Origin of the sequence: Spirosoma flavum, assembly GCF_042686045.1 — a bacterium.
GTDB classification, from domain to species: Bacteria; Bacteroidota; Bacteroidia; order Cytophagales; family Spirosomataceae; genus Spirosoma; species Spirosoma flavum.
The window spans coordinates 922,186-979,856 of record NZ_JBHUOM010000023.1; the positions used below are offsets into that span (position 1 = coordinate 922,186).

Genomic DNA, 57,671 nt, shown 5'->3' on the forward strand with positions numbered 1-57,671 from the left:
AACTAAAAAGTGATACTAAGCAACTAAACGAAGTTATCATAACAGCACTTGGCCTGAAAGAAGAACGAGATAAATTCGCATCTTCGGTTTCGACAGTAACTGGTAAAAACATTGCCAAATCGGGTGAAACGAGTCTTCTGACCGGCTTGAGTGGTAAAACATCCGGGGTAATTATCACCCGTAACGGGGGTGACCCAGGGGCAGGAGCCTATATTCAGATTCGCGGTCAGAATACAATTAACGGTAATGCTCAGCCACTCTTTATTGTAGATGGTATCCCTGTTAGTAACTCCAGCGACAATAACGGGTCTGCGGCTGGTAACTCCATTGTTCAACAGTCACGTATCAACGACATTAACCCCGAAGACATTGAGAGCATGGAAGTACTGAAAGGTGCTTCGGCTGCGGCTTTATGGGGCACACGGGCTGCCAACGGGGTAGTTGTCATTACGACTAAGAAAGGAAAAGACAGCAAAGGTAAAGTCAACATTACGTTCAAGTCGACAGTTTCGTTCGACAGAGTTAATAAAATGCACCCATTGCAAACTACCTACGGTCAGGGTAGCAATGGTCTTTATAGCCAGGGTAACAAAGTTAGTTTTGGTGACCTGATTTCTGATCGGAAAGGTGGAGCAGACACGTATATAACCGATCCTACTGCCCCCGGTTATCAGGGCTTCGTTACGTTTCCCGATGGTACGAAGCGTTACGCCATTGCTGCCGGTACGGCGGCTAACCCACATGGTGGCAAAAACTCGCAAGATGTCTTCGATCACGTAAACGACGTATATCAGACTGGCCATTTCACCGACAATAGCGTCAATATTAGCGGTGGCAATAACCGGTCTAACTTCATGATCAGTTATTCCAACCTGAATCAGGAAGGGGTTGTTAAAGCCTTCAGCAATTATCAGCGGAATACCGCTCGGGTAAATGTAGCCAGTCAGTTTACCGAGTGGTTCCGGGCCTCTGCTAACTTAGCGTACTCCAAAGTGTTTTCATCCCGTAATCAGCAAGGAGACAACCTTGATGGTATTCTACTAGGTGGTACACGGACTGCGCCCGATTTTGACAATTCGCAATATACCGGCACCTATACCGATGCATCCGGGCAGGTTTTCAATAATGCCCACGTTTCATATCGAAATCCACTAGGCAAAGATCAAAACACGATTTATTCTAACCCAGTCTGGAACATCAACAACAACAAAAATACTACCGATGTTGACCGCATTACGGGGAATATTGAATTAGGCGTTACGCCGACATCATGGCTGAGTGTTACCGCTCGTTCAGGTATAGATAACTTCATAGACTCACGATTGGAACGGTTTGCCCGAAATTCAGGCACCTACCTCGGCGGTTATTTATCAAAAAACTGGATCACCGAGAAGCAGTTTAATACCGACGTATTTGCCAATGCGACCAAAACATTCAGTAATGATTTTAGCGGTTCGCTGTTGGTAGGTGTCAACTATAACAGCCGTCGGAAAGCTATCTTAACGGATGCTATTACGAACTTAATTGTTCCTACAGCCCCCGACATTCTGACGAACGCGTTGAACTCCAACCTTACGGCGACCAACTATAATTCGCTGATTCGTACGTATGCATACTATGCGCAGGCAGAAGTTCAGGCTTATAACATGCTATTTTTGACGCTGACCGGTCGTAGCGAAAGTGCGTCGACATTTGGCTCTAAAACAAAAAGTAGCTTCTTTTTCCCATCGGCCGCCCTGGCCTGGCAGTTCACCAAACTGAAGGGTTTGGAAAGCAGTCCAGTACTTAGCTTCGGTAAATTGCGTCTGACATGGGGACAAGTGGGTATTCAGCCACAGCCGTACCAAAACTTTACAACGTTCTCGCCTGCTGCTTATGGTGATGCCTTCTCTGGCGGTTTGTCCTCGGCCAGTTCATTATATGGTGGTGGTTATGTTCGTAGCACAACGGCTGGCAATGACTTCCTGCGTCCGGAACGGAAAACGGAAAGTGAAGTTGGGGTTGATCTACGATTCCTAAATAATCGCATCAACTTCTCGGCTACAGCCTATACCAACAGTACGAAAGACGTAATTCTGTCGCTGAACGTACCGAACGAAACGGGTTATACTGTTCGCAATATCAATGCGGCTGAACTTTCCAATAAAGGACTTGAATTGGAAGCCGGTGCTGATATGTTGACCGTTGGCGATTTCAAATGGAATCTATCAGCCAATTTCTCATTAAACCGCAATAAAGTTGTATCACTGGCTGGAGCATCTGTCCAGATTTTATCAGACAGCTATCAGGAAAACGCATCGCTGATTCCGGGACAACCATTTGGTGTCTTTTATTCAACCGATTTCCTAAAAGACGAGTCTGGCAAATACAAGCTAGACGCGAATGGTTTTCCACAGGGTGGTACGGATAACGAAATCATTGGTAATCCGAATCCGAAATGGCGTGGTGGTTTAGGAAGTACATTCTCCTACAAAGGCTTATCGCTTTATGTGTTGTTCGACCGTGTAGCTGGTAATGACTTTTATAACGGCACACGAGGTGCCCTATATAACATAGGTACCCATGGCGACCAAGGTCATACAGTTGTTGCACCAACGGGTGGACTCAAAGATGTAGCCGGAAAATTAATTGCCGCTGGCACTTCGTTTCAAGGCGAGATCAAAGACTTTGGTGCTGGGCCGGTAGCAATTAACCAAGCTTGGTGGCAAGGTCGGGGAACAGCGTTTAACTCGGCTTCATACAAACAATTTATTGAAGATGGAAGCGCTACCCGCATGCGCGAAATAACGCTGAGCTATAGCTTGCGCAGCGAAAAATTTCGTCGGTTTACTCATCTATCGAACGTCGATTTCAGCTTAACTGGTCGTAACCTGGTCTTGTGGACTAATTACACAGGTACTGATCCCGAAGTGAACATTACGGGAGCTGGTCTATCAAGAGGACAAGACTGGTTTACAAACCCAAACACGAAATCGCTATTGTTTTCGCTGAAAATCACGTACTAACTAGTTTGTCGTTTGTGATGTCGGATGGTTAGCTTCAGTTCTTTTCAAACTGCATGAGAGACCACCGATATAGTTACTAACGCGAGCGTGCCGGGTTGTTAAACTAAATGGCTGCCTACCGACGTCACAAACTATACGCCATAAACTCATTTAAATCATGATTAAATCATTTTCACATAAAATTACCATTTCACTGCTAGCAATCACGTTGCTAAGCAGTTGCAGTAATTTATTTGATGACCCAAGCATCAAAAGCAACCCCAATGCGGTTACAGATGTAGACGTAGCCACTTTGCTATCAGGAACGCTATTGGGGGTGTCTATGCTGCACGAAGACACCGACGTTCGTATCTCAGCAATCTGGGCAGGCGAATTGAATGGGCTAGCTCGTCAGCACCAAGGTTATGCTGAATATATCGTTTCTTCGCAGAATTTCTCCTGGAGTCCCATGTACCCCGTTGCAAGCCAGACCCGACTAATTCAGACTAAAGCCGATGCCGTAGGTGATAAATGGACGAAAGGCGTTGGACAGGTTCTGGAAGCGCTGGTAATTGCAAAAGCAACAGATCTCTACGGCGATGTACCTTACAGTCAGGCATTTGATGATGTTAAGTATCCAACACCCGTGTTTGACAAACAAACGGATGTGTATGCTGCTCTCCAGACCACATTAGATAATGCCATTGTGAACTTGTCAGCCTCGGCTGGTTTAGCATTTGCTACGCAGGACTTTATCTATAAAGGCAGCGTTTCCAAATGGAAAGCGGCTGCTTACACTCTGAAAGCCCGGCTTTATTTACACACTGGTGAGTACGCTAAATCAGTAGCAAGTGCCGCTTCGGGTATAAGCAGTACAGCGGGCGATGCGCTAGTTCCACACGGCACTAGCCAAGGTGTCGATTACAATCAGAACTACGATTTCTTCCGGGTGAACCGGGCTGGCGATACGGGTTTTGATGGTGCCTACCTGCCCACCCTGATGAACTCCCGGATTGCTTCGGCCAATACGAAGACGAACGAAACCGCCTTGTATAATTTCTACTTTAAATCAGGAATAACAGCAACAGGTAGTTTAGATCCCAATGTGGTAGACGGTGCGTTTAAATCAACAGCTCCGCACCCTATTATTACCTACTACGAAAACCAGCTGATTATTGCAGAAGCACAAGCCCGTTTGGGCGATACCGCCAAAGCCTTAGCTGCTCTGAACTCAGTTAGAAGCGGTTTGGCAGGAGGCTATATAAATGGCCAAACCCTGTCTACGGCAGGACTTAAGTATGATGCCTATGTACTGGATGATTTTAGTTCTGCCGGTTTAGCGAACCCAACCAAATTAGCATCGGTACAAACAGCTCTGCTGTACGAAATTATAGCCCAGCGTTATATTTTCTTCCTGATGCAATATGAGGCTTTCAACGATATTCGTCGGTTGGAAAAAGCTACACCTATAGTTCAGTTACCAATTCCTCTGTATTCGGGTAGCCAAAAACCAGAACGATTTATTTATCCACAAGGCGAGGTAAATACCAATCCAAACGTACCCAAACCGCTACCAAACCAGTTCACAAAAGTGACGATCTTCCAATAATGTGTTTCGTTTAGTTGTTAGGTCAAACGAGTCAAAAGGCTACCCTGGTTTGGGTAGCCTTTTCTTTTTGCTATTCGACTAGCCATAATACCCACAATGCATCAACCATTCGGCACAATTCTGCCAACATACCACATAAGAATTTTAATGTGCCGATAAATAAATGATTGTTGATGCAAACAAAACAACTGCCATACTTTCAATTGACAATCAAGAGCTTATATCTCCTATTAGTTACAATGGATGTGCTTGTGGATGAGTTAGGAGCCCTTTACTTTCTTGATCAAACCTAAAGTCGATACTGAAATGGCAGCTAAAAACATATTTCAAGTCCGGTTTGCGTTGATTCTGCTGTGCGTTATGGCACCCATCTTCCTGGAATCATGTGGTTTTTGCGCTAGAGATCTCAGTAAGTTGTGCGATTTAAGTAGTGCGCCTTTAGTTAAACAAATAGGCAATACGAGTCAAAGTGTTGTTTTTGAGGTACCCGGAACGATGATTGTTATTCAGGGTTCGGCATGTGCAGAATCCAGAAAATCGGGAAGTAAGGACGCACTCAAAATCGACCAGGGTTTAGCGTTGCCTGCCTACGCGACCAATGCCACCGTCGTTCTGAATGGCTGGGAGATGGACTATCTGAATAGCGATCATCATGTGGCAGGTTTAGGAACTCTGATCGACACCATCCGGATTGAGCAGAATACGCTCAGGTGGCAAGCTTCGGGCATCCTGTCGGATGATAACTTCGATGACCCCTATCACTGGTGTTACCATTTTACGGTTATTGCCTGGAATCCCGCCAGCATTAACCTGATCGTCGATCATACCGACGTCGACTGTCGTAAATTTGATGCTACAGGGGGGAATTTCTATTCTTTTTTTAACGACAATACAACAACATCGCTGTCGTCTGTCGCCAGTTTTATTCAGAATCCCGCCTTTGCTAATCAAAAGACAGTCAGTATCTTACCCCGTGGTTTTGGCTTTGAATGGGCTGGTTGCGACGAAGATCACCACATACTTCAAATCGCCTACAATAGAGGCCATCCAGAAGTTTTTGTTGAAGCAGGTAAGAGTTATCAGAAAGCGTCTAAAAATACGGTCCCCATATTACAGACTGCTCACAGTCAGGTGGGTACTGGTTTTGTCAGTTGGGAGACATCCGTTATTGTCAAAGACAACGACGACAGGCGGGATTATGGATTTAGTGAGGTTGTCTCCGGCTTGAGTGGTAGTGATTTAGGCGTCATTGAACCCCCTTTTTCCATTCTGCCCGCTTCGGATGATGGAGACGGTTCATTGGATTCAGACGATGTCGAAATGAAAACATTCGTGGTCGAAAATATTCCTTATAATCAGGCAATCCCCATACTGACAGGTTGGGATCTGGGTTACTTAACCGACGATCAACATGTGAAAAAAGTCGGTATCTGGATCGACAAGATTCACTACGATAAAAACCCAACCCAGCCAACAGGTACACTCACGTATACATTGGCGTCTTCTCTACATGACGATGATAACTCGCCGGGTTTTTATACCCGACATAAAGTGACTATACTTGGATTTCAATCTACGGCGGGCAAAATAACCGAACCACGTAAATAAGGCCTAACCGATAATTCAGGCGTTTATAACCATTTTTTTCGCAAAAATTGACTGAATCTGGTAGACAACTCTGGTTAAACCATGCGCGAAATCGTAAATTTGCCTGATACGCCTGTAATCACGCTCTGCCTGTGTCGCTCAAAAAACTCCTGCCTGTCCCGCTGCTTATTTGTCTATTATTCCAGGTTTCGTTCGCTCAGGTTCCTTACGGTTCCATTAAACCCGCGCCATCAGGTGAGATACTGTCGAACATTAAAAAACTAAATATTCTCGGCTCAGTACTTTACATAGCGGCTCACCCCGACGATGAAAATACGCTGTTACTGGCCTACTTAGCCAAAGATCGGCTTGTTCGTACTGGGTATCTGTCACTTACACGGGGCGATGGGGGGCAAAACCTTATCGGGCCCGAACAAGGTGAAAATATCGGCGTAATCAGAACGCAGGAGTTGCTGGCGGCCCGGCGCATTGACGGACCCGACCAGTTTTTCAGCCGGGCTTATGATTTTGGTTTTTCAAAATCAACTGACGAGGCTGTTCGTACCTGGGGGCAGGATAAAGTGCTGGCCGATGTCGTCTGGACGATTCGAAAATACCAGCCAGACGTGATTATGACGCGCTTCCCACCCGATGCCCGCGCAGGTCATGGACATCACAGCGCTTCGGGATATCTGGCTGAAGAAGCCTTCAAGATTTCGAACGATCCGACTAAATTTCCCGAGCAGTTAGCTTATGTGAAACCGTGGCAGGCCCGACGCATTATGTGGAACGTGTTTGTACCTGGTGCATTTTTGAGCAGCAAAAAGCCAGAAGAAGCGGGTAATCTGATTGGTATTGAAACAGGTTTATTCAATCCATTATTGGGTAGATCGTACGGCGAAATTGCATCCGAAAGTCGTAGTCAGCATAAAAGTCAGGGATTTGGTGTTGCCCCCAATCGGGGTGCCCGAATTGATTATCTATTACTGAAAGGTGGTGACCCTGTTCAGAAAGACCCGCTGGAGGGCGTTGATATAACCTGGAAACGAGTAATCAATAGCGATGCAGTTCAGACGCAGGTTAGCCAGCTTATAACGGGTTTCAAACCAGATCAACCGGCGGCTTCGGTGCCCGCCTTAGTAAATTTATATGGAGCCATCGGCAAATTAGATACGACCAATATCTACGTGAAAGCCAAGCGTCAGGAAGTTGAAATGCTGATTCGGCAATGTCTGGGATTATGGTTTGAAACCAACCCCGTCGATTACGCAGCTACACCCGGCGAAACAATTAAATTGTCAACTAATATCGTTAGCCGGGCTGATGCACCTATAAAGCTATTAACGGTTCGCTACTCAACCGGAAAAGACACGACGCTCAATATTGATCTTAAACCAAACGACGTTGTGCTATGGCCGACGATGGTAACCATTCCGAAAAATGCGAAAATTTCGCAACCTTACTGGCTCGAAAAGCCTATTGATAAAGGCTTATTTCAGGTAGACAATCAGAAACTTATTGGCTTACCCGAAAACCCGCCCGCGCTAACCGCCAGTTATACTTTTGAGGTTAGTGGCCAACGTTTTACGTTTAGTCGTCCTGTTGTTTATAGGTCAACTGACCCGGTAGATGGAGAAACGTATCGACCCTTTATCATTCAGCCCGATGTGACTGCCAACCTGACGGAGCGCGTTTTCATATTCAACGACAACGCACCCAAAATGACGGAAGTCGTGCTAAAAGCAGGTCGTGCAAATGTATCAGGAACAGTACGGATGGATGTGCCCACGGGTTGGCAAATCGAACCGGCCTCGCAACCATTTGACTTGAAAACCAAAGGTGATGAGCAACGATTGTCATTTCGTTTAACTCCGTTAGAAAAAGCGCAGAATGGCAAGTTACAGGCCGTAATGACAACCCAAAATGGGACTTTTACAACGGGCCTGCGCTTCATTGCGTACAAACACATTCCAACGCAGACACTGTTCCCACCGGCTGAAGCTAAACTGGTAAAATTAGACGTGAAGGTAACGGCTAAAAATATAGGCTACATCGCTGGCGCGGGCGATGAGGTTCCAGCCGCATTACAGCAAATGGGTTGCCGTGTAACCTTCCTTAGCCCTACGGAATTGACCGGAAACCTTTCAGTATATGATGCTATTGTGGTTGGTGTCCGGGCCTACAATACCAACAGTTCACTAGCTCGTTACCAGCCCAAACTAATGGATTATGTCAAAAACGGCGGAACGATGGTCGTGCAATATGTAACACCCAATAGCTCGTTTCTACGAAATGAAGCTCCTTTACCGCAACTTGGACCTTATCCATTTACAGTTGTAAATGAACGCGTAACCGAAGAGGATGCTCCCATGACATTCGTTAATCCGAAACATTCTCTGCTCAATTACCCGAATAAAATCACCGAAGCTGACTTTTCTGGCTGGATCCAGGAACGGGGCATTTACTTCGCGCGAGATTGGGATAAAGCCTACGAAACGATTTTCTCATCCCACGACCAGAACGAAGCGGCTAAAGAGGGCAGTTTGATTTACGCTAAATATGGCAAAGGTCAGTTCATGTATACGGGCCTGGTTTTCTTCCGCGAACTGCCCGCCGGAGTACCCGGCGCGTACCGGCTGTTTGCCAACCTTATCTCGGCGGGGAAATAATAGAGCTTATATTATGATTAAACTGTGGTGCCGAATTCTCAAATTCGGCACCACTTTTATGGTGTGATGGCGGGTTCTCAAACCCGCCATAAAGAGGTTTCTCAAACCCTAATGTATTATGTTTTAATCGGGCTGGCGTTCCAGAAACCTTGCAGCCTGTCAGGTTTGAGAACCTGACAGCACACTATACCACCCCCGACACTATATACACCTGATACCACACACAAAATTAGTAACGCAGGCTGGTGCAACTCGTCTTATAGGTGAACCCTATAAAATTGCTTTTGATGGGCTTGTGTAATCGTACTCTATTAACCGAAGAACGTTGTTTTTTCATTACAACAACCTGTAATCAACACATGCCCCTCCTTTTCGATGCGCATTGTTTCAATATTCTGTTTGATAGTTTTAAGTTCTATAACGAGAAGTATAAAGCTAAACTGCTGGCTTATGCACTGATGAACAACCACGTCCATTTTATTATTTTCTTTGAACATGATAAGCACCTGATTAACTATTTACGGGACTTTAAGAAGTTCACATCCCTAAAGCCAAGAGAGTACATTCAGATCCAACAAGCTGAACAACTACAACACGTTGAGTATGAGCATCGCACTTAACATTCTAAAGTCTGGGCAGATCGAATCGACGATGATACACTCACGCGATGTTTGCGAAACGAAAATTAACTATATTCATAATAATCCTGTCAAGGCGGGGTTAGTTACCACTCCAGTTGATTATTCATTTTCCAGCGCAGCTTTTTATGAAGGCGAGCGAGAAAAATCGCAGCTAATACACTATCGAGATCTCTTTTAACGACATTCTCGCTAAGAATGTGTTATATAAATTTCAAATGTCATCTATGTGAGTGACGTCGGATCTACCGTGGTGTCGGGTTCTCAAACCCGAAGCTGTATGTGTCTCAAGATCTTATTTGCTCCTTTAGCGAGGTTTCTCAAAACCTCATTTGTCTGGTTTGAGAAACTGACATCACGGGCATGTAACGCCAACTTGCAAAAATAATATCACGACAACTGTTGCAGTCGAAGGTATTGCAACAGCATAATCGTTTTCCCATCCATAATTTCGCCACTCTTTATCATTTCAAAAGCTTGGCTAACAGTTAATTCCAGAATGTCTATTTCTTCTTCGTCAATGCCGCCCCCGGCATTACGTTCGGTGTCAGGAGTGTAGTGAGCAATGTAGAAATACAGTTTTTCCGTAACCGAGCCGGGACTCATATACGCTTCCATCACTTTCTGCACAAACTGAATTCGATAGCCGGTCTCCTCTTCAGTTTCGCGGATAATTGCTGTTTCTGGATCGTCATTGTCGAGCAGACCGGCACAGGCTTCAATTAGCATACCAGACGAAGGCCCGCCATTATTATTGCCGTTAACAAACGTTGGTAAGCGAAACTGCCGGGTAAGAATAACAGTATCAGCTAATGGATTGTGAAGTAGAATCGTGGCTCCGTTGCCCCGGTCGTAAGCTTCACGCTGTTGCGTTGTCCACTGCCCGTTTTTACCGAGATAATTGAACGTAAATCGTTTCAAAACATACCAATTGTCAGAAAGTAATTTCTCCTCTGTTATTTGCACTCGTTCAGAAGCCATTTGTTCGAAATTGTTTAATTTTGTTTAATTTTGAACAAAACAACGCATTTCTCATGAATTTCCAGCACCGAAAGCAGATTATTGTACAAACGGTTGACGAACGCGGCTCGGTGGACGTGCGCGAGTTAGCCGATTTGTTACAAACATCGGAGATGACCGTTCGGCGCGATTTAGTGCAACTGGCCGCTTCTGGGCTGATTTATCGAACGCGCGGGGGAGCCATGAAAGTTAGTTTGGCAACCGATCAATTTCGATTTGAGAACAAAACCGCCGTAAATGCCGAGCGAAAGGATCACATTTGTCAGTTAGCCGCGCAGGAAGTTCAGGAGGGCGACACAATTTTCATGGATTGCGGCAGTACGGTGTTTCGGCTATGTCAGTTTATTCGCAACAAACGAATTACCGTCATAACAAACTCGTTGCCAGTCGTAGCCGAGTTGATGTCTTCAGACGTAACGATAAATTTGGTGGGTGGCGAATTAGATAAAGAACGTCAGGCGGTGCATGGCCTGATTGCCGAAGACCACATTGCCCGCTACCGAGCCAACCGGGCGTTTATTGGCGTAGATGGTATTTCACTCCAGCACGGCCTGAGTGCCAACGGCGAGAAGGAAGCCAGCACAGCAATAGCAATGGCCCGGCAAACCGAAAAAGTTTATCTTCTCTGCGACTCCTCGAAACTAGAAACCGACAAATACCTCTATTTTGCGCCCCTAAGCCTATTCGATGTGTTGATTACGGATAACGAAGCTAAACTGGAAATGGTAGCGACTTACCGGAAAGCAGGCATTAAGTTGATTAACTAACCCATGTACCAAATCTGGATTGATACCGGCGGCACCTTCACCGACGGACTTGCCCGCGACCCCGCCGGAAATCTGCATCGCATCAAAGTCTTGAGTAGTAGTCGCCTACGGGGGCAATTAATTGATGGTAAACTTGTTGCGCCCTGGCTCACATCATCAATTTTCGATGGGTATCAACTTAGCATTAGCGAGACAGGCGATCAATACACTATTGTCTCGCTGCAAACCAACGGATTGTTTACCCTTGACCGCCCGTTTAGAGCAACATCGAAAGCAACTACCGTCGAGTTATTTACTGGTGAGGAAGCCCCCGTTTTAGCCGCTCGGCTATTAACACAAACCCCGGTAAATCAGCCATTTCCATCGTTAGAGATGAGACTCGGCACCACTAAAGGTACCAACGCCCTACTCGAACGGAAAGGTGGACGGGTAGCACTACTGGTTACCAAAGGCTTTAAAGATTTACTGAAAATTGGAACCCAACAACGGCCTAATCTATTCCAGTTAGCAATTCCGCCCGCCGAAGTTCTGTATGAATCCGTAGTCGAAGTAGATGAGCGTATAGCCGCTGACGGGCACTTATTAACGCCTTTATCTGACCATACAATTGCTGATCTGGTTGAGCAACTCCATAAATTAAAGCCTGACGCGGTGGCGGTTTCGCTATTCAACGCTTACAAAAACCCAACCCATGAACAAAGGCTGCGTGAAGCTTTAATAGTAGCTGGATTTGCCTATGTAACGATTTCAACCAGCGTTTCTATGGCTCCGCAGTATGTAGCCCGGACGCAAACGGCAGTGGTAGATGCTTATCTGACACCGGTTATGCGGTCGTATTTGGACAATGTGAAAGAGCAGCTTAGTGGTGTTGGTGCAGGAGATATGACATCCCGGCAACGGGTCCACGACTATCCAGTCCGAATTATGACCAGCGCAGGCGGTTTAGTCCGTGCTGATTTGTTTCAACCCAAAGACAGCTTGCTGAGCGGCCCGGCTGGGGGCGTTATAGGAGCAGCTGCCATTGGCAATAATCAACCCGTGTTAACCCTCGACATGGGCGGCACCAGCACCGATGTTGCTCGGATTCAGGGTGGTTTAGATTACCGTTTTTCAACTAAAATTGGCCCCTTCGATTTGCAATTGCCTTCGCTGGCGATTGAAACGGTTGCGGCTGGGGGCGGGTCAATCTGCTGGTTCGACGGTACTCAGTTGCGCGTTGGGCCACAAAGTGCAGGAGCCAATCCAGGCCCTGCTTGCTATGGTGTCGGGTCGCGTTCGGTCGGGTCGCACATGGCGAATGCCGTAGAGGAAACACCCCTGCTGACAATTACAGACGTGAATCTGCTGTTGGGAAAACTCCACCCAGAGCAGTTTGGCATTCCGATTTTCCCTGAAAAAGCGCAACTAGCGTTGGCCGAGATTGTCCGGCAAATCGCAGTGACAGGCACAACTTCTTCGCCAATCGAGTTATTACATGGTTTCGAGCATATTGCCAACGAGACAATGACGGGGGCCATTCGAAAAATCTCGGTCGCGCGGGGGTTCGATCCAAAAGACTATACGTTGCTGGTTTTCGGTGGAGCAGGCGGTCTCCACGGTTGCGCCATAGCCCGATTGCTGGGCATGGAACGGCTCATTCTTCCCTTCGATGGCGGCTTATTAAGCGCCTACGGAATTGGTCAGGCGCAAATTGAGCGAATGGCCGCGCGGTCGATATTGCAGTCTTTATCTATAATTGAAAGCGAACTCCCCGGCATACGTCAAAACCTTATCGACAACGCTACCCAAACCCTGCGGCAGGATATTGGCATTGATGCCGCCATCAAAACAAAATCAATTTCCGTATTCCTTCGTCTATCCGGTCAGGAAGCTACGGTCGAAGTACCATTTAGTGACCGTTTAGCCTACGACTTTGAGCAGCAATATCAGCACTTGTACGGTCATTTCCCCTCCGATGCCAATGGTCAACCGCGCCCTATCGAAGTCGAAAGTATGCGCGTTCTTGTCAGTACGATTGCCGATGAATTGCCTGTAAGCAGTTCACCCGTAAGCCATCGTCACGCGATGCCAAGCGGTTCGTCGATGCGGTTTGAGAGTGGCTACTACCCTACCTACGACTGGACGCAGCTACAGGAAGGTGACACCTTTCGTGGGCCGGCCCTCTTGCTCAACACAACATCATCGGCCTTCATTGACTCCGGCTGGCGGCTTGTTGTACAGGCGGACAAAAACGCTGTCGTAGACTATATTGCCGACATTGAGGAAGTTGTCGGGATCAGTTCGAACGAGGTCATTCAACTCGAACTTTTCACCCAGCGGTTCCGGGCCATTGCCGAAGAAATGGGCGTCCAATTACAACGCACAGCTTTTTCGGTGAACGTAAAAGAGCGACTTGATTTCTCCTGTGCCTTGCTTGATGCCAACGCCGAGTTAGTAGCCAATGCACCGCACATTCCGGTACATCTGGGTAGCTTGGGCGTTTGTGCCCGGTTGGTGCTGGCCAAAATACCTCTCGAACCGGGCGATGTGGTTATCACCAATCACCCAAAGTACGGCGGCTCCCATCTGCCCGATGTAACGCTTATAAGTGGTGTCTTTACAGATGAAAAGTTGGGTGAAATTCCAACGTTGATCGGCTATGTCATTAATCGCGCACACCACGCCGAAATTGGCGGAAAAGTTCCGGGGTCAATGCCCCCCGATGCTGTTTCATTAGTGGAAGAAGGGGTAGTGCTGGAGCCGATGTATGTGGTGAAAGGGGGCGAGTTCTTGTGGAAAAGTAATGGACATACGAGTGGGCTGTCTGCTCATTTTACTGATGCCGCCTACCCGACCCGTGCACTAACCGAAAACCGAGCTGATATTGAAGCCGCTCTGGCATCGCTCAAGACGGGCGAGACTGCCCTTCGTAACCTTGTCACTCAGTATGGCCTCTCGACTGTGCAACACTACATGGCACGATTGCAACAATCGGCTAGTGATGCAATTTTGGCCGTGCTACAACCACTTGACGGACAGACGTTCATGGCCGAAGAAGCTCTCGACGATGGACATACGATTCGCGTAAAAATTACGATAACGAACAGCCGAATAACGTTTGATTTTACAGGCACGTCTGGTGTTCATCCCCATAACCTCAACGCGAATATTTCTATTCTGTACAGCGCGGTGCTGTATGTCCTTCGGCTCTGGTGTGGAAAAGATATTCCCCTAAACGAGGGGTTAATGGCACCAGTTGATCTAAGTCTGCCTGAATCTTCGTTTCTCAATCCGATTTTCCCCGATGATCCAGCCAAATGTCCGGCTGTCGTTGGTGGCAATACAGAAGTGAGCCAGCGGTTAGTTGATACGTTATTGAAAGCCTTAGGGCTAGCTGCGTGCAGTCAGGGAACAATGAATAACTTTCTCTTTGGCAATAGTCGGTTTGGGTATTACGAAACCATTGGCGGGGGAGCGGGCGCCACAATTGGTGCAGATGGTCGGTCGGCGGTGCATCAGCACATGACAAATACCAAACTGACCGACCCTGAAGAGTTGGAACGTCGCTACCCAGTCCGGCTACATCAGTTTAGTATCCGTAATGGCTCTGGAGGTAAAGGCCAGTGGCGCGGGGGCGATGGCATCGTCCGTGAGATTGAATTTCTGGAACCAGTTCAGGCTACGCTCTTAAGCCAGCACCGGGTTGTCGCTCCATACGGTCTAAACGATGGGAAACCGGGTTTAGTAGGCCGTCAAACTCTGATTTTGATTGATGGAGAAGAAAAAGAGTTGTCTGGTATCTTCACCAGGCCGATGCAACCGGGCGAACGCATTCGCATTGAAACGCCGGGGGGCGGAGGTGTTGGGTAATAACATTAAATTAAGTATGTCAATAGAAAAGTCAAAACCACTTCAGTCAATTTACGAACCTGAATTTGTTCAGGAACTTTTTAATGAAATGAGCTTGACCTACGAGCGTATGAATACGATCACCTCATTTGGCTTTTCCAATCGGTGGCGTCGTCGATGCGTCTTTGAACTCAACATCCAACCGAATCAGGTCGTCGTTGATTTAATGACTGGTATGGGTGAAACGTGGGCCTATATCTGTCAGCGTATTGGCCCAAGCGGAACATTGATAGGCATTGATTTTTGTGAGGGAATGCTCCGTTATGCAGATCAAAAAAAACGAAAGAAGCAATTTTCATCTTACACCATTACAATCCACAAACAGAACGTCTTAGCCGGAACATTGCCCGCCCAGTCCGCCGACCATGTGGTTGTATCATTCGGACTAAAAACATTCAATACTGGTCAGATAAAGCAATTAGCTATTGAAATACAACGAATTCTAAAACCAGGCGGGCAATTTTCGTGTATAGAAGTGTCTGTTCCCAAGCCCGCTCTTCTGCGAATTTTATACCTGTTTTATCTACGCCAGGTTATTCCTATTTTGGGCGCTCTATTTTTAGGAAATCCACAGACGTACCGAATGCTCGGCGTTTATAGCACACAGTTTAAAAACTCAAAACAGGCCAGTCAGCTCTTTCAGGATGCTGGCCTAATCTGTCAACCAACGAGCTATTTCTTCGGCTGCGCATCGGGTATTGTTGGGCATAAATCACAGTAATCCCGTTGGTATTTTATTGTTACAAAACATGCTCATGTCCTAACTCTGTTTAGTGAGCCAGCTTACTGTCAGGAGGTGAATCAACAACCGACTTTGCAGGAACCGGTCCCCGCTGTAATTCAACTGGGTCACGCCTAACGAACATATAAAATCCGTCTTTTTTAGCTCCACTGGTTGCATTTCACCCTTGAATCTGCGTTTTTTAAACGCGTAATCCTCTATACATCAATTTTATCTGTTTTAATCTGCTTGCCTAATTAAAACGTCTAACAAATCCTCCAATTAATTATGAATGAGACAGTTCAATTTTACTAACTGCCCAATTCAATCAGTCGCACATGTCTATAAAACAGTAGTTACAACCAGCACTAAAACCCAAAAACATGAGTAAGATCACAACAAAAGACGGTACCGAAATTTATTACAAAGATTGGGGAACAGGACAACCTATTGTTTTCCACCACGGCTGGCCATTATCCGGCGACGATTGGGATGGGCAGATGATGTTTTTCCTGAGTCAGGGATTCCGAGTTATTGCCCATGATCGCCGAGGACATGGACGATCTTCCCAAACTTCTGATGGACATGATATGGATACCTACGCAGCCGATGTGGCTGAGCTTACTCAAACGCTTGATCTAAAAAATGCGATACACATTGGCCACTCAACCGGTGGCGGTGAAGCGATTCGCTATGCGGCCAAATATGGCCAGGGCCGCGTAGCTAAAGTTGTTCTGATCAGTGCGGTTACACCACTCATGGTACAAACCGAGACCAATCCGGAAGGTATTCCGGAAGCTGTGTTCGATGGGATACGTGAAGGTACTGCAATGAAACGGCCACAATATTTTCAGGATTTTACAATTCCATTTTATGGCTACAATCGGGAAGGGGCAACCATCTCACAGGGTATCCGGGATAATTGGTGGCGTCAGGCAATGATGGGCGGCATAAAGGCCCATTATGAGGGCATTAAGGCTTTTTCAGAAACAGATTTTACTGAAGACCTCAAACGTGTGGATATACCCGTACTTGTTTTACATGGCGAAGATGACCAGATCGTTCCGTTTCCCATTTCTGGAGCAAAGTCTATAAAACTGTTAAAACATGGAAAACTCATTTCATACCCGGGCTTTCCACATGGCATGCCCGCCACTGAAGCCGCAACAATTAACGCAGACCTGTTTGCTTTTATCAAAGCCTAATGACCAAAAAGCGTAGATTAAAAAAGCTGTCAAATGAACTAATGACAGCTTTTTTTAATGGGTTAAAGTGAACCAATCGCGCTTTTGGTTGACAGTAACGGTCAACACTTATTTAAGTAGTTAACTCTCTTTCTTAAAGCTTTTCATCATAGATCGTCTGTTGTACATCAGCACAGCAAATAAAACCTCCAGTATAATAATCGTGATCGCTTCCATATCCTGAAAAAGTTGGTTTAATGTGACTTTACGTATTACTGACAACAAGCCAAAACGGTTATTTCTAGACTACCCTTAGGATTACTTCACTAGTCATTGACACGGCTAATCTAGGAATATTATATCAACATACTATCTTGTCTCTTCTCTCCCTTTTCCAAACTGCAATTCGGCCTGTTTTCACGGCTTCTCTAGGGTAGTTGAGTATTGGTACCCATATTCCGGCCTATTTTACGAGCACGTTGTTTGAGTCCAAAGCTGCCAAACGTACGAATGTAAATCGTTTTCCCTTCACCAGAGGATCAAGGCCGGTCTGTTCAGTGATCCGCAACGGCAGCGTTAATACTAACCAAAGCCATCCACTTTAAACCAACCGGCTTTAGAACATAGCCTAGTCTGGACAGGTTATTACTATTATACCCCTATACCCCTACCAACCGATGAACGTAGTTCGCTTATTAACGCTGATTGTTTTTTACCTCAGCTTGGCAATGGCTCAAGCCCAGACACAGAAAACACCTTCAGTCATATCGCCTAAATCGGTCAGCGTTGCCCAAGGCCAGGTAGCTCGTTGGGCGGGCAACTGCCTACGCTGTAGTTTAGAGAAACGAGCTTGGGCCGCCGTTAACGGCACCTGCTACTATCCAGTTGATATGGATATGAAGCCAGGACATTATACCATCTCTCGACGCACAACGGGCGGAAAATTAGAAACGGCTACGCTCAACGTAGCTGCCAAAGAGTGCGTCCAGGAAGATTTGAAAAACTTCCCCAAGTTGGAATACGTCAACGTGTCTACCCAAAACCAGGCACGTGCTGTCAAAGAAGCCGCCTTGGTTAACCCACTCATTAGCTTTAAAACGAAGGAGCGTCCAGCCGTTTTCGACCTACCGGTGGGCAAGCCTGCTCATAACCTGCCCAAAGGAGAAGGCAACTTTGGTGCTTGCCGGACGTTGAACGGCCAGCCTCGCGACCGCCATACCGGGCAAGACTACCCAGTTGGGATGGGCAAGCCCGTCTTAAGCGTGGGGAATGGTCGGGTGTTACTGGTGGCTAATCAGTTTTATAGTGGTAACTCGGTCTATATTGACCATGGCAATGGCTTGATCTCGGAATATTTCCATCTAAAGAGCTATTCGGTAAAGGCCAATCAAACCATTACAAAAGGCCAATCGATTGGCTTGGTCGGCGAAACAGGACGAGTGACGGGCCCTCACTTGCATGTTGGCGTACGCTGGCACGGGGCTTGCATCAATCCCGGCTACTTACTGATTGATCCCTCTGACATGCCGGCTGTCAACTGAACGACGTTCCATCTGTTACTTCCTGACGAAAACACCGTGGTGAGGCTACCTGTGTGATGGTCGACAGTAGCCGAACGATCCGGTAATGCGACCCTGTAGAAAGGAATTTAGTCAGATTTTAACTAACATTATTCCGCTTATGGAGGCTACCCCATTGACCATACTTGATATTGGTGAATTGACGCGCGCTGTCACGGCTAGGTATGACAATTTCTCGGTAGCCTCCGTCAATGACCATGTGGTGAAAGCCAGTGTCATGACCCAACCGTATGACTAGCATTACCATCCCAATTCGGATGAAACCTTTATCACAATTGATGGCATTTTAATGATTGAGCTGGAAACCAAAACGATCGAGTTGCTGCCCGGACAGCTTTTTACCATTCCAAAAAATGTCCTTCACCGGACTCAGCCTAAGGGTGAGCGTTCGGTGAATATTACCGTCGAACATAGCCAAATGCAAACGGTGTTGATCAACCATTCAGGTTAATTTCTATGAAACACGATAGCCGATACGCTTGATTCCATATTGACCCCATTAGGTATCCGGATTCATTGATTGATAGTCAACCCTGGTGGCTCCCAGCCACCTAACTTCTGAGCTAGCTCACCCTTGCGATGTTGGAGAGGAAATTAGTGTTTTAGTAGCCTGGCGCAACCGGTCAAAATGATCTTCAAACTCTCCAAGGCGGCTGTATTTCCGGCTAATGCGGCCTTCAGGTGAGCGTTTCCCCCTTCTCGAATGGCGTCGACGGCCATCTTTCTGGCACCACTTACGGCAGACCCGTCAAGTTCATCAGCGAGTGTTTTTAAACGGCTATACGTGGCGTCAATTAACGAAGGCTCACTAGTTGGTGGTAGCGAATCAAACGCGTCCAGGCTCTCGATTAACTGGCTAACTAGTTCTTGGGCGATCATAGTAGGTTTGTTTAAGCACCTAAGGGTTATTCGGCGTATTTGTTTAGAGGTTGGTCAATTATCGAGTATTTGTGCCGAAGTATACAAAACAAAATATTACCGATCAGAATTAGCCTGCGAAAACCATGATTGATCAGGAGCAACATGAGTAATGAAGTTAACGAATCGGTCACGCTTAAATTCTGGTTAAATATAGTTTCCTCAAGTTAGCCTATCTTACTCCTTTAACGTGTTGAACCAGGTTAGTAAGCGAACATCTAAAAATAAAGTGCTAAATGAAGCTTCCCCTGTTTCGTGATACACAATAAAAGACTTAAACGAGCGTTTTGAATTTGTTACGTTATTTCAGCCCCATTGGTATTACCAGTGGGGCTTTTTTGTATTCTTTACTACTAATTATTTCTGGCATGGAAGGCGTGTCTGACTAACCCCACCACGCTATCCGACCATTGCCCAGAAACAACGGGTTGAAGCGGCTAACGACTTTCCAACGATCTGTGCATAGTGCGCCAGCCCGGCGCTTATCTACGGGCTATGATAGTGGGTATCAGTGTGAAGATGTCCAACGCGCTTTGCGTATTGTCGTTGGCTTGGAAAAGTGGCGACAACGGCCGACCGTCAGATTAATTTGTTGCCCAACATATCTTTCCTCTCACTCGCTTCCAAATAAATCAAACGTAACATAAATTAATGATTTAGGAATTTAGCTCTCTTTCTAACTGCGAGTTGAATGTTATTTAATGTTTTTACATTTTCCAAACGCCGTCTAGAAAATGCAAAATGACTTTCATCTTTACATCAAAACATTTCCATGGGCGAGCGTTGGAACCTTATTGGGGTCGATGTACTGTATACGTCTAGTTCACCCGAGCTAGCTTTAGTGAAAATAGTAGCAAATTTGATGCTGATTCGCTTAGACGAGCTTCCCACTTATTATTTAATCACAATACACCTTCCTGCTTCCGAGTCTCAACGAGTTTTCACGGTTGATCAGTTGCCTGTTAATTAGAATACCCCCCTGCGAACGTCTGATTTACAGACTTTTTTGGGAGACTGGTTAAAGGGTACACAGGAACTAACCGTTGCTGTTCCATCAGCTGTGGTTCCCTTTTCAAACAATATTATTCTTCACCGGAGTCATCAGGCTTTTGAACAGGTAATCGTTGAATCGATTCAGCCCTTTACGGTGGATGGCCGGTTGGTTCTACCGACTAATTACGGACTTGCTACCTTTAACTGAACATGAAGTTAGATCATGCTTATTCAATTGTTGCAATCTGGTTTAGAGTTTCCTCATGGAAAGACGTATTTTATTGCCTGTTCCCCTTCGAGCAATCGATTGTCTAGTGCCACAGTCGCTTTTTTCTGGTCTTTATGTATCTACTATAGCATGCTCATCCTAGGTATATAATATCAGCGTGGAACACTATTCTACCCCATGTAAACCTTCGTCGTTTACTACCAGGTTAGTAACGCCTACCAGCGGAATGCCGGGTTGCGCATCGATCATTTACGGGTGAATCCGGGGCTTTCCAGGCCAGTCATTGAGGAAGGGATATATCGACACGTCAAAGGTTGGGAGAGAACAAGCGATCATGCACTAATATGGATTAGGCTATCTATAAAGTTTCCTAAAATAGCTGATTAACTTTTTTCATCCAGCATTGAAAAACCGTAGGCTACTGACTGCCCTATAGGTATCAGGTATCGAGCAAGTGCCGACCGACAAAATCATTGGTAAGACCGTTCCCTCAATACACACATAGCTTATCCATCCTCTGTTCTTCCAACTGGTTATAATACTTACGCTAGTTAAAATATGTATAATTATTTGATCAAATTATTGTAATTTTTAGACAAAAAGTTACAGTCACCGGGCGGATACATTCCTGGCAGGTCATCTACATTCCGAAAATTCAATGGAGCCAACCCGCGATCAACAACCGACAAAGTATATGCGGCTCATCATCGTTTCATCGGTACATTCTTGAATACCAATTCATTATACCCTACGAGTTAACAATATTTAGCATCCTCTGCCGCTAAACTTGCCGACAACTGAATTTACCTCGATGACTGCCCAATAAACAACTTTCTCAAACTTTATGAAAAATCGGTATGTACCCTTATTCGTCTTACTGTTAGGGTCACTTAATGGAGCAGTTTTTTAAGCTCAAATAAATTATGCAACAGCCACATACCCCATGAACATACACTCCATTTTTCACCAACTACTCACAATTGTTCTTTTCCTGCTATTTTTTATCGCTTCGTTCGGACAAAGTCAACTGGCCATTAACAATGCTCAATTGCAAACAGTACAACAGTCTAACAAAGCGCTTAATGTAGTTTATCAAAAGTTTTTAAAGCAGTATAGCACGGACCGTGAATTCGTTAAAAACGTTAAAATTGCACAACGACTCTGGGTTCAGCTTCGGGATGCAGATGTAAAAATGAAGTATCCCAACCGTCCGGCTGGCTATTACGTTAGTGCTCAACCCATGTGTGAAGCAAGTTACCGAACCGAACTTACCCAGCAACGCACAAAAATGCTACCTATTTGGCTAACAGGGATTGAAGAGGGAGATATCTGTGCTGGATCTGCGAGAATACTTAATTAACTAACTGTTACGTAAACGCGAGCTTCTCATGTCGTCAAACCGTCGTCACTTCCTAACCTCACTCACTGCCTTCGCCGGGTCTGCTCTTCTACCTGATAATCAACTCCTTCTGGCGCAACCATCCATAAAGTCGTTTCCCATTTCCTGCAATTCGTATGCGTGGCTCACTTTCTATACGCGACAGGGAAAGACCTGGATGGCCGACCCGGATGCATCGCTGGCGGAATTAGCTCAATCAGGGTTAACGGCTTACGAACCCGGTGTCAATTCCGTGGAAGACGTAACGAAACTTCTGCCGCTCCTAAAGAAATACAATTTGGCAATGCATTCGCTGTACGTAAATAGTACACTCCATCGGCCCGATGAAGCGCAAAAATCCATTGAATTGGTACTGGCGATTGCCGAAGCCGCCCGACCAGCGGGAACGTCAATTTTCGTAACGAATCCCAGCCCGATTAAATGGGGAAGCGACGATGACAAAACTGACACTGAACTGATTGAACAAGCCCGTAACCTTGATCGGCTTGGCGCTGAGCTTCGTAAACGCGGCATTATACTGGCCTATCACACTCACGCGCCTGAACACCGGCAGGCGGCCCGAGAGTTTCACCACATGCTGCTAGCCACTGACCCAAAAAACGTGTCGCTTTGCCTCGATGCTCACTGGGTATATCGGGGGTCGGGTAATTCGCAGGTAGCGTTGTTTGATGTAGTCAAATTATATGGAAAGCGAATTGTGGAGGTACATATCCGCCAATCAAAAGATGGCATCTGGCAGGAAATCTTCGGCAATGGTGACATTGACTACCAACGCCTTGCCGCCACTTTAAAGATGATGAACATTCGGCCCAATCTTGTGCTGGAGCAGTGTCTGGAAAAAGCCTCACCCAACACGATGGGACCAATAGAAGCCCACAAACAAGATTTAGCCGGAGTGAAAAGCACATTTGCCGGATTAACAGGATAGCGAAACAAACGGCTCTATCGTGGGTTATTCTTTGCGAGGAGCACAATGCCCTTCGTAACATTTAAACAAACTCACGTTCGTATCATGCAACCCAACATTGGTCTCGAAAAAGATGTCCTCAAACAGGACAATACGCTATTAAATGACTTCCTGTCTGACCTCCACGTACTGTATATCAAAACCCGCAAATACCATTGGAATGTGGCCGGGCCAAATTTCATGGAATACCATAAATTCTTTGAAAAACAGTACAACGCTATCGAAGAAGAAATCGACGCTGTTGCTGAGCGCATCCGTCAACTAGGTGGTACACCGCTGGCCACTATGGGAGAATTTCTTCATAATACCAGCCTGAAAGAAGATACAGGGAAGCCAAAAGATACGGCTGATATGTTCAAGAATCTTTTATCCGATCACGAGCAAATCGTACGCGAACTGCGCGAAGATGTTGATAAATGTGATGAAGATCTGAAAGATGCTGGCACTGCCGACTTCCTGACGGGTTTGATGGAAGCCCACGAAGCGATGGCCTGGATGCTACGGAAGTATCTTTCCTAATGATAAATGATAACCGGGTCGCCGGTGCAATGATGAGTTGTAAATGACGCTGTAATCGCTTACATTCATCATTTATAACTCATCATCACACCGGCGACCCGGTCATCATTTTCAAACGTGCCCAAATCTTTATCTCTCCGTTCCGGACTCGGCAGTATATTATTCTGGTCAATTATTTCGGCTGCGTTTATTGGTCCTGGTTCTGTAACATCCTGCGCGATAGCTGGATCAACCTATGGATTGCAACTTCTTTGGGTATTAACTTTTGCTACACTGGGCACTGTTTGGTTGCAGGAAGCAGCCGCCCGCATCACCATCGCCACAGGGCATGACCTTGGTCAAATTATCACAGAAACCTACACGGGCACACGAGGCCGTTGGATAGCCTGGGCCTTATTTCTGGCTATTTTTCTGGGTTGTTCGGCATACCAGGCCGGTAACATTCTCGGAGCCGTAGCGGGGTTGGCTTTACTTACAGGTCTGCCCGTTCCAACCCTAACCATTGTTGTCGGTCTGGTTTGTATCACTCTTTTATGGATTGGGTCAACGCAAGGTCTAGCTAATTTTTTGGGCCTGATCGTCTTTGCCATGGGCGGTGCCTTTCTATATGTGGCATTCGGTACTCCGGTAACTCCAGTAACCCTGGCTACCGCGCTGGTAACGCCGAGTATTCCATCCGGTTCGTTGTTGCTCATAAACGGACTGATTGGTACGACCATCGTACCTTATAACCTATTTTTTGGGTCAAGCATTGTTCCGGCTGGCGACTCGGCAGATGGTCAATCACTGAGCGAAATGCGGCTGGGTATCTGGGTAGCTGTCATTCTTGGGGGTGTTATTTCGGTCGTACTGCTGCTGGCGGGGCTACTTATCCCCGGCGATTTTTCGTACCCTCACATGGCGCAGGTACTAACCGATCGGCTTGGCACATGGGCTGGATCGTTGTTTGCCTTTGGTTTGTTTGCCGCTGGGTTTGCCTCATCACTGACGGCACCGCTGGCGGCTGCTATAACGGCAAAAAGTCTGCTGGGTGTTCGCAAGAACTCACCTGCCTACCGTGGTATCTGGCTCGTGGTTATGGCAACAGGACTAACCTTCGGTTTGCTGAACGTAACGCCCATTCCGGTCATTGTAGCGGTACAGGCCATCAATGGCATTCTTCTTCCTTTCGTAACAATTTTTCTGTTCGTGGCTGTTAACAACCGCACGTTGCTGGGCGACTATTGCAATTCACTGGGGCAGAACCTGGCAATGGGATTAGTTGTCGTTGTCACGGCGGTACTAGGACTCTGGAATGTCTGGCTGGCTATACAAGCCGGGTAGCCGTTAACGGCAAACGGACTGCTAAAGCCTATCTATTGCTTCAGCAGTCCGTTTAAACCTATTCCTGTTTGCCTATTTCTTTTTACGTAGTTGGTTATTTTGCTGTTCCAAACGTTCAATTCGCTTCTGTTGATCAATAAGGTGGAGCGTTAGTTCTTCGTTCTTTTGCACTAATGTAGCTAACAACGTTGTCAGATCAACACCTTGCTTTACCATCTCGCTGGCACTTGGTATTCCTGGCAGGTGGTTGTTCTGTTGAATATACTTTTCCACTTCCGGAAGCGGCTGAAGTTGGTATGTCGGGGCAAATACATAGTCAGCCCATTGACGCTCAGACGTTGGTTGAACTTGCATTACAAGAGCGGACAATCGCCCGGATAAAGTAACATCCCCTTTGTCGCTGACGGTCAAAAACTTACCAGCAGTTGCATCAGATATAGGTGAGTTGGCCGTTAAATTAGTTAACCGCAACCCACTGTGGCCATCCGTACCAGCGGTTAGCTCAAGTCGATTCTGCGGAGTTGATGTACCAATACCTACATTGACATTATTACCTAATACCATCGCGTTGCTACTCATTACCCGGGCATTTGCCCCAATGGCGGTCGCGTTAGCTAGTCCCACGCCCACACCCGTCGCATTAGTTCCCAGCAACGTGTTATCTTCGCCATCTGTCGCGTCGAATCCGGCATTAGGACCGATTATAAGATTACGACGACCACGCTGGTTCCGCTGCCCGGCGTTGTATCCAATAAATACGTTGTCGTTCCCATCCGTATTTAACTTACCGGCTTCATATCCGATAAAGGTATTATGACTACCGATGGTATTGGGAAATCCGGCTTTGTAGCCAAAATATGTATTATAAGAGCCTGTTGTATTACCCTGTCCAGACTGACTTCCCATGAAGGTATTAAACGTTCCTCCTACCACGGCGCTGGTGCTCTGGCCAATAAATAGATTGTTGGTCCCATTCGACGACTGAAAACTAACAACCTGATTGTCGGGAGTAATAATCTGGCTTTGAGCAAATGCCTGCGTAACAAGACAAATGACAAGCCCTGTTAAAGTTAGCGTAGAGAATTTCATATGAGAAACGGTTATGAGAAGACGAATAAGTCAAGCAATATTTATTCCTAAGTTTACATTATTAAATAATAACAAACCAGGTTACTGACTTTAATATTTCATAACCCAACTGCCAACGGTAGTTTATCTTTTCTACTACCGTATTCACTATGCCTGTGAGCCTACCTAAGCCTGTTCTGTAAATTTTCGTATCTATGCCGTCAAAAACATCGTTGGAGCTACCAACAACTCATCTTTACTAATGCAACTTGCCACGGTTACCTGATCTTAACTACCGTAATTTACCATCATCAAAGCAAACTTGTTTATAAACTTTGCCTGATTGAGAGCGATTTGCCTTGAATTTATCTAAAGGTGACAAAAACAGACCAGCCGTCAAGTAAACAAACCGCCGTTTCATACAATCGCACCAGCTGTCTATGTAACTTTACGCTCGTTAACCGAAGCATTCCACTTCGAATCACTCTGACTATGAGGCCTTTTTCTATTTTGACCGCTTTAATTACCACTTGCTTTCTGGCTGGTGGCCTAAGTAGCTGTGCACCGACCATTACGACTTATCAACTCGAACCCGTCTCGGGCGATATTGCCACCATTGATGGACGGTTAGTCACAAAAGCGCAGCAAAATGGAGTGGGTGTAGTAGCCTCTTTCGAGCGTGAAGACCTGGAGTTTGTTACGCTCGATGTTGAAGTTAAAAATCGTACCGACCATCCCATCGAAGTTAACCCTGCCGATTTCCACTTCACGGCTCTTGGTGTTGCTCACGACACACTTCCCGACCTAAGCAATGCGAATTTAGCCCTAACTCGCACTGCCGCTGATCCAACCTACGAGGCTAGTCGTATGGGTTTCAAGCGCAAGCAGGAAGAAAAACGGTTGAAACGCGCTAAAATATTCAATACAATTTTGATGGTAGCGGTTATTGCCAGCGATGCCTCGTCGTCATCTAAAAGTCATTCGTATCGCGAGTACTCACGCAATCAAGTGGCCCACAGTTTCGCCTATCAGGGAATAGCCGTTAAACGGGCAGTTGATTACAGTACTTTTGCCGACCGGATGCAGCGATATGATTACGAAGAATATCGTTGGCGAGAACTGGCTCTAAAAGCGAACACACTGGCACCCGGCGAGTCGATTCGTGGGTTTGTGTATCTACCTAAAGTGGCGAACGCTCGCTATCTGGCTATCAACTATACACTACCTGAGCAAGCAGTTGTGCCCTTGTTATTTAAACAGGATTTGGTTCAGCAACGAAAGACCCGCCGATGATAAGTAGTAGCTCGACGATTCAGGCTGTTCTATAGAAAATTTAGATCCGGGTCGTTATAAGTTGACACTATTCTTTTCATTTTACCAGTCATCGTCATCCTCGTCAAACGCCTGTTGCGCCCGTTTTAATTCCAGAAGTGTCTTCTGGTTGTTCTGCGCCTGTGCCAATGCAATTCCTTTATCGTAAAGTTCAGCCGCCCGGTCGCGCTCATCGAGTTCGGCATAAAGAGCCGCTGCGTGATAATAGGTAGGTAAATAAGCTGGGTGTTCAATCAGTAACTGATCGAAATAAAGTCGTGCCTGTACAGGCTGACCGTTTATGTATTCCATAGCCAGTGCATAAACATTGAATGGCTCGCCGGGTTCTTCCTCTACAAATTGAATTAATTGCTGGATGCGTTCGTCATTCATACGTGCAAGAAAATTAGTATGCATGCATACTTTTATTTGAGACTATTTGTACTTTTGAGTTATAAAAGTAATGATTAGTGGATAGCGAACAGTGCCTTGTTACATTCACAATGACCAGATACCGTTCATTACTCTCTAATCACGACAATAACCACAAACCCCAATAAGCATGAAAATTTTAGTGTGTGTGACGAGTGTGCCGGACACCACCACCAAAATTGCCTTTACGGATAATAATACCAAACTGAACAAGGCAGGTGTAACGTTTATTACTGGTCCTTACGACGACTATGCACTGGCGCGGGCCGTTGAATTAAAAGAAAAAACGGGGGCTACCATAACTGTGCTAAACGTAGGAGGAACTGACTCCGAGCCAGTTATTCGCAAATGCCTTGCCATTGGTGCCGACGATGCCATCCGTGTAAATGCTGAACCAACCGACGCTTACTTCGTAGCTGAGCAGATTGCCGCTATTGCCAAAGAAAATAGCTACGACCTGATACTAATGGGCCGGGAATCCATTGATTACAATGGTGGTCAGGTCCACGGTATCGTGGGAGAAATGCTGGGGATTGCCTCAATTTCGCCCGTAATGCTGCTCGATATTGAGGGCGACACCGCCAAAATTACCCGCGAGATTGAAGGGGGTAAAGAAAGTTTGGAAGCTAAATTACCGCTAGTGTTAGGGTGCCAGGAGCCAATTGCCGAATGGAAAATTCCAAACATGCGGGGCATCATGACAGCCCGGACTAAACCGCTCAAAATTGTTGAGCCAACCGGAACCGACAAACTGACCACTGTAGCCCACTACGAACTTCCGGCTCCGCGTGGTGCGGTTAAGATGATTCCTGCTGATACAGCCGAAATGCTGATACAGCTTCTACACACCGAAGCAAAAATTATTTAAGTCGCCAGGCAACGGTCGTAAAGCATTAGCGTATAGGCTTAACGAGTAACGACCAATACCAACGACTATCCACTAACGACTAATAATTCTAAAAAATGTCAGTCCTCATATTCGCTGAATTAGACGAAGGTAAGATCAAAAAATCCTCGCAGGAGGCTATTTTCTACGGCGCTAAAGTTGCCGACATGATGGGTACTTCAGCTACAGCCGTTATTATTGGGCAGGCCGATGATTCTGAACTGGCTTCAGCTGGTAGTTTCGGAGCCACTAAAGTGCTGCATGCAATGGATGCAAAACTGAACGAAGCAAATGGCATGGCCTATGCTACTGTTGTGGCCGCTGCGGCTCAACAAGAAGGCAGTAAAGTTATCGTGTTAGCTAAATCATCATTAGCCGATGCGATGACGGCCCGGTTAGCGGGCAAATTAAAAGCAGGTCTGGCCGCAAACGTGATCGACTTGCCAGATTTATCGAATGGTTTTCAGGTTAAGAGTAGCATATACACCGGCAAAGCCTTTGCTTACAACGATCTAAAAGCCGACGTAAAGATTTTGGCTATAAAGAAAAATACCATTACGCCCGAAGAAAAGGACGCGATTGCTCAGGTAGAGATTTTTGCACCCGCTCTTAATGACACAGATTTTGTCATTTCAGTAAAAAATACAGAGAAATCTTCGGGTGATATCTTATTACCCGAAGCAGATTTGGTTGTATCGGCTGGTCGTGGTCTGAAAGGGCCCGAAAATTGGGGTATTGTCGAGGACTTAGCGAAAGCTCTTCATGCTGCAACGGCCTGCTCAAAACCGGTATCTGATCTTGATTGGCGTCCTCACTCTGAACACGTTGGACAAACGGGTCTTAAAATCAGTCCCAATCTGTATATTGCCTGCGGTATCTCTGGAGCTATTCAACATTTGGCAGGAGTAAACTCATCGAAGGTCATTGTTGTTATTAACAAAGACCCCGACGCACCGTTTTTCAAATCGGCAGATTATGGTATTGTCGGCGATGTTTTCGACGTACTTCCGCGCCTTACGAAAGCGGTGCAGGCATTGTAAGTACATAAGTCATAGAGCTTTGATGCGTATGTGGGGGTAACTTGTTATTTTTACTTGCGATTTATGGCTCTATGACTTACGACTTTTTGTTAATTTCGCATCGTGGATAAGATTAAGCTGGAAATATTGGGACTGTCACCCAGTCAATCGCAATCAGGTTCGTTTGCATTGGTTTTAGGTGAAGAATATGGCAATCGTCGGTTGCCGATCATTATTGGTATGTTTGAAGCACAGGCCATTGCTATCGAGATCGAAAAGATTGTGCCGAATAGGCCAATGACGCACGATTTATTTAAGCAGTTTGCCGAACAGTTCAAATTTACGGTTCGTGAAATTATGATTTCCGATCTTCGCGAAGGTATTTTCTTTGCTAAAATCGTGTGTTTCGACGGGGTTCGAGAATCAATTATTGATGCTCGTCCATCCGATGCGATAGCTATCGGAATCAGGTTTGATGTACCCATCTATACAAATGAATCCATTTTATCGGAAGCGGGGATAACCGCCAGTAGTAATGAGGAAGAAGAGCAGGAAGAACTTGTTCAGTCTTCTAATCGTCCCTCAACCCGATCTTTCGGTGATCAATTGAAAAATGCTTCATCGGAAGACTTGCAACGAATGCTCGAAGAAGCTCTCGGCAATGAAGAATATGAACGCGCAGCCAAAATTCGCGATGAAATGAGTAAGCGTAATTAGTGTTCTTTTATCATAAAAATAAAAAGCCACCCTAAACAGGGTGGCTTTTTATTTTACTTCCTTTTTCTTTTCCGTATGACCAATTCATGATAGCCAAAAGTTGGGTCAGGCTCCCGAGCATATATAAGTTCAGGCATTATACCGATAACCAATTCGGCCGTTGTGTACACAATGCACCCGTCTAACAAATGCCCCCCAATAGTACGACCAGTTGAGTCTGATACAGACAAATGCACATGGCTTCCGTCTGTCGAGAGTGTGCCAACGAGTGAAACAATCTCAAAATGTCCTTTCCACACAGTAGCACTTTCCTGATTAGCCAAGCGCAACGTTACATCTGTCAGGCTACCTACGCAGGTTAGTACCGCACCAGCCCCAATGCGCTCCTGCTTAACAATTGACTCTAACGCTTTTTTCAAATCCTGACCAGGTTTTAGCCTTACAGAATACGTCTGCATGGTAGCCGCCAATGTAGGAGAATATCCATCAGTTGGTTGTGATTGCGCATCAAGCATAGTTATAAAGCAGTAAAATATGATCAACAAGAAAAGTTTTCGCATTTGACTTATTGGATACGTAAACGGTGTTGAGGTTCCTTCACCCAAAGATGGCTGATACCCCAATAAAAAAACCGGAAGCGTCGGCTCCCGGTTTTTTTATTTTTATTCGACTTCGTTATTCAACACCGAACATTACGTCCGAACGACGACCGCTGTTACCAGCCCGACGCGTTGCTTTTTTCTTAGCCGGTGCTGGTGGAGCCAGTAACTTAGCTTTCTGATCATCCGTCAGTGGCTTCAAGTCAGTGATCGAGTAGCTGTTGTCGCTAATCGTCGTGTTGAAGCTACCCACTGTTTGCTCAGGCTGACCGTTGCATGGTAGTTTCGTAACGGTGAACACTGCGCGGAAGTACTGAACCTGTGGGCGTACACGGCGACCTTTGTAGCGAATCGCGTTACCACTTTCAATTTTAGCCTTCTCAGCTTGAAGTTGCTGAGCTAAACCACCTGGTAGTTGGCTAAGATTCAGAATAACAGTGTTTGTATCGAACTCAACCGTGCTAGTTGCCAGGCTACGGTTCAGACCGCGATAGCGTAAGCGAGTAACGGTGTCACCAACTGATGTGATCGTACCATTACAGTAACAGATGTTGGCCACTTCACGTGTGTATGGTGTGCGGTAGTAAACTTCCAAGCGTTCCAGTTTGTGGCGGTATTCGCACTCGGCAGCAACCGTAACCCGTGGGCGAATGCTCGCAAAACTTGTCGTAGCAACTTCGCTCATACAGGTTCCACATTTGGCTACTTGCTTGTTGTGAACAGTCACATAGTAGAACCCAGGATTTACTTGGCCATTGGCGAAGTAAGCTGTTGGGAAAGCCAGCGTGGTATCGGTCGTATTTTCTAATTGAGCGATTACCTGATCTGTCGCGCCAGCAACTACTGAATCCGCACGGTAGTACAAACGAGCCGTAAAGGTTTCGTTTCTTGGGTTTGGAGTCGTACTGCGCCAGCTAATAACAGGTGCCGTGGCTGCTGTGTTGACCGGTGCAGATTGCTGTGCATTCGTGCTATCAACAAAAGACAATGATGCTCCTTTCAAAGAAGATCCGTTAAACCGGACATTCAACTGAGGGATCTCGTTGCAAGTTGGGCAGCTAACAGGTGCTTTAGGAATAAGTTTCTTCTGAACAAACCCTTTCCGAACTGCCAGACCAACAGTGAAACCACCATGCTTACGCTTAAACTCATATAGTTGATCATCAACTCCATTAACAATCAGGTAGTTTATCTGAGTAATAAACCCTTGTCCCTGAACACCGATATTCCAATTGTTGCGCAATGGGAAGAAGATAGCAGCCGAGCCCAAAGCACCTAAGTGGTAGAGATTAGAACTAGGGTTAACTGACCGCAGAAGTCCACCACCTTGTACAAAAGAGGGTACAGCTGGTAAGCTTAACGTTGATGGGGTAAAGGCAGCGATCGTAGCCGCTTCTGTACGGAACAAACCTCCCCGAGCGCCTAATTCAATGAATGTGGTTGCATCAGGATTTCGACGGCTGCGAGCTAGCGTGAAAGTCAGAACCGGACCAACTGTCAGGAACATATCTTCCGAAGCCCTCTGACGAATTGTTACTTGATCACGGGTGAAACCCCGTGCAGTAGCCAAGCCATACAGATAATCACTGTAAATGCTGCGTGTCAGGTAATTTTGATATCCAAAAGACGCCCCTATACCAAAACGTAGCCGACGAGTGGCAGGTGTCAAGAAGTAATCAATGTTCGCCGTGATGTTAAAACCAGCACCATTATAAAGGGTTTTATCCCGCTTATTAGGACCAAAGGTATTTTCCCACGTACCGCAGTAAGCAAAGTTGGGGCCGGCAAATAAGCCAACCCGCCAAGGCGATAGACGCCGGACTAAAATGAATGTTTGAAAGGTCGTGTCACAATCGTCTAGTTCGGCAACATCACTAGCCTGTGCTTTGAAATCTGTTCGGCTTAGCGTATCGGTGTAAATACCTTTACCTAATCGATAGATGTTCTCGCGCATGTAGCTCCCGCTTGGGGCGGTTGTTGATGGGCTTACTGTAGCGGGTTGGACCCGGACTGTATCAGCCTGTTGAGCAAGGCTGACAGATGGTATTGCAAGACTTAGCAACACGAGTCCAGCCAGCATCCTCATAGGGTGTTGTTGGATAAATGTTCGCATATTTATTGAGTTAATTTGACGCAATGTTTGTAACTAAACTTCTATTATTCCAAATATGGCTATGAAAACTTAGGGAATGGCTAATCTACTAGACTAGTGGATTTACTCACCTGTTGGCTAGTTATCTACATAAATGGTTACTTGAAAAGTCCACTCTGCATTAAACAACTAACTTTCTAGAAAAATATTTCTCAGATTTCATACAGATTAATGCTTGAATACCTAAGAAAGCGCCTTATCCTTAAACTATGGTCAAGTAAATCTGACCAACCACATAGGTCTTTCACTGAATTCTATCAACGAATGACCCCACAATCCACTATTTTTTTGCAATGTTAAGACTGAATTGCAAAACTTAATTCATCCTTCCACTTTTTTTTTAACATCTGCTACGAAATAATACCAATTCCGTAAGGTCATAAGTAGTTTCACTAAGCAATCCAGCTGTCACAAAATTAAGTGAATTCATTTATTTCTAGTACTACTAATCTGGCGGGATTGTGTTCAAAACTGCTTAATTTTTTATTAATGGTCAATAATAGTAAGAATAAGGTGATAAAAAAATAATTCCCTCTTTCGACACTAAACAAAGACAAATTCCACGGCATTTTCTTATTTCTTCCTCAATTTCTTCTATTATCACTAACCATTGGCTTTAGTTTTAACGAATCAATTCAAGATTTTTGGCATACAGTGCAGACGGCTTATGTTAGGTTATGTACACCTTATTCATGGCTACAGTGATTTTGGGCCACGTTTTAATCATGCGGTTTAGCACTGACGATGCACAGTGGCCTTGGACGCGGGATAACTAAGATTGTAACCAATTTAATCTCTTGATTTTTTTTCTTATTGTTATTGAGCCTTTACTATATTTTTACAACTCTACTTTAACAGATGTCTGAATTAGATTTGTGGCACATTTGGCAATGATTTTACCATTGTTAGAAACGATGCGTCCTTCGCAGTGAATAATATTTTTACCTTCTCGAATAACTTCAGCGGTTGCGGTTACGATATCATCCTTGCGAGCTGCGTGTAAAAAATCAATCGTCAGATTAATAGACGTGTATGCATACTCACGACCCAGAGAAAAAACCATGACACCAATCAAATCATCTAAAATAGCAGCCCCTGCACCGCCATGCAGCACTCCTGCCGGATTAGTCATTTCCTCACGAATAGTAAAATCAGCCACTAATCGGCCATAGTCAACTGCTCGAATGGTACCGTTGAGCCATCGTCCCAATGGTGATATACTATTGCTCATGTTGTGGCCAATTTGAGCACGCAAAAAGTCTAGACGAAGATTTATAGTATTGTCCATAGCTAACAAAAATAGTATTTAACTAAGCTAAAACCCTACAAGACGCTATTATTTATGCACTTTCTTGGGAGTTTTTCAAGACTTGTACTACTTTTGGGCGTTTTTAATACGCCTACGTAATTACTCCTCATGAATTATACGCTTACGCAGATACCCGATCGTATCGATAAACCTCGCCAAAGCGGGTTAACAATGGTCATGGACAAAGGGCTAAGCCTCCGTGAAGTAGAGGATTTTTTATCTGTCTCTGCTGAACATACAGACATTGTTAAACTAGGTTGGGCAACATCGTTTGTCACCCCAAGACTAAAAGAAAAATTAGCTATCTACCGCGACGCTGGTATTCCTGTTTATTTCGGTGGCACTTTATTTGAAGCTTTCGTGGTGCGAAAGCAGTTCGATGAATACCGTAAGCTGTTGGACAGATACGAAATGAAATACGCAGAGGTGTCGGATGGTTCGATTGACATGAACCAAGACGACAAATGCGAATACATTCGTACATTGGCTACTCAGGTAATTGTGCTTTCGGAAGTAGGATCTAAAGATGAGGCTAAAATTATTCCGCCTTACAAGTGGATTCAATTAATGAAGTCAGAATTACAGGCGGGTGCTTGGAAAGTTATTGGTGAAGCTCGCGAAGGTGGTACGGTGGGTCTGTTTAGGTCGAGTGGTGAAGTTCGACAGGGATTAGTTGAGGAAATTTTAACGCAGGTTCCATCCGAGAGTATTTTATGGGAAGCACCCCAAAAAGAACAGCAGGTGTGGTTTGTTAAACTCCTGGGTGCTAACGTTAATCTTGGCAATATTGCGCCCCACGAAGTTATTCCCCTGGAAACCATTCGGTTAGGGTTACGAGGTGACACATTTTTGGACTTTTTAGATAAATAGTGTCCGATAGTGGGTGTAATCATCCCTGCTGTCACTTCTCACTATAACCCTATTTTATGGATCTTATAAAATCGTTGATTGATTTTTTGCTTCATCTTGATCGATACCTCGATCTTTGGGCAAATGAATATGGTGTGCTGTTATATGCTATCCTCTTTCTGATTATATTCACAGAAACGGGCCTGATTGTTATGCCGCTATTGCCCGGTGATTCGCTACTGTTTGCTGCCGGGGCCTTAGCCGCCCGTCCCACCAACGAGTTGAGTGTGTGGGTTATTATTCCGTTGCTCATTGTAGCCGCGCTCCTGGGTGATAACGTTAACTACTTTGTTGGGAAGTTCTTGGGGAAGCAGATCAAGTCTCGGGAGCGGATTCTTTTTTTTAAACGTGAATATATTGCCGAGACGGAGAAGTTCTATCTGAAATATGGCGGACGGACGGTTATTATTGCCCGATTTATTCCTATTGTGCGTACGATTGCGCCATTTGTGGCCGGAGCCGGCAGTATGAGCTACGGTACCTATATTAAATTCTGCATCCTCGGAGCCATATTGTGGGTTTCAAGTATTTCACTACTGGGATACTTTTTTGGCAACTTCCCTATCGTTCAGAAAAATTTCGAGTTAGTTGTGTTCGGTATCGTCGGCTTGTCAATTTTGCCGATTATCATTGAATTTTTCAAGAAGCGGTCTTAGTAAGAGTTTACTTGCGCGACAACCTATGCCATTGCTCTCAGCGGTGGCATAGTGTTTTTTAACCCAAAAATATGATCCGTTACGGCCTTATCGGTTTCCCACTCACACATTCGTTCTCGCAACGATATTTTACTGAGAAATTCGCTCGTGAAGGTATTGCCAATTGCCGGTATGATCTGTTCGAGATGCCCGATATTACGGCTCTACCAGATCTGCTAACGATGGCTGGTTTACGTGGTTTAAATGTTACGATACCACATAAACAAGCCGTCTTGCCCTACCTGGATCGGCTGGATGCATCAGCTGAAAAAGTTGGTGCAGTAAACGTGATTAAGCTGGAAGCCAACGGCTCAAGAACGGGCTACAACTCCGACTATTTTGGCTTCCGGCAATCACTGATTGATTGGTTAACATCGCTCAATCGTACAGCCGTTGGTCTGCAAGCTTTGGTGCTTGGTACAGGCGGAGCGTCGAAAGCCGTTACAGCCGCCCTGGTAGACCTAGGCATTCAGCATAGATATGTATCACGTACGAAAACCACAAATACACTCACCTATGATGAACTACCAGCTATAATAAACGATTGGCCGTTGATAATTAACGGGTCGCCTGTAGGTACATACCCACGTATTGATGAAGCTCCTGCTCTCCCATATGACCTGCTGACTGAACACCATCTGCTTTATGATTTAGTCTATAACCCCGCCGAAACAAAGTTTATGACGCTCGGTCAGGCGTATGGAGCGGCAACACACAATGGTCTGCGAATGCTGGAATTACAGGCCGAAAAAGCTTGGGAAATCTGGCAAGAGTAAATTTCCGATGATAGTACTTTATATACATAAGACCACAAATCGATGCCTCTTTTAGTATTCGCTACCCTTATCGCTCGACCAGGCGCCGAAACAGACCTTAAAAACGGCCTGCTTAACTTGATTCCAGACGTTAGGGCTGAAGCCGCCTGTCAACGTTACGAGTTATACGAAAGTATTGAACATCCCGAACGATTTATCATGCACGAACTCTGGGATGATGAAGCAGGATTGTTGGCCCATAGCCAGATGCCCCACATGAAAACATTTGGAGAAAAGGCAAAAGAGTGGCTGGCTGGCCCTGCTAACTTAACGAGAGTAGCTCTGTAAATTTAATTCCCTCTATCAATACGCTAAGTCTTCATTAACAAAGATTACAGACAGATATCCTGCATTCTGTCCTCATCCATTACGAATACGTTAAAATCCACCTGTCCCCGAATACCCTGTACCCAACCGCTCTGGTTGTGTTGCCAGAGATATAATTTATCGGCGTTATAACTGCGCAGATGTTTAGCTGAATAGTCCGCTATCCAGAGTGGGTATTCATCCAGATTACCCTTAATGTATCGTCGGTAAAGGTTTCCGTTGGTGTATATTATTGGCCGGATGTTGTAATGGGCTTCGATTGTTTCGAGCCAGAGCCGTAACCCATTAACAATAGTCTCATCGGATTGACCGTTTACAACTTCAAAATCAACGACTGGTGCAAAATCGCCTGTACTGAGATCTACATTCCTGATAAAATTATCTGCTTGTTTAAGAGGATCACGGGTGGGGTGATAGAAATGATAGGCACCCCGACGCATGGCTGACTTTTTAGCCTCACGCCAGTTTTTTTCAAAGTGTTTGTCGGCCAGCGTAGCACCTTCAGTCGCCTTAATAAACACAAACTGGAGCCGAACCCCGTCAGCCTCCATTTGCCGGACACGCGCCCAGTCTATACGGTCATTATGACGGGATACATCTATACCGTGAATGCCATAACGCATAGGCAGTCGAATGCCGAATGCCCGAACAAACTGCCAATCCAACGCATCGGGGCGACGCGACCGGACAACCCAAACCGTCACCAACACAATCATCAGTGCCGCAATCCACAGGCCATAGCGCCGAACGATGAGATTGAAAAGAACGCGGGTTTTCATCTAAATAAGTAATTGCAACCCAAAAGTAGGGCTTTCAATATGAACATAACGAACATAAAAAAGTCCCCTACATTTTGCAGGGGACTTTCTATGTGTCCGTCTAAAGCGGCTTAATCATGGCCTTCTAGTTTGACCAGCTTATTATATACACCAAGTAGCAAGAAGGGAGCCGCCCATTGACCAACAAACAAACTCCGGTCACGATCACCCTGCGACTGCAAGTACAATGACACTGCCATAGAACCCAAGGCAGCCCACAAGAAAATATCAGATGGCAGTTTCGCGGTTTGTTCTTCAATAGCCGTAGCAACCGGCCCCTCAGTATGCTCAGGATTGTCGTTTTTGTGCTTTGCCATAACGCTAAGTTGTTTTGGATTTTATCAAAGCAGTTAACTCGGTGAACAGCCGTAAGGTTTAGGCGTATGAAGCTGTTACAAGCATACGGTCTAACTTTATATACTAAACCGCTAAATTTTAATACTTTGTTGAAGTGCCTATTACTTATTCGGCTGGGGCGTTGTGCGTAGGTAAGGCTTAACAAACGTTACACCTTTCGGGAATTTAGCTTCCAATTGATCGTTCGTCACGGCGGGCGTCACAATTACGTCATCTCCTTGCTGCCAATCGGCGGGTGTCGCAACTTGGTAATCAGCCGTTAATTGAAGTGAATCAATTACGCGAAGTAGTTCATTAAAATTGCGTCCTGTTGATGCCGGATAGGTCAGCGTCAGCTTCACTTTTTTATCGGGTCCAATCACAAATACCGAGCGCACCGTTGCTTTTTCGCTGGCATTTGGGTGAATCATATCATACAAAGTAGCTACCGTACGATCAGCGTCGGCAATGAGTGGAAAGTTTACCTCCGTACCCGTCACATCCTTAATATCGGGCGTCCAGCGATTATGCGAATCTAAGTCATCAACCGATACGGCAATAACTTTCACATTACGTTTGCTAAATTCATCTTTAAGCAAGGCTGTTCTACCTAATTCAGTTGTACAGACGGGTGTAAAATCGGCAGGATGCGAGAACAGCATACCCCAGGAAGTACCTAACCATTCATGAAAGTGGATGTGGCCCTGGGTTGTGTCGGCCTCAAAATCAGGGGCGATATCTCCTAAGCGAAGTGACATAATTAAGTGGTATTTTAGTTGACAAAATCTAGCGTACTACTATAGTAAGCAGAGAATGGAAAACCGGCCTATTGCCGGTTTGGTAAGAAAACCTAAAAAGAAAATTTAAGTTCGCATTTTCCAGATGTACTTATTGGCTTTAGATTAGCTTGTCTTCTACAGCCATTCTAACTAGCTCAGCAGCATTACGTACCTGCAGCCGACGCATCATGTTGGCTCGGTGATTATCAACCGTTCGGACGCTGAGTTGGAGCTTTTCAGCAATTTCGCGACTGCTCATGCCATCAACGAGAAACTGCAAAATCTCTTTTTCTTTATTAGAAAGTTTCGACTGCCGTTCGGTCCGGCCATGGCGATCTCCCTTTTTTAATTGCTGCATGTAGCCACTCAAAATAATTGAGGCTACGGGCGAACTATAATATTTTTCACCAGTGGCAATCGTGCGAATGGCTTTTATCATCTCATCAGACGATGAGTCTTTGAGAATATATCCATAGGCTCCAGCTTCTACCGATCGTAGGATGTAATCTTCATTATTATGCATCGAAAGCATCAACACGCGCACATTTTTATACAAGCGAGTGATAACCTGCGTAGTTTGGATACCAGACATGCCTGGCAGCGAAATATCCATCAGTATCAAATCAGGAAGAAGACTTGGGTCGGGCTGAAGCACTTTCAATTTATCGAGGGCTTCTTCACCATCATTGGCTTCGTCAATAATTTCCAAGCCATCAGCCTGTTCGAGCAGAAGTCGAATACCGTCGCGAACGATGGAATGGTCGTCCACCAACATTAATCTAGTAGGTGTCATGGGGCGCAAAATGCGTTTTATAGGGAATACTAACCTGTATTTTAGTGCCTTTGCCGGGTGCTGACTGGAGCTTAAATTTGCCGTTAAGCAGTTTTGTTCGTTCCTGTATATTTTGTAAACCCTGCGAAGGTGCCCGTAGTTCTGAGGGATATGTTCTATCCCCATTTATTTCCTGCTTTTGTTTCAGCAAGCCAGTCTCCTGGTTCTTTTTAGGTACGCGAAATCCCCGTCCATCATCGATAATTAGCAGTTGCAAATTAGTACCCAGTTCGTTCAATTCAATATGAATATGCGAGGGTTTTGCATGCCTGATAGCATTACTCACCGCTTCCTGAGTCACGCGATACAGCATGATCTCAATATTTTTGTCTAATCGAGGCCTGTCGGGAGTAAAATTAGTTTCAAATGTAACATCAAAGGATTCACTTCGATCTTGCTCAGCTATCATTTTTATTGCAGGTACTACACCAAAATCACTTAACACACTAGGCATTAAATTATTCGAAATTGTTCGCGTTTCCTGAATTGTCTGTGTCACTAAACTCTTTAACGTCTTCAAATTTTTGGCATGGGGCGTCACCCCAACCTGTTCTGAGGCAGCAGCTCTGGCTAAACTAGCTTCAAGCCCTTCAATTTGAAGTTTAATAGCCGTAAGCATCTGCCCCAAGCCGTCATGTAAGTCGCGTGATAGTCGTTTACGCTCTTCCTCTTGTCCGGCTATTAGATACGACGTTCGTAATTTGTGCTCATCAATCTCTTGTTGATATTGTAATTTTGTTGCTTCAAACAGTTTCTGGCGGGTTTCTTTCAACGACCGGTTTACACTCAGAAGTTTCTTATTGGCGGCAGTTGTCTGACTTTCAGCTTCGATCAATTGGGCAAAGGTTTGCTTAAGTTTTCGGGCGGCAGGTCTAAAAATCAGTAAACCAATTCCTGCTAAAGCCAGTACGGTAAAGACATATAGATAAAACTCGATGGATCGCAGTGAAGTCAGTTTGGCTCTTACCTCGCCATTATATTCCCGAACAATACCATCCATTTTTTCCAAAAATGGCTTCTCATTGGCTAGCATTAGTCTTACACTAGCCTGTACATCGGGTTGTCTGACTTCGTCGAAACGTTGCAGACGCATTAGCCGATGAGCACTTTGTCTAAAGGCATCAAACTCAGGTCGAATCCCTTCGTACAATCGTTGTACTGTATCGGAGTTTGTAATGACCACCTTTGGATTATCAGCCTGACCCTGACGACCCTGTGTATGATAGCGCTCAAAAACAGGAAATACCTGCCGCAAAGCAGTTATGTTTTCCGAAAAGCTATCCTGCTCACTAGCATCAGTTACTTGTAGAACTTGCTTCACAATCTGTTGACTCTGGTGCCGTTGTAATGCCGCATATCGAATTACATACAACTCATCCTGAACGGCCCGCAGCCGCCATTGCGTAAGGCCCTGTCCTACCGTCAGCAAAACGGAGAGGATAATTAGCAGTGTCATATAAAGCCGGGTAAACCGAACGGGAATTACCAAGCCATCTTTTGTGTTGTCGGTGAGTAAGTCGGACACGAATAATGTGGTCGATGCTAAAGTGAGTTAGTAAAAGTAATCTTTTTTGTATTTTTACCGTTATTTTCTATCGTTAAGTCTTGCAGCATTATGACTCGTCTACTAATTGCCCTATTATTGGTATCGCTCGCAGCCCCGGCATTTCGTCCGGCCCTGCCACCTACAAACCGAGCTAAACCAGGCGTATCGACGTCGGTAGTTGCCGAACCCGTAAAACTCTCTTGGGAAGTTCTGCGTGATGTTACGTTCAAGAAAAAATGGTATGCCGAAGAGTCTGTGTATATGCTTTATCCAACTTTCGGACAGGGCATTCAGAAACTAAGTGGCAAAACGGTTGACTTGACGGGTTATGTATTACCTGTTGATTTAGAATCAAATATCTACGTGTTGTCGGCTTTTCCGTATAGTGCCTGTTTCTTCTGCGGGGGAGCCGGACCCGAATCGGTTGTGTCGCTGAAATTCAAAAAGTCGGATAAAAAGTTTAAAACCGACGAACGACGAACTTTTCGGGGAACGCTTAAACTGAATGCTGATAATATTTATGAACTGAACTACATTTTGGCCGATGCTGAAATGCTTGATCAATAAAAACGTATTTATGTTTACGCAAAACCCTCGGTATTCTGCTAAATATTGAGGTTTTTTTTGAGTAGCCACAAAAGTAAAAACCACTCTTTTTGAGTGGTTTTTACTTTTGTGGAGAATATCGGAGTCGAACCGATGACCTCTTCCATGCCATGGAAGCGCTCTAGCCAGCTGAGCTAATCCCCCAAATCAGTTCACGATTTAATGTTTCATAAACGAAACATTAAATCGTTTTACGGGTGCAAAGATGAGCAAAAAATCATCTTGTCCCAAACCGAAACCCTATTTTTTTGACAACTCATATGAACGGGTCCACTCCCTCAGACAATATTTGTTTTGTATTACCAATTGTGTAGTTTTGGTAATACTTCCAATACCTATGCATACGGTATATATCATCTATAGCCCCACCACTGACCAGTATTTTATTGGTCAGAGTAAAGACCTAAAAATAACGTTGTGGCAGCATAATGCCAAAACAAACCCAACCACTGCCAACGGTAAACCTTGGGAAGTAAAATTCACCCGGTCATTCGACACCCGGAATGAGGCCCTAAGCCTGGAAATGAAATTAAAAAAGAAGGATCGTACACATTGGGAAGAGCTTATCAATAACACCCAAGCAACGGTCTAACCGCTTTTACATAAAACCGCCCTCAAAGCGGTTTTTCATTTTACCAAGAACTATTTAAAATGGACGCAGGGCTTTCACAAATCGCCCCTTGAAATAGTCCCCGTATAGATTGTCTTCCCGAACCCCACGCGATGAAGATGCGTGAATGAAACGGATATTCATCGCGCCGTTTACCTCCGTCACGATACCTGTGTGAGAAACATACCCCGCTTGGCCCTTATCAGGAACAAAAAAAATCAAATCGCCCGGTAAAATTTCGGCGACCTCTACCTCATGTCCAACTTCTGATTGTTGCCATGATATCCGAGGCATTTTCAGCCCTACCGTATTAAAAACGGCACATACTAACCCCGAGCAGTCAATACCATCAGACGTGTTGCCACCAGACCGATAAGGGGTTCCGGTATAAGTGCGGGCAATCTTTACGACTTCGGGTACATAACGATCTTCATAAGTACGGCTATCAACCACTTTGCCAGCTGGCTTTGCCGGTGCAGCGGGCGGGCGAGCAGGCGTTTTACCCGTTGGTGTTCGATGGGCAACTGGCCGAGCTGATGATGAGCGACGGCTAACGGATGGACCAGAAGAACGGAGCGCATTACAGGCCGTAAGCAGCGAGAGTAAGCAAACACTCAGCAGTACGGAATGCGTGATACTCCAAGACCAGCGTAATTGCATACAGGATTGATTAGGTTTGGTATAGACTAAATTTAAAGACTATAGCAAGGGTTATGCAACATATTAAATTTTCATAGATAATGCAATTCGTTTCCGTGCTTTATCCACTTCCATGACCTTAACGTTCACTTTCTGATAAACTTTTACAATTGTTTTCGGGTCTGAAACAAAGTGGTTAGCCAGTTGAGAGACGTGAACTAATCCATCCTGCTTAACGCCAATGTCAACAAACGCGCCGAAAGCCGTAATATTCGTAACGACACCGGACAACAGCATCCCTTCGTGCAAATCGTCAATTGATCTGACGCGGGCATCATATTCAAACACCGAAAGTTGCTCACGCGGATCTCGGCCGGGTTTAGCAAGTTCAGCCAAAATATCGCGAAGCGTTGGCAAACCAACCGCACTGGTTACGTATTTCTCGACGTTAATTTGCTGACGCAGTTCTGGACGATGAATGAGGTCATCAATACGGCTACCCACATCAACCGCCATACGTTCAACGACGGCATAGCGTTCGGGGTGAACGGCACTGTTGTCAAGCGGATTTTTTGCGCCTTCGATACGCAGGAAGCCTGCACACTGCTCAAACGCTTTAGGCCCAAGCCGGGGTACTTTTTTGAGCTGATCACGAGATGTAAAGGCACCATTTTCAGCTCGGTACGCCACGATGTTGCCCGCTAATTGTGGCCCTAAGCCCGATACGTAACGAAGCAGATAAGCACTAGCCGTATTGAGCGATACCCCTACCTGATTAACACAACTCTCAATAACTGTGTCAAGACTATTCCTTAAATCCGTCTGGTCCACATCGTGCTGATATTGCCCGACACCAATTGATTTAGGATCAATCTTAACCAATTCGGCCAGTGGATCCATTAGTCGGCGGCCAATGCTGATGGCCCCCCGAACGGTAACGTCACGGTCGGGAAATTCCTCACGGGCCACCTCCGAGGCCGAATAAATCGATGCGCCTTGTTCACTGACCATGAAAATAGGTTTATCAAGATTCAGAGTCTGTACAAACTCTTCGGTTTCTCGTCCGGCGGTACCATTACCGATAGCAATAGCATCAATTGCATACTGCGAAACAAGTTTTTGAACTGTTTGTATGGCTTGCTGCCGCTGGGCTTCAGAATGGGCCAAATACAATACAGTGTCGGTCAATAAGTTACCCTGAGCATCCAGACAGACGGTTTTACAACCCGTTCGATAACCGGGGTCTATTGCCAAAACACGCTTCTGTCCGAGGGGGGGACTGAGTAATAGTTGACGCAGATTGTCGGCGAAAATCTGGATGGCATCTATATCAGCTTTATTTTTTGATGTATTTGCAAACTCGGTTTCGAGTGAAGGCTTAAGCAAGCGTTTGTAGCCATCACGAATGGCCAACGAAAGTTGCTCTTTACACACTGGCTTACCTGACCGTTCTGCAACAAACTGCCGTTCGAGCCGTTCGGTGGCAGCCCCTTCATCAGGACCGATACTAACTAGTAGGAAGCCCTCCGTTTCTCCCCGACGCAGGGCAAGTAATCGGTGCGATGGTACACGCCGAAGGGGTTCGGCAAAATCAAAATAGTCTTTAAATTTCTCCCCGTCCGTTTCTTTCCCTTTTTTAACGGTAGCTCGAATAATAGCTTCACGCTCGAAAAGATTACGAATGCGCTGGCGGGCCTCAACATCTTCACTTATCCGCTCGGCCAGAATATCACGGGCACCCTGCAAAGCGTCGGCTATTGTCGGAACAGCGTCGGAAATATACCGTTGAGAAATCCGCTCCAAACTTGTTTCGCGCTGGGCAAAGATTATAGTAGCAAGCGGTTCCAGGCCACGCTCAACGGCAATAGTGGCGCGGGTTTTCCTTTTCTGCCGGTATGGTAAATAAAGATCTTCGAGATCGGTAATCGAGTCAGTAGCTTCGAGTTTCCGGCGTAGATCAGTTGTTAGTTTACCCTGTTCATCGATGGATTTGAGAATGCCTTCCCGGCGTTTATCGAGATCGAGTATTTTTTGATAGGTATCCTTGATTTGCCCAATCTGGACTTCGTCGAGGGGAGTACCATTTGCTGAGGCTGTAGCTTCTTTACGATAGCGGGCAATAAACGGAACGGTGGAGCCTCCGTTGAGTAATTCGATAGTAGCAGCTACCGACCGGGAATTTAGGCCAAGTCGGGTAGTAATACGTTGTTCAACAGATTGGGTCATGCAACTGGTATAGACAATAGGACCACAAAAATGGCCTTACGAACCGAGAGAGCAAAAAAAAACATGCCAATTGGCATGTTTTTTACAACGGTTGTCTTGGTATATCTTACGATTAAGCCATTTCGACGTTCACGGCGTTTAAGCCTTTCTTACCACGTTCGACATTGAATTTAACTTTGTCGTTCTCGCGGATTTGGTCGATGAGACCGGAAGCGTGTACAAAAATATCTTCGCCACCGTCATCGGGTTTAATAAAACCAAACCCTTTGGTTTCATTAAAGAATTTTACAGTTCCTGTTTGCATTGCTATTTTAAATTTAGGCGAAGGACGGCACAATAAATTTAATTTCCAAATGTATTTCTAAATTTTCTCCTACGAACCAAAAATATTTTTCTAGGGTCACGCCAATCGCTCATAGTTGCGTCAGGAGGAGCAACGTGGATGGAGATGTTTTAAGTTAAAAAATCTGACTGATCGTTGACTCATGGGTTCTTTATTCCATTTTTTCTTCGCATAAATGTTGACCTATTCACTAAAATCCAGTCATACGATAGTTGGTGCAGGCAAAAGTGCATTTTTGGTTACGCTATAATTTTATAAGATAGCCAATTCAGTGAGCGGGCATTAACAGGTATTTCTTTAGACTCTTATTATTTATCATGGTAATTTCCAGCAGCAAAAACGAGAAACCTGTCGCGAAACCGATCACTCAGATTGATAAACGAAGTAATATTTCTCAAAAAGAATTAATAGCCGAATACATCGAGCCTGCTATTCCGGTGGTTCTGACCGATGCTACGCGTGATTGGGATGCAATGGGCAAGTTTACCCCATCATTTTTTAAGAAGCAGTACGGTCATCTGACAAAAGAATTAAAAGGCGTTACTTACACACTGTCAGACTATATTGATTTGATGCTGGCCTCTACACCCAAGAATCCAGCTCCTTACCCCTTTAACGTTAATGTAGAGCAGTATTTACCTGAGTTACTGGACGACTTGAAACCTGAAATTCTCTACGCCAAATCTGACCGGGTAAACCATCCTCTGCTACCTAAATTCCTGCTCAATGGCACGCAGGTATATGAGTTGTTTTTTGGTGGAAATGGTGGTTCTTTCCCATTTTTGCACGTAGATGCCTTATATCTGCACACGCAGATCACACAGTTATACGGGTCAAAAGAATTTTTCCTTTTCCCACCCGAACAGGCCGCCTACATGTACCCCAAAGCCGATAATGATAAAATTTCGCAGGTTGATGTGTTCAACCCAGATTATGTGAAGTATCCTCTTTTCAAGGAAGTTGAGCCGATACGTGTTACCGTTGAGGAAGGCGAAACCATCCTATTCCCAACGAAATGGTGGCACACCACGCAAATCCATGAGCCGTGCATCTCGCTGGGCCGCGTACATTTGAATGCTTCCAATTGGGATGATTTCTCCGGTGATATTTTTAAATTATGGCCGAAACTTTATCCAAACCATCGGACAATGGCTGTTCCGGCACTGGTCTATACCAAGGTGTTGGGTCAGGTGATGACACTACAGGAAAAATTCACTGTGTAGTCTTTTATGCGTCTATCAAGCTACTTTGCGTATTTTTACCTCCTTAATCGAATACAAACAGTAGTGAAGATTGACGTAACTTCGTTCATGCGAGTAGTGGGTATCTTGGGTGCGTTATTGATAGGAGGGCTAAATGTGGCTTCGTCGCAGGTGGTTGTCAGTAACTCCGACGACCCTACTCTCTATACCTATTGCCAGCAATTTCAAACGTTATACACACAAATTCGAGAGCAGCAGGTAACGCCCGACTCGGCCCGGATGCAGTTTAGCGGCATTATGCATGCCTTGCAGACTCGGTTTCACAGTATGGAAAGTTATCGGCAGGACTCGCTCCAACGCGATAGTCTACGCCGAACTGGGTTGTATTTCAGCTTCCCGCTACGCGGCTATACGACCAGTGCCATTGGTGGTACACACGGCGAAGGTTATCGAGGCACTGGCTTCGACTTATTTGACTATACAGTACGAGGTAGCCACCCTGCTCAAGATATTTTTATCAGCGACCGTAACCAGGATGTCATTGACGACCGAACGGGCAAACCCGTTGATATACTGGCTATGAGCCGGGGGCTGGTGCTGGCTATCGAAACCGCCTGGAAACCCGGCTCCGAATACCGGGGGGGCAACTGGATTTGGGTGTATGACCCCACCCTCCACGGGCTCTTTTACTACGGCCATAACAGTGAAGTCGCTGTGTCGCCGGGACAGTGGGTACAAGCTGGACAGAAACTTGGTGAAATGGGCAGAACTGGCTTTAATGCGTATAAAACCCGCTCTCCAACGCATTTACACCTAATGTACCTGCAAATAAAACCCGATGGACTACCTCAACCCGGCAATATTTATGAGTGGCTGCTAACGGCAAAACTCTCTAAATGATGCAAACAGTATGATACGTCTACGCTAAATTAATACATCATTTAGCCTCTAGGATTCGCGCACAAGGTTGACGCCCGTGATAAGAAAAATCATGCCAACAATAAATGGCGCGGCTGATTCACCCTTTGACACGTGCAAACCTAATACAGGCTTACCTTCAGATAAGAAAGCGATTAGGGCAAAAAGAACGACAACCACACCCAAAATGGTAAGCGATGCGCCAAAGAAACGGCGAAAATTGGTATTATTATTCTCCATGAGGTAAAAGTAAATAGCTAATAACCAGTGAATAAGGGTGATTATGTAACCAGACAGGCATCATCCCTTATCTATTCTGCCTTGCTCATCGTTTTAGCGGTCAACCCGCGTTTGCGGCCTTCTTCAAGTAGAAATGGGTAAGCGGCTTCGAGCGAGTTGGATATGAGACCATCCAAAATTGCTTCGCGCATGATGGATTTAATCTCGCCTACCTCCTTCGACGGGGGCAGTCCGAACGTTTCCATAATCAACTCACCCGTAATAACTGGCTGAAAACTGCGAAGTTTGTCGCGTTCCTCAAGATCTTGCAATTTGCGTTCAACTCGGTCAAAATTACGCAGGTGTTTTTGAACACGCTCATAATTCTTCGACGTAATGTCGGCACGGCAGAGTGCCATTAATCCTTCTAAATCATCACCTGCATCTATTAATAGTCGGCGAAGGGCTGAGTCAGTAATTTGCTCTTTTGTGAGGGCAATGGGCCGTAGGTGCAACCGCACAAGCTTTTGTACAAAACGCATGTGTTCGTTGAGCGGCAGTTTCATTGTACGAAAAATGCCCGGCACCCAACGGGCGCCCAAGTCTTCGTGACCATGAAACGACCAGCCAACTTTTTGATCGAATCGTTTGGTGGCTGGCTTAGCGATGTCGTGTAACAAAGCCGACCAACGTAGCCAGAGTTCATTCTCGGCATCACCTGCATATCGATTCGGCTCGGTACGGTTAGCAATGTTGTCGAGAACTTGCAATGTGTGGTAAAAATTATCTTTGTGTCCCTTTCCTTCTATGGTTTCAACGCCCTTTAAGGCAATCAATTCGGGGAAAATTCGCTCTAGTAATCCGGCGTGATAGAGTAACTTGAAGCCGTATGAGGGTGTGGGCGACAATATAATTTTATTCAATTCGTCAGTTACACGCTCGCGCGAAACAATGCTGATTCGCTCATTCATTCGCACAATGGAATCGAACGTATCCGGCTCAATATCGAAACTCAATTGCGATGCAAAGCGGATGGCCCGCATCATACGCAACGGATCGTCGGAGAAAGTAATATCAGGATCGAGTGGAGTTCGAATAAGTTTCCGCTTTATATCTTTCAATCCATCAAAAGGGTCAAGCAGTTCGCCAAAGGCAGTTGCATTAAGGCTAATACCCATCGCATTGATGGTGAAATCTCGACGATTTTGATCATCCTCGAGAGTGCCATCTTCCACTATTGGCTTGCGCGACTCGCTTCGATATGACTCTTTTCGTGCGCCAACAAACTCAACTTCCCATTCTTCTTCGCCCTGTGCGCCACCCTCTAGGCCGACGCTCGGCTGGATGGCCCCCGGCTGGATGGCCCGCAGCATAGCCGTACCAAAGTTTGGAAACACGGACACGTTTGTTCGCAGGGCATTTCCAACGGCTTCGGCTAGCGCAATACCACTGCCAATGCACACTACATCAATGTCTTTCGACGGACGGCCTAAAACTAAATCGCGCACAAATCCGCCAATGACGTAGGTCCGCAAACCAAGAGCATCGGCCTGCTGAGCAATGACATCAAAAACCGGATTCTTATGTAAGGTGTCGCTAAAATTCATGTGTAATTAATAGTCGCAGTCCGCCAGTAGTCGTTCGTTGTAACTCTCTGACAACTAATCAACCCAGCGGACCGTGGCTGACGACTTATTTTCTAATAAAATTAACTTCTCCGTTTACAGCCAAGCGCATAAGGCGTGGCCGTTTGGGCATGGCAGGGAGTACGCCAAACCGTTCGACGATTAGCGTTCCAGCTGCTGGTGGCAGTGTTAATGACTCCAGCGGAATGGAAAGTAACCCACGTCCGAAACTACCAATCAGGCGCTGTATCTCTACATTTAGTGACCGTCGAACGGCTACTTCACCAACTGATGGTTCTCCTGCCTCTACAGATCGCCACAAAACGGCCGACAAATTCTTTCCCTGCTCATAAACAACCGTTAGTGGGTTTTCAGCAAAATCAACTAAGTCGTAAGCCACATCCGGGATCTTTGCTACATACAAAACCAACTGATCGGCGTTTTGAATAATCACCGTAGGCTGCACACCGGTGGGCATGAGCATCTGTAGAGTTAATAATTGCTCAACGGCCACATCGTTGATTGGGTCGGCAATAACAGACCAGCCTGTTTCGTCGGCAAGGGCAACGAGTTTCCCCTGCCTAAGTTGAAAAGCGATATCGCGAATAGTTGATGCCATGAATTAACTAAACCGCAAAAATACAGCAAGTTTGGAGAAAGACGGTCAGATAGCAGGAAGTATAGTCCTAAGCAGTTGGCTAACGAACAAAATAGAAGCCGGAATGTTGACAATCTGTGTGATAAAATCACGCAGTAAATTTCCTGTTTATCTCCACCTTTTTTCGATTCTCACTCACTCTATGCCCACGGAATCTGTACGACCTCATTATCACCAATTTTCGCACTCCCTTATTGCTTTAGCCATCCTGACAGCCGCTATCTATTTGGGGCAGGATATTCTGGTGCCGCTTGCTATGGCGGGTCTGATTGCTGTGTTACTACGACCCATCGAGAACAGGCTTGTGCGGCTGGGTATGCATAAACTTATTGCGATTAGCTTTGCCCTTTTATTGGCAATAATTGTAGTGGCAGGTATAGCCATAACACTATCGATGCAGTTGTCCGATTTCGCTGACGACCTGCCTAAAATCCGGCAGAATTTGACCGATTTTTTCGGCGATGCCAAACGATGGATTCGGCGCGAATACAACGTAAGCTATCGGCAACAGGAAAAATATATTCAGAAAGCACAGGCTCAAACACTCGATAGTTTACAGAGTTCTGATACGCTCGGTTTCATTACGGGACCACTTGGTACGCTAACGCTGGTTCCAATTTATGTCTTTCTACTACTCTACTACCGCACTATGCTGTTGCATTTCGTTATCGTACTCTTTGCCGAGAAACATACCGAGCGAGTACGGGAAGTGCTAAGCGAAATGAAGGCCGTTATTCAGAGTTATATGGTTGGTTTACTCATCGAAACGGCTTGTGTGGCTGCCCTTAATTCCATTGGGTTGCTATTGCTGGGGGTACAATACGCTATTCTTTTGGGTATTATGGCTGCTATTTTGAATCTGGTTCCGTACATAGGTGGACTTGTAGCCACGGTTTTAACCGTAATTGTCACGTTCAGCAATAATCCGGAACCGTCTATTATTATAGGTGTAGTTAGTGTTTTCCTGCTCGTACAGTTTATAGACAATAACGTGCTGGTACCCCTTATTGTAGCCTCCAAAGTGCGGGTTAATGCGCTGGTTTCAATTGTGGGCGTGCTGATCGGTGGAGCCTTGGCGGGTGTGTCAGGCATGTTTCTTTCCATTCCGGCCATCGCCATCCTGAAAGTGATTTTTGATCGCGTGGACGGTCTCCAGCCGTGGGGTGTTCTGCTGGGTGACCAGACGCCCGAGGAGACCGGCAGTAATTTATTCCGCCTGCCCCGACGCCGACGAAAAACCAAAGTGATCGTGGGTGAGTCTCAAGAAACTGCCTGAAAATTTCCAGCGCTTTCAAGCTAGCATCAACTGTATAATTTCTTGATAGCCTCTTGTTGGGTCCGCATAAAATGTGATCGCTCAGCAGTCTGGCTCAAGAGCGTGTTAGGAGGATAGTTACTGTGCTTGGCGTAACTTTCGGCATAGAGTTCTAACCGATGACGAGCCAGCAGGTTTCCGATGGCAGGTCGTTGGCGAAACTCACGTAAGGCGGCTAAGTCAATATCGGCGTTAGCAACAATGCTCTCACCATAGGCAGCTTCGGCTAGTACCATTCCTTTCGGATCAATGATTTTGGAACCGCCGTCGGTGGTACCAGACGGTAGCGAATTTCCCACTACACCTGCTGAGTTGGCCGATACCACATAGGCCATATTTTCGATAGCCCGTGCTCGTTTAGCTATGTTTTTCTGAGTCAGTAGCGGACTACTAATTTCTGAGGTCGAGTGTATCAGAACTTCGGCCCCACGCATCGCCAGACAACGAGCCATTTCAGGATATAAAATGTCCTCCGACGCAATGCAGGCCAGATTACCAATGTTTGTTTTAACCACCGGAAACAAGGAATCGTACCCATAAGCGTCTAAATATAATTCCCAAACGTCGTGGGGAGTGGGCGTAAACATCGCGTTCAACCGTCGGTAGCGCAATAGAACGTCACCACTAGGCCCAATAATAAAACTAGTCTGAAAATAGAGTTCGGGAAAAAAAGGGTCTTGTTCGTAAGCATTTCCCGAGAAATAAATCTGTTGTCGCTGCACCATGGCACTTAGTGCTTCGTAAATCCGACCGTCAATGTCAAGAGCCCCTTTTTCGCGCCACTGTTCTATTGTTTCGTCTGTTGGCGGGCCTGTCAGGAAGAACTCCGGCACGACAATAAGCAATGTATCACGGCCTATCAGACCAATTGATGCAGCAATTTGGCGTTCAATTCGCTCTATGGATTGAAGCATTACCACTTCGGCTTCATCACGAGTTTGACAGGAATTTATAGTCTGACAAGTTAACTGGAGGGCAATGGCTTTATAGGACATAGATTGAAGAACTACGGTATTATATCAGTTGGGTAGCCAAAATAAGGCGTTTCCATCAAAAAAACAGCTAACAACAGTCTTTGGTGAAAATCAGGAACAAATCGAAGGTCTGGTTGATTAAGTAGTTGTTAAGCGTTAGTCAATAATTGTTGACTACATGTTGCTTAGTCCCACCAATTACCGACTAAACTGGACGACACTCTGTTACCCAGCGATATTGGTGCCAAGTTAGAAGATCAACAAAAATCAAACACAAGTACATGACCGTTGACGTACTGGCCATTGCGGCCCATCCTGATGATATTGAAATGACCTGCGCTGGCACAGTTCTTTCGCTTTTTACACAGGGCAAAACCATAGCTGGCATTGACCTGACCCGCGGTGAGTTGGGCACTCGGGGAACACCCGAAATTCGATTACAGGAAGCGACAGAGGGGGCTCGATTGATGAACTTAGTTGCTAGGGAGAATATGGGTTTTCGAGACGCATTTTTCCGAAATGACGAAGAGCACCAGATGGCCTTAATTCCACTTATTCGTCAGTTTCGGCCCGAAATCATCCTAACTAATACCCCCGACGACCGCCACCCTGACCACGGGCGGGCGGCTGAACTCGTTGTAGACGCTTGTTTTTATGCCGGTTTACGGCAAATAAAAACGGTGGGAAAAGACGGCCAATCACAGGAAGCGCATCGGCCTAAATTTATCTATCACTTTATTCAGGACCGTTCGTTAAAACCTGATTTCATTGTTGATGTAACGCCTTACTGGAACGGGAAACTGGCCGCGATCAAAGCTTATAAAAGCCAGTTTTTTAACCCCGATAGCGACGAGCCACAAAGCTATATCTCGGGTGAGCCGTTTATGAAGTTTCTGGAATCACGTACCCGCGAACACGGGCATATGATCGGCGTAGAATTTGGCGAAGGATTCATCAGCAGAAGGATGCTGGGCGTACAGGATTTATTTGCTTTAGTCTGACATACCATTTCAACTCTAGTTTTTCGCAGTTTCAGGTTTTGCTAACCCCGCCATCTGTCGAACTCTGACCAATATTGTGCCATTCCGCTTCGCTGCTTACGTCTTGTAGGCAGCGAAGTATTGTTTCAAGCCAACGTGTTATTGCTCCAGAGCACCCTATTATTCATTTCTCATAGTATATCGACAGGCAAGATGTCAACTTTGTTCATTGAAAACTCTTATCGCAGTGATCTGTTTCACTTGTCTCAAAATCAGAATGAACACAAGAATTATCGGCCTGTTAATGGCATTTCTTATATCAATCACACCACTCATTGCAGCCAAAAGGGGCACCCCTCACGAGCCAGCTATTAGTACTGATTCGACAGTAGCTGTTCGCACAGTGCAGAATTTTCTACGCTGGTATAAAGCGAACATCGGTGCAACCAGCCGCATCATTCTGGTCAATCAGAATCCGGGCAAGCCTTACTCGGTCAACATTAAAAACACAGAACAATATTTGGCCACCCTTCGCAGTAGCCACCTACTGACCGATACGTTCCTGAACGAATGGCGCACATTTTTCAAGGAGCGACAGACGGGATTTCAGGCTACCCCGCAGCGGGAAGGTCCACCCACTGGCTTCGATTATGACCTGGTGATGCTCAGTCAAGAAGTTGATATGCAGCTAGATTCATTGAAAACGCTGAAAATTAAATCCGTAAAGTTGAAGCAGAATAAGGCCGCCGTAAAGTTTTTTCTTCTGGCCGATTATGAGTTTCGATTAGTACAACAGAATAACCGATGGCTCATTAACGAAATTCTGAACTTGAGTGCGGAGTAGACACCAATGTATTTTAGCCTATTCCCTCACAATCAACTATACCAATAACGCTCTATATTACAGCTAATTACGACATCATTCTGTCGTGACTTCGATCATGCAGACATTCTTTTGCTTCTTTCTACTATTCTCCGCTGTGTTTATAACGGGCGGTTCCCCCAGAGAAACACCTCAACAGGCGCTCAACCAGTACATAGCTTTCCTGAATCAATCAACCGATGAGGTAGCCAGTCGTTTTCAGCAAATCCAGACTTATTATACATCTACAAGCGCCTATCAATCACACATTGGTAACCAGCCTAACTTACCATCTTCCGGTTTGTTGGAGGAGTATTATTACCGAAAAGCAATAGATGGCAACGCCTTGACCGAAATCGAAAATCAACGATTAAAGACAAGCGCTCAAGCACTCTGGAAGCTGATAACCAAAATTGATCAAACGACTAAAGCATTAGAAACCTACAATCGACTGAAGGATTACGAACGCGATAAGTTTAAAAAATCCAATGAATTAATTTCTAATTTTCAGCTACTTACTGATCAATTCAGTCAGGATAAAGCCGAATTCTATAAACAGATTCAACGGATTTATCGTCGCTACCAGCCTTACCGGGAAACAGATGCCTACCTGTTCACGGAGAAAGAAATGGAACAGATACTGGTTAGTCAGCAACACTTGCTTAATACGCTAGGCTATTATTTGAATGAAAAAAATCGGTCAAATTGGCCCGTAGAACTTGTTCAACAAAGCATTGTCGCAGATGAGAAACTCCTTTCCGACTTTGGAAAGGCTAAGTCGGCTATCGACTATCCTGCATCCGACATGCTAAACTCGTTTAAGACGGGTTTACAAACAATTCAGGATGTAAAAAAGCAAGCTGTCGATGATTATACATTTGCTGCCCGGCAAACATCCAGTCATGGAAACGAGGTCTATCGTTCACTCGTTAACCACTACAACAACGATTTATTAAGCTGGCAGAAGAACTTTGTCCAATACAGTAAATCTATCAAACAGTTGCTGGATTATCCTAAATTCTCGCTCGTTTTTAGAATTGATCCTCCTGCGCTGACCGTCCAGAAAACCACCCAGACCGAACCGTTTCGGAATACGTTACCCATTGTCTTTACTACAAATCCCGCTGTTGCTCCAGCAAGTACGGCCACGTTTCATTCACTAAACGCTTATGTGGAGTTTATCAATGAGTCGTTGCGACAGATGAACCATTTGCAGACACTAGTGCGCGACTACCAGTCTTCGGCAGATCATTATCGAGAGTCATCCGGCAACCTTCATGGAAATGCACTAACCTATTCGCATGAGGCTTACAAAGTACCCGTTTCGGAATACCAGCTTCTACTTCTGAATAGCCAGCAGATTCCACAATCGTATCGCATCTCAATAAATAAACAGGCAGAGGTACTGCTGGGTATGTTGATCGAAATGGACAAGTTGAGTATTGAGTTGATTGACTACACAACCCGAAAGCAGTATGAACAGGACCATCTGCAACGTTCCGATGCCATTTTGGATAGATATGCTTACCTGTTCACTGCGTTCGATCAGAAAAAGGAGCAACTCTACCGGGATGTACGGCGTATTCATGAAAGCTATCCGGTCAAAAAGCCAATTACCTCCTGGAACATGTCGGGCAAAGCACTACTCACTGTATTGGACACAGATAAAGAAATTCTGTTCGGCGTAAAGGATTATCTGCGAGGAGAAGCCACTCAGTTGCCAGAAACAGATACGCTGCAAGCCGAAGCCAGAGAGTTGATTATCAACGAATACAAGAATTTAAAGGGTCTGCAACGATTTGGACGAAGCAACGGCTTGTGTCCTTACTCACCCTACGAGGATATCGCCGAGCATTCGCTCAGACTGGCCGAAATGACCCAAAAAACAAAAGAGCCAACTACAGCATCCATTGCCCACTCGTACGAAACGTTTTACTATTTCTTCAACAACGAATTAGTTTACGCGTACAACAAGTTCAGCGAGTTGGCCAACGTTGGTGTGCTAAAGGTGGTTAACCAGCCGAATGTCTTTGCTTTCCGCCGGTCAACGTCACCCATAACTCCGCCACTCACCCCCACAAAAGTTACTCAGCCCGACCAGAATCCCGTCGATGACAGTAAACCTATCAATAAACATACAACGGTTAACCCTGCACCGCTATCTTACTCATCAAATCCCAAAACGAATACAAAGACACTCATTCAGCACGACACCGTTTATGTAAATCGGGCGACGATAGATACACTGTATATCAACCGGTCAGCCCGGCAGGAAGCCACGCTTTCGTTGACAGGTTTTGCGCCCAACAATATGGTTTTGCTATTAGACGTGTCAGCATCTATGGATTCGCCTTATAAGATGCCTTTGCTAAAGAAATCTATAAAATCGCTCCTGAATGTGCTCCGGCCTGAAGATCAGATTTCTATTGTGGTTTATTCCGGTAAAGCGCGTGTTGCTCTAAAGCCTACCTCCGGCGACAAAGCGATCGAGATCACTACCCTGATTGATCAGTTACAATCTAACGGCGATACAGACGGGGATGGAGGCATCCGCTTAGCTTACAAACTTGCCAACAAATCCTATATTCGGGCGGGCAATAACCGTATTATTCTGGCAACGGATGGCGAGTTTCCGGTTGGCGAGGACGTTTTCAATTTGGTTGGTGAATCCAGTACCCAGGACATCTCTTTAACGGTGTTCACCTTTGGCCGGAATGAGGTTAATGGGAAAAATCTCAAAAAATTAGCTCAGTCAGGGAAAGGCACTTATTCTCATATAACTACCGGAAACGCCAATTTGCAATTGATTCTGGAAGCACAAGCTAAAAGAGCGCCTTAGATTTAACTTTCCATGTAACTCATTATGATAAGTTAAGTGTGGCTCTTATGTACGTTCGATAAACCCACTAAATATTCAACTCCTGAAAGAGTCTTTATTCACTTACGGAC

At 45.6% G+C, this 57,671-nt stretch carries 53 protein-coding genes and 1 tRNA gene (1 of these 54 running past the window's edge); 33 read left to right on the top strand and 21 right to left on the bottom strand.

Annotated features, from left to right (window positions below):
* The 5 genes from ACFS25_RS24580 to ACFS25_RS24600 all read left to right on the top strand — a co-directional run.
* Positions 1–3,005: the 3' portion of a SusC/RagA family TonB-linked outer membrane protein gene (locus tag ACFS25_RS24580; protein ID WP_381506330.1), read on the top strand. 280 nt of this gene lie to the left of the window's left edge; only the last 3,005 of its 3,285 coding nucleotides appear in the window; the start codon falls outside the window, past its left edge; its stop codon occupies positions 3,003–3,005.
* Positions 3,006–3,162: 157 nt separating this feature from the next.
* Entirely contained in the window at positions 3,163–4,593 is a 1,431-nt protein-coding gene (locus ACFS25_RS24585; RefSeq protein ID WP_381506333.1) for a SusD/RagB family nutrient-binding outer membrane lipoprotein, read from the top strand.
* Positions 4,594–4,899: 306 nt separating this feature from the next.
* The gene (locus ACFS25_RS24590; protein ID WP_381506335.1) at positions 4,900–6,201 is read left to right on the top strand and encodes a hypothetical protein; all 1,302 of its coding nucleotides are present in this window, start codon (positions 4,900–4,902) and stop codon (positions 6,199–6,201) included.
* A gap of 131 nt (positions 6,202–6,332) precedes the next feature.
* Entirely contained in the window at positions 6,333–8,849 is a 2,517-nt protein-coding gene (locus ACFS25_RS24595; protein ID WP_381506337.1) for a PIG-L family deacetylase, read from the top strand.
* 359 nt (positions 8,850–9,208) lie between these two features.
* Positions 9,209–9,469 (top strand): transposase, encoded by a 261-nt coding sequence (locus tag ACFS25_RS24600; RefSeq protein ID WP_381506339.1) that lies wholly within the window; start codon positions 9,209–9,211, stop codon positions 9,467–9,469.
* Positions 9,470–9,877: 408 nt separating this feature from the next.
* Here ACFS25_RS24600 and ACFS25_RS24605 read toward each other — a convergent pair whose 3' ends face one another.
* A complete protein-coding gene (locus ACFS25_RS24605) occupies positions 9,878–10,468 on the bottom strand; it encodes an NUDIX domain-containing protein (RefSeq protein ID WP_381506341.1) in 591 nt (196 codons plus the stop codon).
* 53 nt (positions 10,469–10,521) lie between these two features.
* Between ACFS25_RS24605 and ACFS25_RS24610 the strand changes: the two genes are divergently transcribed.
* From ACFS25_RS24610 to ACFS25_RS24625, 4 genes are all read left to right on the top strand, one after another.
* On the top strand, positions 10,522–11,274 hold the full coding sequence (locus tag ACFS25_RS24610) for a DeoR/GlpR family DNA-binding transcription regulator (RefSeq protein WP_381506344.1): 753 nt from the start codon (positions 10,522–10,524) through the stop codon (positions 11,272–11,274).
* A 3-nt stretch (positions 11,275–11,277) separates the two neighbouring features.
* A complete protein-coding gene (locus tag ACFS25_RS24615) occupies positions 11,278–15,123 on the top strand; it encodes a hydantoinase B/oxoprolinase family protein (RefSeq protein WP_381506346.1) in 3,846 nt (1,281 codons plus the stop codon).
* 16 nt (positions 15,124–15,139) lie between these two features.
* Positions 15,140–15,883, top strand: a complete 744-nt coding sequence (locus ACFS25_RS24620) for a class I SAM-dependent methyltransferase (RefSeq protein WP_381506349.1) — start codon at positions 15,140–15,142, stop codon at positions 15,881–15,883.
* A gap of 383 nt (positions 15,884–16,266) precedes the next feature.
* Positions 16,267–17,088, top strand: coding sequence for an alpha/beta fold hydrolase (locus ACFS25_RS24625; RefSeq protein WP_381506351.1), 822 nt, complete (start codon positions 16,267–16,269; stop codon positions 17,086–17,088).
* Between the two features lie 407 nt (positions 17,089–17,495).
* Here ACFS25_RS24625 and ACFS25_RS24630 read toward each other — a convergent pair whose 3' ends face one another.
* Positions 17,496–17,585, bottom strand: a complete 90-nt coding sequence (locus tag ACFS25_RS24630; RefSeq protein ID WP_381507078.1) for an HU family DNA-binding protein — start codon at positions 17,583–17,585, stop codon at positions 17,496–17,498.
* Between the two features lie 159 nt (positions 17,586–17,744).
* On the opposite strand from ACFS25_RS24630, the gene ACFS25_RS24635 reads away from it, so the two are divergent.
* From ACFS25_RS24635 to ACFS25_RS24645, 3 genes are all read left to right on the top strand, one after another.
* On the top strand, positions 17,745–18,608 hold the full coding sequence (locus tag ACFS25_RS24635; RefSeq protein WP_381506354.1) for a M23 family metallopeptidase: 864 nt from the start codon (positions 17,745–17,747) through the stop codon (positions 18,606–18,608).
* Between the two features lie 139 nt (positions 18,609–18,747).
* Positions 18,748–18,885: a hypothetical protein gene (locus ACFS25_RS24640; RefSeq protein ID WP_381506356.1), complete on the top strand. Its 138-nt coding sequence runs from the start codon at positions 18,748–18,750 to the stop codon at positions 18,883–18,885.
* A gap of 51 nt (positions 18,886–18,936) precedes the next feature.
* Positions 18,937–19,098 carry a cupin domain-containing protein gene (locus ACFS25_RS24645; RefSeq protein ID WP_381506358.1) on the top strand — a complete coding sequence of 54 codons (162 nt, stop codon included), beginning with the start codon at positions 18,937–18,939 and terminating at the stop codon, positions 19,096–19,098.
* A gap of 143 nt (positions 19,099–19,241) precedes the next feature.
* Here ACFS25_RS24645 and ACFS25_RS24650 read toward each other — a convergent pair whose 3' ends face one another.
* Positions 19,242–19,526 (bottom strand): hypothetical protein, encoded by a 285-nt coding sequence (locus ACFS25_RS24650; protein ID WP_381506360.1) that lies wholly within the window; start codon positions 19,524–19,526, stop codon positions 19,242–19,244.
* Positions 19,527–20,571: 1,045 nt separating this feature from the next.
* Between ACFS25_RS24650 and ACFS25_RS24655 the strand changes: the two genes are divergently transcribed.
* The 5 genes from ACFS25_RS24655 (at position 20,572) to ACFS25_RS24675 (ending at position 24,995) form a co-directional block, all read left to right on the top strand.
* Complete coding sequence (locus ACFS25_RS24655) at positions 20,572–20,766, top strand: hypothetical protein (protein ID WP_381506362.1); 195 nt, start codon at positions 20,572–20,574, stop codon at positions 20,764–20,766.
* A gap of 964 nt (positions 20,767–21,730) precedes the next feature.
* Entirely contained in the window at positions 21,731–22,147 is a 417-nt protein-coding gene (locus ACFS25_RS24660) for a lysozyme inhibitor LprI family protein (RefSeq protein WP_381506364.1), read from the top strand.
* Positions 22,148–22,175: 28 nt separating this feature from the next.
* On the top strand, positions 22,176–23,114 hold the full coding sequence (locus tag ACFS25_RS24665) for a sugar phosphate isomerase/epimerase family protein (RefSeq protein WP_381506366.1): 939 nt from the start codon (positions 22,176–22,178) through the stop codon (positions 23,112–23,114).
* Between the two features lie 84 nt (positions 23,115–23,198).
* Positions 23,199–23,672, top strand: coding sequence for a Dps family protein (locus ACFS25_RS24670; protein WP_381506368.1), 474 nt, complete (start codon positions 23,199–23,201; stop codon positions 23,670–23,672).
* A 117-nt stretch (positions 23,673–23,789) separates the two neighbouring features.
* Positions 23,790–24,995 (top strand): NRAMP family divalent metal transporter, encoded by a 1,206-nt coding sequence (locus ACFS25_RS24675; RefSeq protein WP_381506370.1) that lies wholly within the window; start codon positions 23,790–23,792, stop codon positions 24,993–24,995.
* A 72-nt stretch (positions 24,996–25,067) separates the two neighbouring features.
* Here ACFS25_RS24675 and ACFS25_RS24680 read toward each other — a convergent pair whose 3' ends face one another.
* On the bottom strand, positions 25,068–26,084 hold the full coding sequence (locus ACFS25_RS24680) for a hypothetical protein (RefSeq protein WP_381506372.1): 1,017 nt from the start codon (positions 26,082–26,084) through the stop codon (positions 25,068–25,070).
* A 471-nt stretch (positions 26,085–26,555) separates the two neighbouring features.
* Between ACFS25_RS24680 and ACFS25_RS24685 the strand changes: the two genes are divergently transcribed.
* Positions 26,556–27,356: a hypothetical protein gene (locus tag ACFS25_RS24685; RefSeq protein ID WP_381506374.1), complete on the top strand. Its 801-nt coding sequence runs from the start codon at positions 26,556–26,558 to the stop codon at positions 27,354–27,356.
* Positions 27,357–27,437: 81 nt separating this feature from the next.
* Here ACFS25_RS24685 and ACFS25_RS24690 read toward each other — a convergent pair whose 3' ends face one another.
* Positions 27,438–27,767, bottom strand: coding sequence for a tetratricopeptide repeat protein (locus tag ACFS25_RS24690; RefSeq protein WP_381506375.1), 330 nt, complete (start codon positions 27,765–27,767; stop codon positions 27,438–27,440).
* A 169-nt stretch (positions 27,768–27,936) separates the two neighbouring features.
* Here ACFS25_RS24690 and ACFS25_RS24695 point away from each other — a divergent pair, with 169 nt between their 5' ends.
* The 3 genes from ACFS25_RS24695 to ACFS25_RS24705 all read left to right on the top strand — a co-directional run bounded on the left by ACFS25_RS24695 (position 27,937) and on the right by ACFS25_RS24705 (position 30,428).
* Positions 27,937–28,674, top strand: a complete 738-nt coding sequence (locus ACFS25_RS24695) for an electron transfer flavoprotein subunit beta/FixA family protein (RefSeq protein WP_381506377.1) — start codon at positions 27,937–27,939, stop codon at positions 28,672–28,674.
* A gap of 95 nt (positions 28,675–28,769) precedes the next feature.
* The gene (locus ACFS25_RS24700; protein ID WP_381506379.1) at positions 28,770–29,732 is read left to right on the top strand and encodes an electron transfer flavoprotein subunit alpha/FixB family protein; all 963 of its coding nucleotides are present in this window, start codon (positions 28,770–28,772) and stop codon (positions 29,730–29,732) included.
* A 102-nt stretch (positions 29,733–29,834) separates the two neighbouring features.
* Positions 29,835–30,428 (top strand): bifunctional nuclease family protein, encoded by a 594-nt coding sequence (locus ACFS25_RS24705; protein WP_381506381.1) that lies wholly within the window; start codon positions 29,835–29,837, stop codon positions 30,426–30,428.
* 53 nt (positions 30,429–30,481) lie between these two features.
* Here ACFS25_RS24705 and ACFS25_RS24710 read toward each other — a convergent pair whose 3' ends face one another.
* The 3 genes from ACFS25_RS24710 to ACFS25_RS24720 form a co-directional block, all read right to left on the bottom strand.
* Positions 30,482–30,943: a PPC domain-containing DNA-binding protein gene (locus ACFS25_RS24710; RefSeq protein WP_381506383.1), complete on the bottom strand. Its 462-nt coding sequence runs from the start codon at positions 30,941–30,943 to the stop codon at positions 30,482–30,484.
* A gap of 160 nt (positions 30,944–31,103) precedes the next feature.
* Positions 31,104–33,107, bottom strand: coding sequence for a hypothetical protein (locus ACFS25_RS24715; protein WP_381507081.1), 2,004 nt, complete (start codon positions 33,105–33,107; stop codon positions 31,104–31,106).
* 910 nt (positions 33,108–34,017) lie between these two features.
* Positions 34,018–34,410, bottom strand: coding sequence for a PaaI family thioesterase (locus ACFS25_RS24720; protein WP_381506386.1), 393 nt, complete (start codon positions 34,408–34,410; stop codon positions 34,018–34,020).
* 186 nt (positions 34,411–34,596) lie between these two features.
* Between ACFS25_RS24720 and ACFS25_RS24725 the strand changes: the two genes are divergently transcribed.
* The 4 genes from ACFS25_RS24725 (at position 34,597) to ACFS25_RS24740 (ending at position 37,195) form a co-directional block, all read left to right on the top strand.
* Positions 34,597–35,358 carry a phosphosulfolactate synthase gene (locus ACFS25_RS24725; RefSeq protein ID WP_381506388.1) on the top strand — a complete coding sequence of 254 codons (762 nt, stop codon included), beginning with the start codon at positions 34,597–34,599 and terminating at the stop codon, positions 35,356–35,358.
* Between the two features lie 56 nt (positions 35,359–35,414).
* A complete protein-coding gene (locus ACFS25_RS24730) occupies positions 35,415–36,053 on the top strand; it encodes a DedA family protein (protein ID WP_381506390.1) in 639 nt (212 codons plus the stop codon).
* 71 nt (positions 36,054–36,124) lie between these two features.
* Entirely contained in the window at positions 36,125–36,868 is a 744-nt protein-coding gene (locus ACFS25_RS24735; protein ID WP_381506393.1) for a shikimate dehydrogenase family protein, read from the top strand.
* A gap of 42 nt (positions 36,869–36,910) precedes the next feature.
* Positions 36,911–37,195 (top strand): putative quinol monooxygenase, encoded by a 285-nt coding sequence (locus tag ACFS25_RS24740; protein ID WP_381506395.1) that lies wholly within the window; start codon positions 36,911–36,913, stop codon positions 37,193–37,195.
* A gap of 44 nt (positions 37,196–37,239) precedes the next feature.
* Here the strand turns inward: ACFS25_RS24740 and ACFS25_RS24745 are convergent, their stop codons facing one another.
* From ACFS25_RS24745 to ACFS25_RS24765, 5 genes are all read right to left on the bottom strand, one after another.
* Positions 37,240–38,013, bottom strand: a complete 774-nt coding sequence (locus ACFS25_RS24745) for a glycoside hydrolase family 25 protein (protein WP_381506396.1) — start codon at positions 38,011–38,013, stop codon at positions 37,240–37,242.
* A gap of 110 nt (positions 38,014–38,123) precedes the next feature.
* On the bottom strand, positions 38,124–38,369 hold the full coding sequence (locus ACFS25_RS24750; RefSeq protein ID WP_381506398.1) for a hypothetical protein: 246 nt from the start codon (positions 38,367–38,369) through the stop codon (positions 38,124–38,126).
* 141 nt (positions 38,370–38,510) lie between these two features.
* Positions 38,511–39,146, bottom strand: coding sequence for a peroxiredoxin (locus tag ACFS25_RS24755; RefSeq protein ID WP_381506400.1), 636 nt, complete (start codon positions 39,144–39,146; stop codon positions 38,511–38,513).
* 139 nt (positions 39,147–39,285) lie between these two features.
* Complete coding sequence (locus ACFS25_RS24760; protein WP_381507084.1) at positions 39,286–39,942, bottom strand: response regulator transcription factor; 657 nt, start codon at positions 39,940–39,942, stop codon at positions 39,286–39,288.
* Positions 39,943–39,946: 4 nt separating this feature from the next.
* On the bottom strand, positions 39,947–41,524 hold the full coding sequence (locus tag ACFS25_RS24765) for a sensor histidine kinase (RefSeq protein WP_381506402.1): 1,578 nt from the start codon (positions 41,522–41,524) through the stop codon (positions 39,947–39,949).
* A 90-nt stretch (positions 41,525–41,614) separates the two neighbouring features.
* Here ACFS25_RS24765 and ACFS25_RS24770 point away from each other — a divergent pair, with 90 nt between their 5' ends.
* Positions 41,615–42,112, top strand: coding sequence for a DUF3299 domain-containing protein (locus ACFS25_RS24770; protein ID WP_381506404.1), 498 nt, complete (start codon positions 41,615–41,617; stop codon positions 42,110–42,112).
* Between the two features lie 109 nt (positions 42,113–42,221).
* On the opposite strand, the gene ACFS25_RS24775 is transcribed toward ACFS25_RS24770, so the two are convergent.
* Positions 42,222–42,295, bottom strand: a tRNA-Ala gene (locus ACFS25_RS24775).
* 193 nt (positions 42,296–42,488) lie between these two features.
* Between ACFS25_RS24775 and ACFS25_RS24780 the strand changes: the two genes are divergently transcribed.
* Positions 42,489–42,743: a GIY-YIG nuclease family protein gene (locus tag ACFS25_RS24780; protein ID WP_381506406.1), complete on the top strand. Its 255-nt coding sequence runs from the start codon at positions 42,489–42,491 to the stop codon at positions 42,741–42,743.
* Between the two features lie 54 nt (positions 42,744–42,797).
* Here ACFS25_RS24780 and ACFS25_RS24785 read toward each other — a convergent pair whose 3' ends face one another.
* The 3 genes from ACFS25_RS24785 to ACFS25_RS24795 all read right to left on the bottom strand — a co-directional run bounded on the left by ACFS25_RS24785 (position 42,798) and on the right by ACFS25_RS24795 (position 45,930).
* Complete coding sequence (locus ACFS25_RS24785) at positions 42,798–43,421, bottom strand: C40 family peptidase (protein WP_381506409.1); 624 nt, start codon at positions 43,419–43,421, stop codon at positions 42,798–42,800.
* A 63-nt stretch (positions 43,422–43,484) separates the two neighbouring features.
* Positions 43,485–45,626 carry a Tex family protein gene (locus ACFS25_RS24790; protein WP_381506411.1) on the bottom strand — a complete coding sequence of 714 codons (2,142 nt, stop codon included), beginning with the start codon at positions 45,624–45,626 and terminating at the stop codon, positions 43,485–43,487.
* Between the two features lie 112 nt (positions 45,627–45,738).
* Positions 45,739–45,930 carry a cold-shock protein gene (locus ACFS25_RS24795; RefSeq protein WP_012925283.1) on the bottom strand — a complete coding sequence of 64 codons (192 nt, stop codon included), beginning with the start codon at positions 45,928–45,930 and terminating at the stop codon, positions 45,739–45,741.
* Between the two features lie 356 nt (positions 45,931–46,286).
* Between ACFS25_RS24795 and ACFS25_RS24800 the strand changes: the two genes are divergently transcribed.
* Positions 46,287–47,192 (top strand): cupin-like domain-containing protein, encoded by a 906-nt coding sequence (locus ACFS25_RS24800; protein WP_381506413.1) that lies wholly within the window; start codon positions 46,287–46,289, stop codon positions 47,190–47,192.
* 87 nt (positions 47,193–47,279) lie between these two features.
* Positions 47,280–48,071 (top strand): M23 family metallopeptidase, encoded by a 792-nt coding sequence (locus tag ACFS25_RS24805; protein ID WP_381507087.1) that lies wholly within the window; start codon positions 47,280–47,282, stop codon positions 48,069–48,071.
* A gap of 48 nt (positions 48,072–48,119) precedes the next feature.
* Here the strand turns inward: ACFS25_RS24805 and ACFS25_RS24810 are convergent, their stop codons facing one another.
* From ACFS25_RS24810 to ACFS25_RS24820, 3 genes are all read right to left on the bottom strand, one after another.
* Positions 48,120–48,329, bottom strand: a complete 210-nt coding sequence (locus ACFS25_RS24810; RefSeq protein ID WP_381506414.1) for a hypothetical protein — start codon at positions 48,327–48,329, stop codon at positions 48,120–48,122.
* Positions 48,330–48,400: 71 nt separating this feature from the next.
* Positions 48,401–49,915: a CCA tRNA nucleotidyltransferase gene (locus tag ACFS25_RS24815; RefSeq protein WP_381506416.1), complete on the bottom strand. Its 1,515-nt coding sequence runs from the start codon at positions 49,913–49,915 to the stop codon at positions 48,401–48,403.
* Between the two features lie 85 nt (positions 49,916–50,000).
* Entirely contained in the window at positions 50,001–50,552 is a 552-nt protein-coding gene (locus tag ACFS25_RS24820) for an L-threonylcarbamoyladenylate synthase (protein ID WP_381506418.1), read from the bottom strand.
* A 181-nt stretch (positions 50,553–50,733) separates the two neighbouring features.
* On the opposite strand from ACFS25_RS24820, the gene ACFS25_RS24825 reads away from it, so the two are divergent.
* Positions 50,734–51,867, top strand: coding sequence for an AI-2E family transporter (locus tag ACFS25_RS24825; protein WP_381506420.1), 1,134 nt, complete (start codon positions 50,734–50,736; stop codon positions 51,865–51,867).
* 26 nt (positions 51,868–51,893) lie between these two features.
* Here the strand turns inward: ACFS25_RS24825 and ACFS25_RS24830 are convergent, their stop codons facing one another.
* The gene (locus ACFS25_RS24830; protein WP_381506422.1) at positions 51,894–52,901 is read right to left on the bottom strand and encodes a nitrilase-related carbon-nitrogen hydrolase; all 1,008 of its coding nucleotides are present in this window, start codon (positions 52,899–52,901) and stop codon (positions 51,894–51,896) included.
* Between the two features lie 260 nt (positions 52,902–53,161).
* Between ACFS25_RS24830 and bshB1 the strand changes: the two genes are divergently transcribed.
* The 3 genes from bshB1 to ACFS25_RS24845 all read left to right on the top strand — a co-directional run bounded on the left by bshB1 (position 53,162) and on the right by ACFS25_RS24845 (position 57,561).
* Positions 53,162–53,881, top strand: coding sequence for a bacillithiol biosynthesis deacetylase BshB1 (bshB1, locus tag ACFS25_RS24835; RefSeq protein WP_381506423.1), 720 nt, complete (start codon positions 53,162–53,164; stop codon positions 53,879–53,881).
* A 256-nt stretch (positions 53,882–54,137) separates the two neighbouring features.
* Positions 54,138–54,704, top strand: a complete 567-nt coding sequence (locus tag ACFS25_RS24840) for a hypothetical protein (protein ID WP_381506425.1) — start codon at positions 54,138–54,140, stop codon at positions 54,702–54,704.
* Between the two features lie 97 nt (positions 54,705–54,801).
* Positions 54,802–57,561, top strand: coding sequence for a VWA domain-containing protein (locus ACFS25_RS24845; protein WP_381506427.1), 2,760 nt, complete (start codon positions 54,802–54,804; stop codon positions 57,559–57,561).
* The last annotated feature ends 110 nt before the right edge of the window (positions 57,562–57,671 follow it).

Coding starts and splice junctions, on each gene's coding strand:
- ACFS25_RS24780 (WP_381506406.1), top strand. CDS start 42,489: ATGCATACGGTATATATCATCTATAGCCCCACCACTGACCAGTATTTT.
- ACFS25_RS24590 (WP_381506335.1), top strand. CDS start 4,900: ATGGCAGCTAAAAACATATTTCAAGTCCGGTTTGCGTTGATTCTGCTG.
- ACFS25_RS24800 (WP_381506413.1), top strand. CDS start 46,287: ATGGTAATTTCCAGCAGCAAAAACGAGAAACCTGTCGCGAAACCGATC.
- ACFS25_RS24710 (WP_381506383.1), bottom strand. CDS start 30,943: ATGCTTGATGCGCAATCACAACCAACTGATGGATATTCTCCTACATTG.
- ACFS25_RS24745 (WP_381506396.1), bottom strand. CDS start 38,013: ATGAAAACCCGCGTTCTTTTCAATCTCATCGTTCGGCGCTATGGCCTG.
- ACFS25_RS24740 (WP_381506395.1), top strand. CDS start 36,911: ATGCCTCTTTTAGTATTCGCTACCCTTATCGCTCGACCAGGCGCCGAA.
- ACFS25_RS24700 (WP_381506379.1), top strand. CDS start 28,770: ATGTCAGTCCTCATATTCGCTGAATTAGACGAAGGTAAGATCAAAAAA.
- ACFS25_RS24660 (WP_381506364.1), top strand. CDS start 21,731: ATGAACATACACTCCATTTTTCACCAACTACTCACAATTGTTCTTTTC.
- ACFS25_RS24640 (WP_381506356.1), top strand. CDS start 18,748: ATGGAGGCTACCCCATTGACCATACTTGATATTGGTGAATTGACGCGC.
- ACFS25_RS24585 (WP_381506333.1), top strand. CDS start 3,163: ATGATTAAATCATTTTCACATAAAATTACCATTTCACTGCTAGCAATC.
- ACFS25_RS24670 (WP_381506368.1), top strand. CDS start 23,199: ATGCAACCCAACATTGGTCTCGAAAAAGATGTCCTCAAACAGGACAAT.
- ACFS25_RS24820 (WP_381506418.1), bottom strand. CDS start 50,552: ATGGCATCAACTATTCGCGATATCGCTTTTCAACTTAGGCAGGGGAAA.
- ACFS25_RS24615 (WP_381506346.1), top strand. CDS start 11,278: ATGTACCAAATCTGGATTGATACCGGCGGCACCTTCACCGACGGACTT.
- ACFS25_RS24810 (WP_381506414.1), bottom strand. CDS start 48,329: ATGGAGAATAATAATACCAATTTTCGCCGTTTCTTTGGCGCATCGCTT.
- ACFS25_RS24805 (WP_381507087.1), top strand. CDS start 47,280: ATGCGAGTAGTGGGTATCTTGGGTGCGTTATTGATAGGAGGGCTAAAT.
- ACFS25_RS24760 (WP_381507084.1), bottom strand. CDS start 39,942: ATGTTGGTGGACGACCATTCCATCGTTCGCGACGGTATTCGACTTCTG.
- ACFS25_RS24600 (WP_381506339.1), top strand. CDS start 9,209: ATGCCCCTCCTTTTCGATGCGCATTGTTTCAATATTCTGTTTGATAGT.
- ACFS25_RS24620 (WP_381506349.1), top strand. CDS start 15,140: ATGTCAATAGAAAAGTCAAAACCACTTCAGTCAATTTACGAACCTGAA.
- ACFS25_RS24665 (WP_381506366.1), top strand. CDS start 22,176: ATGTCGTCAAACCGTCGTCACTTCCTAACCTCACTCACTGCCTTCGCC.
- ACFS25_RS24625 (WP_381506351.1), top strand. CDS start 16,267: ATGAGTAAGATCACAACAAAAGACGGTACCGAAATTTATTACAAAGAT.
- ACFS25_RS24650 (WP_381506360.1), bottom strand. CDS start 19,526: ATGATCGCCCAAGAACTAGTTAGCCAGTTAATCGAGAGCCTGGACGCG.
- ACFS25_RS24730 (WP_381506390.1), top strand. CDS start 35,415: ATGGATCTTATAAAATCGTTGATTGATTTTTTGCTTCATCTTGATCGA.
- ACFS25_RS24605 (WP_381506341.1), bottom strand. CDS start 10,468: ATGGCTTCTGAACGAGTGCAAATAACAGAGGAGAAATTACTTTCTGAC.
- ACFS25_RS24830 (WP_381506422.1), bottom strand. CDS start 52,901: ATGTCCTATAAAGCCATTGCCCTCCAGTTAACTTGTCAGACTATAAAT.
- ACFS25_RS24695 (WP_381506377.1), top strand. CDS start 27,937: ATGAAAATTTTAGTGTGTGTGACGAGTGTGCCGGACACCACCACCAAA.
- ACFS25_RS24635 (WP_381506354.1), top strand. CDS start 17,745: ATGAACGTAGTTCGCTTATTAACGCTGATTGTTTTTTACCTCAGCTTG.
- ACFS25_RS24795 (WP_012925283.1), bottom strand. CDS start 45,930: ATGCAAACAGGAACTGTAAAATTCTTTAATGAAACCAAAGGGTTTGGT.
- ACFS25_RS24755 (WP_381506400.1), bottom strand. CDS start 39,146: ATGTCACTTCGCTTAGGAGATATCGCCCCTGATTTTGAGGCCGACACA.
- ACFS25_RS24610 (WP_381506344.1), top strand. CDS start 10,522: ATGAATTTCCAGCACCGAAAGCAGATTATTGTACAAACGGTTGACGAA.
- ACFS25_RS24785 (WP_381506409.1), bottom strand. CDS start 43,421: ATGCAATTACGCTGGTCTTGGAGTATCACGCATTCCGTACTGCTGAGT.
- ACFS25_RS24750 (WP_381506398.1), bottom strand. CDS start 38,369: ATGGCAAAGCACAAAAACGACAATCCTGAGCATACTGAGGGGCCGGTT.
- ACFS25_RS24735 (WP_381506393.1), top strand. CDS start 36,125: ATGATCCGTTACGGCCTTATCGGTTTCCCACTCACACATTCGTTCTCG.
- ACFS25_RS24690 (WP_381506375.1), bottom strand. CDS start 27,767: ATGAATGACGAACGCATCCAGCAATTAATTCAATTTGTAGAGGAAGAA.
- ACFS25_RS24720 (WP_381506386.1), bottom strand. CDS start 34,410: ATGAGCAATAGTATATCACCATTGGGACGATGGCTCAACGGTACCATT.
- ACFS25_RS24725 (WP_381506388.1), top strand. CDS start 34,597: ATGAATTATACGCTTACGCAGATACCCGATCGTATCGATAAACCTCGC.
- ACFS25_RS24825 (WP_381506420.1), top strand. CDS start 50,734: ATGCCCACGGAATCTGTACGACCTCATTATCACCAATTTTCGCACTCC.
- ACFS25_RS24845 (WP_381506427.1), top strand. CDS start 54,802: ATGCAGACATTCTTTTGCTTCTTTCTACTATTCTCCGCTGTGTTTATA.
- ACFS25_RS24815 (WP_381506416.1), bottom strand. CDS start 49,915: ATGAATTTTAGCGACACCTTACATAAGAATCCGGTTTTTGATGTCATT.
- ACFS25_RS24770 (WP_381506404.1), top strand. CDS start 41,615: ATGACTCGTCTACTAATTGCCCTATTATTGGTATCGCTCGCAGCCCCG.
- ACFS25_RS24685 (WP_381506374.1), top strand. CDS start 26,556: ATGAGGCCTTTTTCTATTTTGACCGCTTTAATTACCACTTGCTTTCTG.
- ACFS25_RS24840 (WP_381506425.1), top strand. CDS start 54,138: ATGAACACAAGAATTATCGGCCTGTTAATGGCATTTCTTATATCAATC.
- bshB1 (WP_381506423.1), top strand. CDS start 53,162: ATGACCGTTGACGTACTGGCCATTGCGGCCCATCCTGATGATATTGAA.
- ACFS25_RS24645 (WP_381506358.1), top strand. CDS start 18,937: ATGATTGAGCTGGAAACCAAAACGATCGAGTTGCTGCCCGGACAGCTT.
- ACFS25_RS24715 (WP_381507081.1), bottom strand. CDS start 33,107: ATGCTGGCTGGACTCGTGTTGCTAAGTCTTGCAATACCATCTGTCAGC.
- ACFS25_RS24790 (WP_381506411.1), bottom strand. CDS start 45,626: ATGACCCAATCTGTTGAACAACGTATTACTACCCGACTTGGCCTAAAT.
- ACFS25_RS24680 (WP_381506372.1), bottom strand. CDS start 26,084: ATGAAATTCTCTACGCTAACTTTAACAGGGCTTGTCATTTGTCTTGTT.